Raw genomic sequence first — 57,671 nt, 5'->3', positions numbered from 1 at the left:
ATATGCCCGTCCAGAATGGCACACGCGGCATCGGCCACCGGGTCTTCCTGGCTATCACCTTCCACCAGCACGGTATAAAACGCCGTGATTGAGCCCGTGCCGCTACAGCCGTTACCGGCACGTTCCACCAATCTTGGCAACAGGCTGAACACCGAAGGCGGGTAGCCCCTACTGGAAGGCGGCTCCCCCACCGCCAATGCAATTTCGCGCTGGGCCTGGGCGTAACGGGTCAGGGAATCCATCAATAACAGGACATGGCTGCCTTCATCCCGGAAATGTTCAGCAATGCGATGCCCCAGCAGGGAGGCACGCAGGCGCATGACCGGTGAATCATCAGCAGGTGATGCCACCACAACCGCTTTCGCCATGCCCGCATCACCCAGTGTATGCTCAATAAACTCCCGGACTTCACGCCCCCGCTCACCCACCAGGACAACCACCACCACATCCGCCTCGGTATTGCGGGTCATCATGCCCAGCAACACACTTTTGCCTACGCCGGTTGCGGCCAGTATGCCCAGGCGCTGTCCGCGGCCAGCCGTCATAAGACCATTGAGTACCCGTATCCCCACATCCAGCGGTTGCGTGATTAATTGACGCTGAAGGGGGTTGATCGAAAGACAATGCAATGAAATACGCTTGTCGCATAACAGCGCCCCTTTTCCATCCAGCGTCCTTGCCATTCCGTCAAGCACGCGTCCCAGCAATGCCTTGCCCACCGGAATACCGGTATCACCTGACAAAGGGAGCACCGTATCGCCAGGCCCCAGACCTTCACCGTATTCCATGGGCATCAGGAAAAACCGCTGTCGGTCAAAACCGACCACTTCCGCTTCCACCTGCTGTCCATTCCGGTTCCTGACCAGGCAACGCTGACCGGTGTTAATCTGGCAGCCTTCAGCCTCCAGCAACATGCCACGCAGGCGGGTTAACCGGCCCGAAACGGTAATCGTTGATAAGCGTGGAAGGTTGCTGCAGGCCTGTTGCAAGCCTCGCCGCGTGTTATCCCAATGCGTCATCCGCCATTGCCATTGCCATTACCATTACCATTGGCGTCCGGCAGCCCCAGACTTTTGCGCAGCTCTGCAATACACGCCGCGAGCCGGGTTTCAACCCGGGCATCCACCCTGCCGCCAGGCGTTGACAGGACGCAACCACCGGCCGTGACAGCATCATCATCAATCACCTGCCAATGGTCAGGTAACGCAAGATTGAGTGTTTCAAGGTATACCCGGTCTTCCGGATTCAGGCGTATGGTGGCGGAATCTGTCTGGGGCAAAAGACCCAGCGCATGATCCAGTAGCGCCCTGACGCCATCAGGCCGAACCGTCAGCTCCAGCTGAATCACCTGCCGACAAATCAGGTTGATCACAGACACTAACTGTTCATCCAGTTCATGTGCGCAGGTCTCGCGCCATGTACTCACCGCTTCCCAGGCGGTCGTCAGGGCTGTATGCAATTGGTTGATTTTCTCCAGGCTGTCATTACGCCCTTGCTCAAGGCCCCGGGCATAGCCATTCTGATAACCTTCCTTTTGTCCCTGGCCCAAGCCATCGTCATAACCGGATTTGAACCCGTTCCCCTTCCCCAGAAGAACGCCTTCACGGTAGCCATGTTCACGCGCCCGACGCAGCATTCGGCATGCCTGCTGGTCACTATCTTGCACTGGCGCACTCTGTGTCTCTGTGGTTTCTTCCGGAGGTGGGGCAGGGAGAATATCCGGAAACCGAAAACGTACGACAGCCTCGTTACACTGCATGGTTCCATTCTGCACAGCCATGGGAAAGTAGTAAGGAGTATAGGCAGCAACAGCGTCACTAACGGGTAAAAACAGGATTAAGTCGTGCTATTTGTGGAGAACCCTCGCCTTATTCGACCATTTTCTCATCTGTAAACGACAGGGTAATTTCACCGTCACTGATCAGGGATTCGGCCCGTTTCAGGATCTCACGTCGTGCATTGTCCACCACGCCCTGCCGGATTCTGCCCAGCCCCTGCATCTCATCTTCAAGGTATTGCACAGCCCGCTTGGGAAGCCCTGAGAAAATGGCCTCTTTCAGATGTTCATCCGCCCCCTTCAGGGCCTGCGCCAATGTTCTCTGATCAACATCACTCAACAGTTTCTGCAAGTCTTCCCGTGACAGGTGCAAGAGGTGTTCAAACAGGAGCATCCTGCGTTCAATGGTTTCAGCCAGCGTTTCGTCAACCCCCCGGATACCGGACAGGATTTCCCTGCCACTCTCCCGGCTGAGCAGATTCATAATGTCCGCCACCTGCTGGACACCACGCAATGGCAACTCCCTGTCCATACCGGTTTCATCCAGGTATTGCTGCAACAACGCCGCAATACTCTGCAGGCAGGCCCGTGACAGGCTTTCCAGCCCGGCAATTCTGACCAGGAGCGCCTGATGCGTTTCCCCGGGCAATAATCCCATCACCTGCGCGCCCTGCTCTGCCGGTAAACAGGCGAGCACTGCCGCCTGAAACTGGAGTGATTCGCTGCGAAGCATACCGGCCAGCACATCTGGCCGCGCATACTGGAGTCCTTCCAGTACATTCTGCTGTTGTTCGTCGTATAGCGGCCGCAGCAGACAACGGGCCTGTTCACGTCCCAACGCACGCTGCAGCGTCTTTTTCAATTGGGCCTGATAATTCCCCGCCAGAACCCCGGCACGGCTGACAGCCTGAACAAAATCGTCCAACAGACGGATCAAATCCCGGGATTGCAGGGTTTTCAATGCAGAGACTTTCTCACTGAGCACACGGATTTCCGAGGGTGTCATCTGCTTAAGCACGGCAGAAGCATCTTCCTCGCCCAGCAACAGCATGATCGCCGCCGCATCGCTGGGCGTTCGTCGCTCCGTCGGCCCCGGGGATTCCCGCTGACTATCTGGACGTGTTATGCCTGGACTTACCATCAGGAAACCTGCTTCTCAGACAACCACTGCCGTAAGACATGGGCGACCTTACCGGGTTCCTGCCGTGCAAGTTGCTTCAACGCATCCACCCGGTGCTGAAAACCGACAGCATCTTCATCATAGGACGTCTCTGTGGCGGCTGAAGGCTTATCCATGCCAGGCAGACCTTCCATTGAAGACTTCCTGTCAGGCTTTGGCTGAGTCGTCACCTTTGCGGGAGTATGCCGTGCCTGAATCCAGCGAAGAACCAGTGGACGAATACCGACAAATAGCAACAACACAATGATCAAAGCCAGCAGTACCCGTCCGCCCCATGCGATCATAGCTGGCTGTTGCCACCAGCCCGCAATCTCCTGATCATTCTGTGAAGCGGTGGCAAAAGGCAATGACTCGACACTGACCTGATCTCCGCGTCCAGCCGTATATCCTACGGCCTGTTTGACCAGTACCGTCATCCGTCCCAGTTCTTCGTCACTCCATGGCTGTGCCTTTTGCGTCGCCTGGGCTTGCTGCATCACTGGCCGTGTATTCAGCAATACGGCTACCGTCAACCGCCGGAGTTCACCCGGCAGGCGCTGTTCACGGCTGACCGTACGGTCCACCTCATAATTCCGCACATACTGTTTTTCCTGAACAGACGATTTCCCTGTCGTGTTTTCTACATTCTTGAGCGCACCGGGCGTTCCGGTTGGCAGTTCATTCCCCGATACCACCTGCTGCATGGATTCGCTGCGCACTGCTTCATTGTCCGGGCTATAAACCTCGCGGGTCTGCTCGCCCGATGTCATGTCCAGTTCGGCAGACACCTGCACACGCACATTGCCACTCCCCACCAACGGGGCCAGCAGACTCAGCACCCGGGACTCCAGGCGACGCTCTATTTCAGATTGATACTGCAACTGGCGCCGCGCCTCACTTAACAGGGTTGTCTCATCCAGCTCATCACTGATCGGTGCACCCAACTGATCCACGACACTGATATTATTTCTGTCCAGGTTCGCAATACTGCCTGCGACCAGGTTAACAATCCCTTCAATCTGGAGCGGCGTCAGCCGGGCGCCCGCGCTGAGTTCCAGCATCACTGACGCACGGGGTTCCGGTGACTGGCGCAGAAACACCGTCTGCTCCGGAATCGCCAGGTGTACCCGGGCACTGCGTACCGGTTGCAGTGTCATGATGGTACGGGACAGCTCCCCCTCAATGGCTGCAATGTAACGCTGTCGTTCCATGAAGTGGCTGATGCCCAGAGGGGGAGATTCCGTCAGTAAAGCCCGCCCCTCCGGTAGAGAGGGTGTAATGCCGCCGGTCGCCATTGCCATACGGGCTTCAGGAAGTTCAGCGGATCGCACCATCACCTGCCCCGTATCAGGGTGCACACGATAGGCAACCCCCGCCTTGTCGAGCTGGTCTATGACAGCGCCGGCGTCATACTGCTCCTGTCGTCCATACAGGGGGCGATAATCACGATCCTGCCACCAGATCCAGGTCACGGTAACCATTGCCAGGAGTGCAGCACCGAATAATAGTCCGACCGTCAGCCGACGGTTTTCAGGGCGCCGAAACTGTGAAAGTTGTTGCTGAAATACATGCCATGCGTCACGTAAACGACGACCGGCCTTTCCCGCTGTGCTCGCTTCAGCCATGGTTGCGATGGACACTATAACTGCAGGTTAAACACTTCGTGGTACCCTTCCACCAGCCGGTTACGCACCTGCAATAGCAGCTGGAAAGAGAGGCTGGCTTTCTGCACTGACAACACGGTTCCCACCAGGTCCTCCTCCTGCCCCGACTCCACCCGGTTCATACGATCCGACGCCGTTTGCTGCAACGCATTAACCTGATCCAGCTCCGTCTTGAGCAATCGGGAAAACGCCGTTCCGGTGCCAACCGAACCATTGGTATCAGAGGGGAATGAGCTCGCACGGGAATCTGCCTGCTGAGCGGCCAGCGGTAAATCCAGTGCAATAAATACTGGATGTACGACATCAACCATCTTCTGCTCCTTTGCTGACACCCTGGCTCAACGTCTGTTCAGGCCCGGCGTCCTTACGCTGCAGGGCAACCATGACTCGACGATTGTCATGGCGCCCTGCCCTGGTGGCATTACTGGCAGCCGGATACCGTTGTCCATGAAAGCGCAAATGGGTCACCATGGCGGCTGGCACACCTTCGTCAATGAGGTAATCCCGGACAGCTTCCGCCCGTTGACGCGACAATCGTAAATTCAATAGCCGGTCTCCGGTCGCATCCGTATGGCCATCAATTGTCAATGCAATCACCGCTTTATCGGCCTGAATATAGCGCGCAATATCCCGTAGCCGTTTCATCTGCCCGGACGTCAGTTGCCATTTACCTGATTCATAAAATAGTTGTGTTCTTCGAATCTGCGCAAAATTTACCGGTAGCAAATCGCCCAGGCATCGTTTGAATTCGGGGAGAACATCACGGATACCGGTTGTCGAAAGGTTTAACAACACCGGTTGTCTCGGGTCTGTCATTTCAACATTCAGCCACAGGCCATCGAACAGGTTATCGAGCAATTCTGGCAACAGGCTGCCAAGATCAAACGCCACGCCCTGGTCGGTTGCACGATAAATGTCTGACAACACGTCCTGTCGTCCATTGTGCTGCCAGGGGGCGTCCACGACAGTGACCAGCCCTCCGCCCTGAAACGGTGCATACCCCAACAGGTTCAGCCTGAGTTCCCTGACCGCACCGGCATCCGCGCGCAGCGATACCACACCCAGGCTTGCAGTTTTGAGCATGAGCCGACAACTGAAAAAACGCTTCGTAGTGGCTGTCCACTGTGCTTCATCCAGTGCAACCGTTTGCTCCATGGCAATAACCCGGGGATTTAACATGAGGCAGGATAGTAGTGCAGCAGCCAGAAGACGGTTTAACCACCACGAAACGGAATAAAACGTTATAAGCGACATACTGACCATAAACTGCAATTGAGCCTGCACGTCAGAAATTTTAGATTATGATTAGCAGACCAACGTAGTATGAATGGTTGCTGACTTCCCGTGGACATTAGCCCTCAACGCCTAACATCTCATACACGGGATAACGACGCCCCGTGCAGCGAAACAACAATCAGCCCCTGCAGTCTGACCCATCCCCGCTTTCAGGCAGTCTATCTGCTCAACCTGCAGGATCAGTTGGTAAAACCGTTCCTTCATCTTTTCCCCAAGCAGATGTCGCGGGAACTGGAACTCGCCTGTACCCAACTGGAACACCTGGGCGCGGAGATTGTCAGGCCCAAAGAAGCCATTACTACCCCGGCAATCACCAAACGCTTTTCAGTCTCCATGACTACCGATGACGGCCATAGACACAATGACCTCGGTTATCTCTCATTGGCGCCGGCATTGTTGTCGTCGTTGTTTGAGCGCTTTTTTGGTGGTAATGGCGATCCTGGTCAGGATTCCTCTACCGACACCGTATCCACGCCTCCCACCCGGGCAGAGCACTACCTGTTCGAAGCCATCGCCCAATGCCTGCTGACCAGCTGGCAGGAAGTCTGGCATCCGCTACCTTCGCTGACTCTCCGTCTTCAGGACACGATGAGTAACGATGACTTGCCACTGGAGGGGCTGTTTTTGCAGTCTCGCTACCGACTGAAGCTGACAGAAGAGAGTACGGGAACCTTCGAAATCAGCATGCCCATGTCACTGCTGGAACGTATTGCACCGGGAAAGAGCGGTAACCTGACCGCACAACACCCACATTGGCGACAGCGCCTGACAACCGCACTGTCCCAGGCGCCGGTGGAACTACGGGCCATTCTTGCTGAGCAAACCCTGCCCCTGCAGAAAATCATGGATTTCAGGAAAGGCGACATTGTTCCCTTGCCACTCCAGGAAACCGTTGTCGTCAATGCAGCGGATCAACCATTGTTTACTGCACGCGTGGGTATTGGCAGTGGCCACCTGGCACTGGCATTCCTGGCAAGTCTTAACGCTTCCTGACGGCGCTCAACATTAACCACCTGGCAGCCTGCAGGAGGTTGTGACATGCACGACAACGGGGAAACCGATATCGCAATCGCTGATGAGGAAGATACGCAACAGAAAGAGGCCCCCATAGAGCAGGCCATAGAACAGGCAAAGACAACGGATGACGACGTTCTCATTGAGCCCGATGACGACACCATGCAGGCCATGCCCGCGTCTCCCCTGACGGATGAAACTCTCGAATGTGATCATCCACCCGATTTTATGGGTCCGATACAGCCTGAAACTTCATCCACTGTGCATGCTCGTGAACCGTCAGAATCAGAGAATGATGAGCCTGCCCTTTCTGAACCAACGCCTGCCAGTACTCCCTCTCCTACAGGCACGGCTGCAGCAATGGATACTGACGCCGGTGATATTGAGCTGGTCAAAAACATACCGGTCCACCTGACCCTGGAAGTCGGCGGCCGTCGTATCACGATCGGGGAACTGATGGCGATGCAACCCGGCGATGTGATCAGCCTCGACCGCAGCGAAGAGGAGCCGCTGGATGTCAAAGCCAATGGTGTTCTGATTGCCCGGGCCGAAGTCGTGCTGGTCAATGAACGCTACGGTATACGGTTGCTGGATATCGTCAGTCCCTCCGCCCGTCTCAACAAAACGGCCAGCGTCGGATCATCATCATGAAACCACTGCCGCCTATTACGTTACTGTGCGCCATGCTGGCCTCTACCCTGCTCCTGACAGGGGCAGCCTATGGGGCACCCTCAATGCCCTTAATCTCAGTGACTGACGGCGATGTCACCCGCGATTACACTGTCAACCTGCAGATTCTGCTGCTCCTGACGGCATTGACACTCTTGCCTGCCGCACTGCTCTGCATGACCAGTTTCACCCGGTTTATTATTGTCCTCGCGATTCTGCGCCAGGCCCTGGGGCTACAGCAGACACCGCCTAACCGGGTACTGATCGGCATTGCCCTGTTTCTGACCTTGTTTGTCATGCGCCCGGTCTTCGACACCATCTGGGAAAAAGCCATTGATCCCTGGATGAGGGAACAATTGACGTTCCAGGAGGCCGTGGCCACAGCGCGAGATCCCATTCACCGGTTCATGCAGATCAATACCCGGACTACCGACCTGGAACAGTTTATGACCCTGAGCGGCGCTGATGCGCAGACTTCACCGGACGATATCCCCCTGACCACGTTGATTCCTGCCTTCCTGACCAGCGAACTGAAAACCGCCTTCCAGATAGGCTTTCTATTGTTTCTGCCCTTTCTCGTGATTGACCTGATTGTCTCCAGCATCCTGATGGCGCTGGGTATGATCATGCTTTCGCCCCTGGTGATTTCCCTGCCGTTAAAGTTGATGGTCTTTGTGCTGGTAGACGGCTGGAACCTGACAGTCAGCAGTCTCGCAGGCAGTGTGGCCACCTGATCCAGATACCGGAATCCTGACGTATGACACCCGATCTCGCCGCCGACCTGCTTCGCAATGCCCTGATCGTAGTAGTACGGGTAGTGGCGCTGCTGATTGTGCCGGGTCTGCTGGTCAGCCTGATGATCAGCGTCATCCAGGCCGCAACCCAGATCAACGAGCAGAGCCTGACCGTGCTGCCACGCCTGATTGTGACGCTGCTGGTCATGGCGTTCATGGCCCACTGGCTGATCCGCGAACTGAACGACTTCTTTCTGATGGTCGCCAACCAGATTACCCGGGTTATTGCATGACCAATGATTACCCAATGATTTGATGGCTGATTTCACCCTGTCCCTGCACCAGGTGGATGAATGGCTGTGCCGAGGCATCTGGGGCGTCACCCGACTCGGTAGCGCCATGATGATCATGCCGCTCACCGGAGACCTGGTGCCTGCAACGTTGCGCCTGATCATCGCTATTGCGCTGATGCTGTCCATCTTTCCCACGATTACCCTGCCACAGCCCGGTATGGCGCCATTTTCTGCCGATGCCATGCTGATAACCGCCGGGGAATTGCTGACCGGCCTGGTGCTGGGCATTATACCCGCCCTCTACCTGGCGCTGTTTGCCCTGGCAGGTAACCTGGTTGCCATGCAGATGGGACTGGGCATGGCGCAACTGAATGACCCGGTCGGCGGTATCAGCGTGCCGGCACTGAGCCATTTCTACCAGTTCGGCGCACTCACCCTGTTCATCGCCATGAATGGTCACGGTGTCGTCTTTAGCATCCTGCTGGAAAGTTACCAGACACTCCCGGCGGGCAGATTCGCCCACGTACAATCACTGTTGCCTGCACTCCTCAAACAGGTTGCGTGGTTGTTTTCTGCCGGTCTGCTACTGGCTTTGCCGGCCATTTTCAGTCTGCTGACCGTCAGCCTGGCCCTGGGATTCCTGACCCGGGCCGCCCCCCAGCTGAACATGATGAGTATTGGCTTTCCCGCCACCTTACTGGCTGGCCTGATTATCCTGCTGATTACCAGTCACCGGTTTGCTGATGCGGTCGGCCGGTATACGACGGAAGCACTGATCATGATGCGACAATTGACGGGATAAACAACAATGGCTGACGAGAACGAAGACGTTGCCCAGGAAAAGACCGAAGAACCCGGCGAGCGTCGCCTGAAACAGGCCCGAGAGGAAGGCCAGGTTCCCCGATCCAAAGATATGACCGCCGCGGTTGTCATACTGGTACTCTGCCTGCTGTTTACCGCGCTGTCCCACTGGTTCAGTGAACCCCTGCTACAGTTCAGTCAACATTGTTTGCAGTTTCAGTGGATGAACGCCACTGATCCGGGCCACATGCTTGCCTTGATGAGCAGCGCCAGTACTCTCCTGCTGTCCCTGCTGATGACCTTGACCCTGATCGTTTTGCTGTCTGCCATCGCGGGCGCCTGGCTGATGGGCGGTGTGATTTTCAGTGGAAAACTGGTTCGACCGAAATGGCAGCGTATGAATCCGATCAAGGGTCTGCGTCGTTTTTTCTCCAGCAAGGCGCTCATGGAACTGGTGAAAGCCCTGCTGAAGACCGGGCTGCTGCTAACCTGCCTGTGGCTGTTCATTCGCTATGCTACAGCTTCCCTTCAGTCACTCAGTGGCAACGATGTCTGGACAGCCCTGCCGCAGGGTTTCACGCTGCTTGGCCATGCCCTGCTGATGTTCGCGATGGCATTACTGTTCACCGGCCTGATTGATATGCCCTTTCAATGGCACCACAACCGCAAGCAGCTGCTGCAGACCCATCAACAGGCACGGGAAACCCATAAGGAAGAAGAAGGCAAGCCGGAGGTTCGTCGCCATATCCGGCGCATGCAGCGTGAAATCGCCACCCGTCGTATGATGGCTGAAGTGCCCAGGGCAGATCTTGTCATCACCAACCCGGTGCACTATGCCGTTGCCATTCGTTACCGGGAATCCGAATCCCCGGCGCCGGTGGTACTGGCCAGCGGGGTGGATGAACTGGCAAAAACCATTATCTCTGTTGCCCGGCGCCATCGCCGCACCGTAGTGCTCTACCCGGTACTGGCCCGCGCCCTGTATTACACCGTCAAACCCGGTGATACGATTCCTGCCGATCTCTATCTGGCGGTGGCCAGGATACTGGCTTATGTTTACCAGCTGAAACGCTACCGGGCCGGTGAACGGGAAGACCATCCCGAACTGCCGGTCATTGACCTGCCGGAACGCTACCGCCGCCAACAGACGACAGCCACCAGCCATGTACCCGGGTGATACCTCAGACCAGCACCGTTTCGGTTACCTGGCCACCCCAGCCCTGTTGTTGCTGACGCTGGCCATGGTCATCCTGCGGATTCCACCGTTTCTGCTGGATACCCTGTTTACCTTCAATATTGCGTTTTCCCTGTTAATGCTGCTGCTGGCGATCCAGATTGACCGCCCGCTGAATTTTTCGGTGTTTCCCAGCCTGTTGCTGATCGCCACCCTGCTAAGGCTGGCCCTGAATGTCGCTTCTACCCGGGTTGTGCTGTTGCAGGGACATACCGGTACAGACGCAGCTGGTCGTGTGATTGAAGCCTTTGGCACGGTTGTCATTGCCGGTAACTACGTGGTGGGGTTTGTGATCTTCATTATCCTGGTGATTGTCAATTTTGTGGTTATCACCAAGGGGTGTACCCGGATTTCAGAAGTCACTGCCCGCTTCACCCTGGACGCCATGCCCGGCAAACAGATGGCCATTGACGCCGATCTGAACGCCGGCATTCTGAACCAGCAGGAGGCTGGGGAACGGCGGGAAGCCGTCAGTCGTGAAGCCGACTTTTACGGGGCGATGGACGGCGCCAGCAAGTTTGTCCGGGGCGATGCCGTTGCCAGCCTGCTGATCCTGGCGATCAATATCATCGGCGGCATTGCCATCGGGCTTTTCCAGTATGACCTGCCTCTGGCCACCGCATTTCATACCTATGGGCTGTTAACCATCGGCGATGGATTGGTGGCCCAGGTGCCATCGCTGCTGTTGTCGACCACCGCTGCCATCATGGTGACCCGTGTGTCTGGCAGCGGCAATATGCCGACACGGATTCGCAGCGAACTATTCAGTTCACCAAGGGCCTTTCTGGTTTGTGCCGGCATCCTGATCATTATGGGACTGGTGCCGGGTATGCCGCACCTGGCCTTCGCCGGGCTTGGCTTACTGGTTGCCCTGCCCGGATTAAAATCACTGCGTCGTGCAAAAACCGAGCAGGAAACCGGCGCGCCGGATACCCGCGGCGCAGCGCCCGAGCCCACAGAACAGCCACTGGACTGGCGGGAACTCCATCCGGCTGACGCCCTTGGCCTGGAAATCGGTTACCGACTGATCCCACTGGTGGACAGCAGTCGTTCCAGTGAACTGACCAGCAGCATCCGTGGCGTACGCAAAAACCTGTCGCAGAAGCTGGGGTTCCTGATTCCCAGTGTGCATATCCGGGATAACCTGGATCTCGATCCGGAGCATTATGTCATCACCCTGCACGGGGTACAGTTCGCCACCGGCCGGTTCATACCCGACCATTTACTGGCTATCGCTACCCGGGAATCCAGTGGCAAGCTGGAAGGCATCGCAGACCATGACCCCTGTTATGGTCTTGATGCCGTATGGATTGCCAGGGAACAGGAAGAGGATGCCGTACGACAGGGGTATACCGTGGTGGATGGCCCCACCATCATCGCTACCCACCTGGGGCAGATTATGGAGGACCATGCCCATGAACTGTTTGGTTACGATGAAGCCCAGGACTGGCTGGAGCAGTTACGCGAACTCTCACCCCGGTTGGCAGATGAACTGATTCCCGACAAACTGAGCCTGGGACAGCTCATGCGCATCTGCCAGGCATTACTGATTGAACAGGTGCCGTTAACCGATATGCGCACCATTGCCGCCACACTGATCGATACGGGGAGTAAAGACAGCAATCCACTGGTGATGGCCCAGGACATTCGGGTTGCCCTGCGTCGCATGATACTCAATAGCCTGGCTGGTATGGACAAGGTATTGCCTGTCACCACCCTGTCACCGGCATTGGAAAAGCTGTTGCTGGAAGCCTGGCGTCAGGCCAGCCAAAATGGCGGTTACAGCCCTGACGCGATTCCGCTGGAACCCAGCCTCACCGCACAGCTGCAACAAAAGCTTCCCACCGTTGAACAACAGATGGAAAGCCATAGTCAACTACCGGTGCTATTGGTGGTGCCACAGCTTCGGCCTCTGCTGGCCCGCTTTGCTCATGTTTGCACCAAGCACCTGAGCGTATTGTCGTTCAGCGAAATACCGGACGACCGACAGGTGAACATCGTTGGCCAAATTGGATAGTTGGCGCTTAATGCCCAACGCCTTCTGGACGCCTGAAGCAAAAAACAACAGGTTTCAGGATTTTTCCTCAAGCAAACGATTCAAAAGAGCTTTAATTTCAACATTATCCTTTTTTAATTCCGAAACGTCGGCTTTTAATTCTGCAACGTCGGATTTTAATTCCGAAACATCGGATTTTAATTCAACGACATCAGACTTTAATTCCGAAATATCGGATTTTAATTCAACGACATCAGACTTTAATTCCGAAACATCGGATTTTAATTCAACGACATCAGACTTTAATTTCGAAACATCGGATTTTAATTCAACGACATCAGACTTTAATTCAGAAACGTCGGATTTCAATCCTGATACATCAGACTCAATCCTGGTGATCTGCACGCCATGATCTTGAATAATGGCCATCATCGCCTTTTGTTCAGACCAAAGCCGTTCCTGCCCCTGGGCCAGGTGTGTTAAATGCGTGTCCAGCGCACTTTGGCCTTCCACCAGGCGTTCCTGCCCTTCCCGCAGCAACCGCTGATCTTCCCGTATTCGCTGCTGATCCGCCTTGATCAGTTTATTGTCCGTATGGATCTGGTTCAGGAAGGCCCGCTGTTCCTGCAGCAACAGATTCAGTGGTTCGGCTTCACCTTCATGCATGACTTCCAACCTGTAGACACGGTTATTTAAATTAAGAAGCTGATCTTGAACATCAGGTTCAAACGACATGTCCATACCCCTGCATTTGTATGACTGGTTATTTAGCGCGAGGGAAGTATAGACAGCAGAAAAAAGGCGCAATTAATTTTGTTAATAATTTTTTCAAATAGTGATATGCGTTCAAGAAAACAATTCCTACTGAAAAACGAACAAGGCGATTCGAGACGGTTTAATCCTGACTGTTGAGCAATGTTTCTCTTTCAATAACAGACTCCCGCCGGTTATAAGCGGGAGCGTTGACAGTATTAAATGGTCAATGCCTGTTTGAACAGGGAGGCAAGCTCTTCACTGCCATTCTGCTTCAGGTAACCCGAGGCTAATTCAACCAGCGGCAGCAACTGCTCCAGTGGTACACCATATTCATCCAGAATGCCTTTCATGTAATTGGCGCCCTGCAGGGCTTTACCCGCATCGCCTGCATGAGACATCAGACTTCCCAGCAGACCGCTCTCTTCCTGCATGGCCGGGGCCAGCGCCATGAGGGCATCAACGCCCGGTACTGCATCAGACACCTGCGCGAAATCGCTGCTGCTCAGGTTATCTTTAGCTAAATGAAAAAGACCACCCAGGCTATGCTCAGCCTGCACCTGAGTCAGATTTAATTGCTGTATGGCCAAGTCGACCAGGGCCTGTGTCAGTGGCTGTTCTGCATTCGCTGTAGCGGTCTGTGTCAGACTATTAGCCACCGATGTAGCTGATTCAAGCCAGTTATTGGCCACTGCCGCAGAAGGTGCCATTACTATTGCCGCCAGACAGACTGCTACCCCCTTGGAAACAAACGTCTTCAATTGCCACCTCCGTGCCGTTTTTTTATTTGTATTCTGACTGTTGTCGTTTTCTTGCCTGGCAAGCCTACTGACAGCGTATCTCAATAGCAAATAGAAGCTGTACCGTTATCAGACACAGCGATTTCTACGACTTCATTACTACGATCCCTGTTATTTCATGATCATGCGAGCAACAACGTGTTTACCCATACCTCAAAGCACCATGCCTGATAAATGGCTCGACATACCGTAAAAGCCTCCGAGGAGCGCCTAATAGCAACCCTATTTTTTTTCTGGTTAAATAGCCCAATCCTGACTTATACGACAATATTGAGCTAGCGAGACCCATGCTCCGTTATGGCAATAAAGGCCATAACTGAATCTCAGGACGGTAGTGTGCCTGAAATTTACTTCATTCAAAGAGACCTGCTAAACGACCGCTAGCCACCATGTCATTACATTATTCAATCAGCGACACCCTGCATATATCATGAATCTTCACAGCCTGCTGGATACACTGTCCCGCTCCTCGGCCCAGGCCGTGCGGACACTGGGCAACCAGGGTAATGACACACTGAAAGACTACCTCTACATCCAAACGGCGATAGAGACTGCATTTCAGGACGCCCTTCAACAAGCCGATTCACCGCAGCACATCATTTTCCTCTGCGGTTCCAGTGGTGACGGTAAATCTGAAATACTGACCCGCTACTACAACCTCTATCAGGACCGTCTGGACTTTCACCTGGATGCAACCCACAGCTTCCAGCCGGATATGTCCGCCATTGAGACACTGGATCACAAGTTCACCCAACACCGTGCCAACAACCGCCCTCTGGTCATCGGCATCAATGTCGGTATGCTGGGCAATTATGCCGAAGAAGGCAGCGATGACTTTGCAGGTATCAAGGCATCCATAAAAGCCTTCCTGGATGATCGCCACAGCAATATTGCACCGCACCATGTTTTCCTGGATTTTGAACAGTATCCGAAATTCCTGCCCCATGAAGCAGGTGTTACTGCACCCTTTATTGAAAAGCTTCTAAAGAAGCTCACCCAGGAAACAGACGACAATCCCTTTTATCAGGCCTGGAAACAGGAAACCGGCGCTACTAGCAGCACACTGCATACCAACTACCGGCTACTGCAATACCCCGAAGTCCAGCAGGTTATCATTCGGCTTCTGTTGAAAGTGCGCCTCAAGTACGAGCAGTTTTTGACCGCTCGAACGTTGCTGGATTTTATTCATCATATTTTGACTGGCGACGGCTATCTGTTTGATAACCTATTCAGCAGCCACAAAACTGAACTGTGCTCGGCGCTTTGCCATTTTGATCCCTGCACCATCCGGTCCAGGGCCGTTGATCTGTTTCTGATTCAGAAATCACTGAATATTACGGATACTGAATTCGAGACATTCAGAGAACAACTGTCCGGACTGATCACCGCTGACAACATGCAGACCGGCTCCTGGATTCGCCTGTTCTACCTGATTCAGGACATTGATTTCGGTAACAATTTCCACCATACCTTCCGGGATGATTTCCAGAGTCAGTTATACGACGAATATATTCGGATATGGCTGCTGCATTACAACTACGACGGTAGTGCCACACAGAAAAAAGCGCTCCGCAGGTTTTATCAACGAGACCTCTTAGAAGCGATCTTCCGCTTTGCCAATCGCTTTGCGCCAGAACTCTCCCGACACAAACAGTTGTTCCTGGCTGATTACAATGGCTATCAGCTGTCTACCCGGGCGGAACTCAAGGAAAGCCTGAAGCGCATCAGCGAAAACCGGCCCAAACGTCTGAGTTCTTTCCACACCTGTCTAAAACTTGGCGATATCGACCTGGAACCGATTCCGGTAAGCGCCAATTTTTTAGACTTGATCATGAAGATCAACCAGGGCTATCGCCCCAATAAGCACGACAAAAACAACATTGTCATCCTGGAAGAACTGATTGACGACATTACCCGTAAGTTGCGTGGTTCTGACACCCTGACGATCACGCGTGCTGATCAGCAGTGGACACTGACTAACGACCTTGATGAAGACGAGATTACTGTAGAGGGCTGAGATGATGCTGATTGAAAGATTAGGCGAACTCGGCTCCACAAAGCCGCCAGAAAATAATGTCATTAATCATTATTTTCCGATTCGCAACAAAAAGAATGAGTTTGACTACGACACCGTCGCGGGAAAAATACTCGGTTTACTGATTGGCAAAGAGCTGGACAGTAAAAATTTTGATTTCGACGAATACAAGGCGACCTGCCTGGATGAAATCGGCGCACTGCTGTCTGAAGAACAACCGATGCTCGATCACCTGGAAAAAATGTATTTCCAGAACGACGCTCTGATCAAAGCTTCCCCTGAGTTTTTGCTGTTAGGGCAAAAGAACAAATCAACAGCAGCGAGCGGCCACCTGAGCGATATCTTCCATAGTTTTCTGGCACAACACCCTCAGCACAGCGAACTGCAGAGCAAAGCCAACTTTATTGAACAGATCTTTCTGGATATGCTTCAAAAGTATCTGGGTAAGCCCGAGTCAAAGAAAGAGACAAAAACACCACCACAGCCGTACCTACCGTTTCTGGCTGAGCAGTTTGCCCACGACATCCGTTTTCTGACCAGCAAAACCGAGTATCTGCTGAGTCAGTTCAACAATTTCTTGGAACTGTATAACTTCCTGTACTGCGCCCAACTGGCGCTGAACATTCGCAACTGGCCGCACGGGGAACCCAAAAGCCAGCGCATGTTCTTTATTCTGGATACGGAAAAAGCAAACCAGGAACGTACCGACGTGAAAAGCTACGGTTTTCATGCCCTGTTCAATGCTGTTGGTGTAGTTTTCCCAATCCTATCGATGCTGGAAAACCTGAACAAAATCAACAAGGGTGCCGTCGTTCCCCTGTGGCAGTATGGCAACGCCCTGAAGGCACTGGAAGAATCTGGTGAAGATACCACTAGGTTAACCAATGGCATCGCCCGCTATGCAGAAGAATTCCGCGACAAACGGAAAATCAAAGCCCGAGAAGCAGACGGTAGTAGTCCTACATCCCAGTTAAGGCTGCTCACCCGCTATGCCATCGATCAGTTTGACCCCAATCGTTATTCGGTCAGCTCCACCCGTCACGAAATTCGTGACAAATACCAGAAAGAGTTTGAAACCCATATCGCCTGTCACTTTATGCAGACCCGCGGCCGTTCCGGCAGAACCCTGGTGATGAACCAGGACTACCTGATGTTGTTGACCAATCTCGCCATCGGCGCAGACCGGCAACTCCGGTTCCAGGAACTCCTGAGTGAATTCCGCCAGCGTGGTGTCTATTTCGACAAACAATCTGAACAGGCCCTGATTGCCTTCTACGAACGAGTAGGCAACGTTGATCGTATGAGTGACAGTGGAGACGCCGTATATGTCCGCAGCACAATTTGAGCACTTTCTGGTCCGCCAGCTGACCGAATGGCTGGATAACCGGATCAGCGCCGGCTCCCGTTACCAGTTTCAGTCACCCGACAGCGATAACACCCATCGCCTGTTCCTCGCTCTGAAGGACCTGGCGACCGGTATCATCCATTTCAAAGATGTAGAACTGCCCTATGTGGCAATTGATGGGGTCAAACTGGTTTGTGTCGCTCATGCAGAAAACCGGGAGCAGCTGCCGGAAGGCTTCAATGAAAACTACATCTCCATGCTGCGCGATGAAATCGCAGGACGTTCAGGACCTCTGGAAGGCTGTGCCCTGCTGATCATCCACAACAGCCTGCTGGACACTCTGATTAACAGCGCTGACAACCTCGCCACACCGGGAGCCATCTGGGCAACCGAAACGGTACGGCAGCGTATTGATGACCTGATTAACAGCCAGCCCAAGCAGAATCGCGTTCTTGCCTGTCTGCTTCAGTGGCAGGCAGAACAGCTGACCGAAGAAGGCGGCAGTATGTTCGGTTTTCGCAAACTGTTTCAGTCCATCACCGCAGGGGATGAGCCAGACCTGACAGAACTGGGTTTGCTGCCAGACCACAGCATCGCGGAAATGACCAGCGATGCCCAGATCAACCGCCGCCTGAAAGAGAACCGCAAACTCTTCAATGAGATCGATACGGTTGTTCACCACTTTCCGGAAGAGCTGACTGAGCGCCTACCTGATCTGGGTGAAAAATTCATCAAGGACAATATTCAAAAGGCTGAAACGGGCCACTGGCAAACGGTTGATTTCACCGTTTATTCCGATGAAATCAACAAGCAAAAAAATCAGCAACTTGAATACAGCAGCGCTGAGTGCGAAACCTGTGAGCTGATTGGCCCCCGGAATAAAAAAGAGACCGGCGCAGGCCCCCGAGACAAACATTTGATCATTGTAGTGCCGGAAGGTCAGGACTGGTTTGACCTTAAGCTGACCTTCCTTGGCAGCTCTCTGGACAAAGACCAGATCACCATCCAGCACAACAAAGCGTTGATCGCTCAGCTGGCATCACTGGTCAAGGTCGCTGGCAGCAAGAACCGTAGTGTTTCACTGCGCGCCCCGTTTTCTGGTGAACCGGTTTACTTCACGATGAAAACCAACCGGCCCATCACCAAGGAATGCTACAGCTTCAGTATTCTGGCGCTGCGCAAAGATGATTTTCATCTGACCGATATCGAAAACAAGTTCCTGGTTAACCCACGCCAGCAGTGCCTGACGCTGCAAACCGAAGATCACGAACTGGTGATCAACCCGGCCTGCAGCGACACCTGTCAACTGAAAGAGAATGACAAGGCCATCAATGCCTTTGAATACGGCGTTATCAATTACCAGACGCTGTATGAAGAATCAGATATTGTCACCTTCAAAGTCACCAGCAGTGATAGCCAGCTGTTGTTCAATATCGAAGGTGAAGCCAGCCAGGAAACCCTGAGCCTGCCCCTGTTAATGAACGCTGACCGTTTCAACCTGTTATTCAACGACAACTACAACGGTCAGTTACTGAGTAACAAGGGCAAGGTAGTGCTGGATAACCGGGAAAACAAAGTTGTCGGCCGACGCCTGGCCCTGTTGCAGCGTGAAGAAGCTTTCATCGAAAAGCACCTTATCACCCAAGGCAGCTACGCCACTTCTGCCGATCAACTGGAAGTGGATGCGCCGGAGATCTACCGCGCCTGGCGTGAACTGGTCACCTATCTGCAGCGTAAGAAAACCCTGCTATCCCTGGCTTCGTGGGGACCTGAGCTGACAGCATTGGTTCGACAATATGTTAGCGCCTGCCTGAATTACCTGAATGCCATTCCCCTAGATCACAGCCTGAGTGATGCCAACCGCCGTATCATTCGCCTGGGGCAAGCAGAGTTTGAAGGCAAACAATGGTTCAGTCCCTTCCATCCGCTCGTTCTGGCCTACTATCTGAAACTGGTGGATTCCATCAAAGCCGACAGCGCCAACCGTTCCTTCAAGGATTTGCCGCCAGTCACCCGTAAACGTCTGAATCCGAAAGGGCTGCTGCCGTATATTTTTGATACCGAGCACGAGTTCAGCTACGTCCAGACCGTGGAAGACAACCCCTTCTGGCTGGAAATTGTGCCCCAGGAAAAAACCAGTTACAGCTTCGTCAGCAAGCTGGCCCGTGGCAAGGTAGAAGAATTCGTCAAAACCTTCCGCGAATTGTTCCGTCAGGTGGATGATGCCCCGCTGATTATCAATTCTGTGAACAACAGCGATAACCACGAGATTTTTACCGGGCTGCTGGAGTATTACAAAGCACACCTGACCGAGAGCCATCACATCCACGTCAACCTGTATGACGATGGGCTCTGTGAAACCGAGTTCGACCGGTTTGCAGAAATGGGCGCTTACGATCAGATCAAGCTCGCCTACAACCTGGATAAAGGCACGAAAAACCGCGAAAACGCGGATACCGTGATCGACCTGCTACGCACCCGGCTCTCCTTCAGCAAATTCCGACACCAGGATGTCGACAGCCAAGCCTATGCACACCTGAGCTTCTTCAAGAATAACCAGAAGATCCAGCGCGTCAGTAGTGACATTGATGAACATATCTCCGGTGTCGCCTGCGATGGACTGCTGAACGGCGAAGCGTCTTCCAGTGAAAATGCCAGTTACCTCACGGCATTTGGTCTGCGCCATATCGAGACAACGGATGAACCGCACCTACAACTGGCTCGCCTGTATGGCCGGTTAACACAGCCCTGCCAGGTGGTTAACGAGCAGTACCACAAGCGTTCGTCCATTGGTCTGGCGGTCAGTGATCAGTTCCGGGCATTGCTGGAGCGCTCCTACGCCAGCTCCCTCTGGACCACCATCATCGACCCCAAAGTCACTTTGGACTTCTTCCGCCAGGAACAGAACCTGATTCTGATCCACTACTCCGACCAGTACACCAACTCGGCCGGGTACGATGCCATCACGGTCACCCGGCAGACAGACCTTTACCGGAAAATGCTCAGCCAGACCGGTGACGATCTGATCAGTGAATTCAACGCGTTCAACGGTGAATGGCTGCTGAAGATGGTCACAGAACGGGAAACCGAACGGAAAGGCAAACAGGGCATTATCGGCGCCTGGAAACTGGTCAGCTGCCTGCTGGCCGGTTCGGACATTACCTGGGTGCCACTATCCGTCGGCGAGATGGTGCGGGTTGCCGGCAATATCGGCCTGAATATGAAGGACAGCGATTTTGCCCGCTACCATAAAAACCCCAACAACCGCGGCAAGATGTCGGACGATATTCTGTTTGTCGGTTTCCGAGACAACCATCTCTACCTGCTGCCCGTGGAAGTAAAAACCGGACAACATGGCAGCAGCTCTCTGGAAAACGCCCGCGAACAGGCTCGCGCCCTGGGAGAGTACCTGACCGTTGGTCTGTTCGGCCCGGAGACGTTGGCTGGCCGGCTTTACCGCAGCCTGCTGATGCGCCAGGTGTTGCTGCAGATAGAAAAGTACCAGCTCTACAACGTCTTTGAAGCGGACTATTTCCGCCCGATTCTGGACCACCGTGAAACCTGGCTCAACGGCGATTACCGTTTGGGCAGCCTGAACGATTACCCGGCAGGTCTGGTCGTCGCCCACCTGGACGGCGAAGGGGTTTACCAAACTCAGGCAGAAGAAATTGAGGGCATCCTGCAGCTGGAAATTCCCATCAGTTACCTGGATATGCTCGTCAGCCAACCGCTCAAAATCCTGAAACCGAAACTGGTTGATGACAATAAGCTGCAGATCGACCAGCGCTGGATTATGGGGGACGCCCTGGCATCCAGCACCTATCAGCCACCGGTAGAGGAAAGCGACGAAGAAACACCGGAAATCATTGATGCCACGCCAGTTACAATCACGTCACCCGAACCGGCGGTGGAGACAGACAGCACGTCAGGCGAAGGCTCAACAGAAAGCGCCCCCCGTCAGAATGCGGCCATGAAACTGCAATTTGGCACGGAAATAATGAGCGGCCGACCCGCCTACTGGGAAGTGACCAATACAGAGAAAATCCTCAACCCCAATACCGCCATCATCGGCACCATGGGTACGGGGAAAACCCAGTTTACCAAGAGCCTGATTACCCAGCTGGTGCGGGAGCAGGACAAGAATGTGGACGGGCTGCCACTGGGCATCCTGATTCTGGACTACAAGGCGGACTACATTAAGGACGATTTCGTTAGGGCGACCAACGCCAAGGTGTTCGACCTCTACAACCTGCCGTTTAACCCCCTGGCCCTGTTCGGCAATAAACCGATGCTGCCGGTGCATACGGCTAACCTGTTCCGGTCCACCCTGTGTACGGCCTTCAACCTGGGGCCAAAACAGCAGAACAAGGTGCGCAACCTGGTGATGGATGCCTATGACAAAGCAGGCATTACACCCCAGGACCCGACCACCTGGAGCCGCCCGGCACCGACAATTCAACAGGTGTGGGATATTTTTGAGGCGGAAGAAAAGATTGAGCGGGATACCCTCTATGCCGCGCTGGATGACCTGATCAGCTTCCAGATTTTTGAAAGCCAGCCGGAAAACACCCAGTCACTCTACGACATGGTGAGTGGCGTTACGGTGATCAACCTTTCCGGGTATGACCCGAAAATCCAGAACCTGGTGGTGGCGATCACCCTGGATATTTTCTACAACCAGATGCACCAGCAGGGCAGCTCGAAGATTGACGGCAAGTTCCGCCAGCTCACCAAGTTTGTGTTGGTGGATGAAGCGGACAACTTTATGCGCCAGGACTTTACCAGCCTGCGTATGCTGCTGAAGGAAGGCCGGGAATTCGGGGTGGGCACCATTCTTTCTACCCAGGAGCTGGACCATTTCCGTACCGATGACAATGACTTCTCCAGCTATATCAATACCTGGGTAATTCATAAGGTTTCCAAGCTGAAACGGCAGGATATTCAGGCGATCTTCAATACCTCTGGGAAAGCAGAGGGAGAACGGATTATGGGGCAGATTTTGGAACTAGAGAAACATCGCTCAATTTATGTCGGTGGAAAAGATAAGCCGAAGAAGATTCAAGACTTGGCCTTTTGGGAGCTGATTAAAAAATAATAGAGCTGGGCTTAAGCACATTTAAGCGTGACAGTGAGCGGTTTTTAAACCGCTCCTTATTCAACTTTATAGAATCAGCATTAATTTAAAACATCAAAAATCCTAGAAAAAACAACAGCATAAAACATGATACCAAACAAAGACTACATTATAGGAAAATTAAAATCGCTTATGCATTTTCTCTCACACTTTAAAAACTGGAAAAAACTAATCGAATTAATCTTTAAAATATTTTTTTCCATACTAATAAACCCCAATTACATTATTTTTTCAATACTAGCCATTGGCTTAAGTACTATGGGTATATGGATTGAATATTTTCCTGGCGGATCAAACACACCTACAGATGTACAAAAACTATCAATTTTTACATTTTGCATTGCATCTCTAGGAGGCATGGGCGTTGACTATTTTTTTGATGAAAAAGAAGAAAACCTGCCTCAAAAAGCAGATTATCACGAAGCAAAACTTACTGTTCACATGGCGTTATTCTTTTGGGCTATATGTGTTGTATTATCATTTTATTCATTTAAGAGCACTGACAGCGACTACTACGGATTAGTAGCAACTTTATTACTTTGGCTATTTGTCAACATACATCGACCATTATTTCAAAAAATAAATGAGCGAGCTATAAATGAAAACTTAGGAGTCGACTATGCGAGTGAAAATAGCAAGAGCAATGAGTCTGAGCTGGAAGGAGCAGGTCTATGAGAATACCATGCATTAAAGTTCTCCAACCTATCGGCGAGTTTTACATCGCATCATTGAGCACTGACTTCTTAAAAAAAGTAACTTTCTCCAGAGAGGCTCGATTTGAAAATGAAAGCCTAACCGGAAATCAAAGAGCAACTCAAAAGAATAGAATAAAAGAAATAAGAGACTACATATCGACACATAACTGCACTATACCAAACTCGATAATCTTGAGTGCAAACTATCATCTAGATGATAAATTAGAAGTTGATCCAGACAAACGTTGGGAAGTAGAAGTATTCAAAAATCCAAACCACCCAGAAGGGAAGGAATATTTCATAAATGTGCCTGATGATAGCTTAAAAATATGCTCAATCATTGACGGTCAACATAGAATAAATGGCTTCTATGACTCAAATATATCAATGAATCTTCCTTGTTCTATATTCATTGATTTACCTCCTCCAACACAAGCACTTGTATTTTCCACAATCAACTTCAATCAAAAACCTGTCGATAAAAGTCTTGCTTATCAATTATTTGGCTATCAGCTGGATGAAACTGATAGAATGACTTGGTCACCTGATATCCTAGCAGTTAAGATATCAAGAGAACTAAATCAAAAAGGAGCATTAAAAGGTCGAATACAATTAATAAAGGGATTTGATAAAAACGAAGAAAAATGGACAATATCATCAGCAGCTTTTATTGAAGGCGTGACATCACTGTTAACTGGAAACTCTAAAAAAGACAAATATATAGTAAACAAAAAGAAGATAGTTGGATACGGCTCTAGAAATGACTTAGATGATAACGAAAAATATCCACTAAGAAAATACTATATAACAGGAAATGACCAAGCAATTTTAACAGTAATCCAGAGATACTTTGACTCTCTAGAAAAAAACCTTTGGATTAACAGAAATGACGATGACATCTTATTCAGAACAGTTGGAATTTCTGCACAATTCGTGCTACTTAAAGAAATATTAACAAGAAAAATGGTAACACTTGACAAAGATTTAAACTTTGACAGCATACTAAAAAACCTAAAAGATATTGATTTCAGCGGAGAATATTTTAGCCCTAAATCAGCAACAAAAAAGCGACTAGTTGACACATTCAAATACTGCATTGACTTAATTAAAGACTCTTCAAAATTACCTATAGAAATCACCCAAGCTGTCCAAAAATGAAACTAATAAAATCTATCCATTGAACAGGCAGCATAATGCAGAGGATTAGTTGTAGTAGTTAATAATTGATCGATCACTGCGTTTCAAAAAATAAATGGGGCTTTCGCCCCATTTATTTTTGTTAAAACTATATGCGTTATACTATAAATGCTCAGCCAGCCTATACATGTTAGCAACTAGCTCGTATGCACCTTTTTCCTTTCCTACCTTACCAGGGTCATACTCCTGCCCTTTAATAATTGCTTGGTAACCACTTTTCATGATGATTTCAAGCTTACTACTTATCAGTTGATCAGGATTTCTTTTCCAGCGCACCGATGTCCCAGTAACCTCCATCAATTCAGACAAGCTAACAACAAGCGGATAGATAAAACCATCAGGATACTGAGTATTAACAGGTTCTTGATAAAACTTCGTTTTAGCCGAAACCTTCATATACGACTTACTATTACTTTTCCATTTCTCAGGATCAAGGATTCTCACACTATTAATTCGCCCAAAACCTGGACTAGCAGAGTTGTAAGCACTAGGAAATATTTGGTATATCAAATCATATAAGCGGGGAATATCTTTAATCAATGAAAGTGCTGACTTAACTATAGGATCAACAACCTCTACAGTTCTCTCACCAACAATCTGGCGCGTTACCCCTTCTTGCTTCATAAACTCATTATAGAGTTTTACACACTGTCCTTTTGAGGAAAATATAACATTTGGATTTGATTTTAAAGTTTTAACTACAGGATAATTCTCAACTGGCAATGATGACAAAGCAATTAAAGAAAGAGAAACAATATCCGCTGCCTTTATTCTACCGCCATCGTTTTCCTTCCACTCAACATCACCTCTAAGAAGTGGATCCATATTTTCTTTGAGTTCTGCATAAAGTCCAGCTTGATTTGCCTTTGCAGTCTCTTTTAACTGAGCATTATTATTTCGAGCAGCACTTATTTGAAGTATCGAATCTTCAAAATCTTGTATTCCTGATGGACCATCAGCAGGGAACAATATTTCAATAGGAATCAAAATATCAGGAAGCTGATCACGCTTGCTCGTTAAATCATCAAGATGAATATCCCAATGATATTTCAAATCCGCCCATGATTTTACAGCATCAAAATCAAGATAGTCGGTTTTCTCAAGAATAAACCGACCAATAGTGAAAGTATTATGCCCACCATCTAGCACGCCTTCTTTTGTAGGATCCGCTATATGTAGAGAAAAACGCGAACGATCTCTAGGTTCTACAGACCGAGCCGCAAACAGTATTCCCTTGGACATATACTGAAAAAGTTCTGGTGAATCGTGCAACGTTGTTGCAATTTCCTCCGTGACACGACTTTTTTTAGCGGTACGGGGATTAGCGTTTAAATCAGAATTAGTTATCAAATCAACAAATGATTTCAGCGTTGCGTTTCCTAAAATCTTGTTGACTTTCCCGACTTGGGACTGAGCATCTAGTACTCTTATTGTGAAATTATTCATTTTGAACCTCACTAAAAATAAAATATATTAATGAGGCAGGTACCAGAAATATATCATCATAATCCTATGATTTTATTCCTTTTCCTGCCAACCTTTCGTCCGGTTAGCCGCCATTTGGCAACCCCTATTCTCATCCGAGAATAGGTATAACTATAACTGGCCAACCGGCCAGTAAAGTCCAAAAAAATTGGACTAAAGAACCATATCAATCAATAAAATAATTTTCAAACAATAAATCTGATTAAATAGTTCTTAACCTTTAGACCTTCACTATTCAAGATATATCCCCAAAGCAAAAAAGAACGTTACAACCAATTAAACTAATAAAATCAACAGGTTGCAACATTCATATCATTCAAACCAAATATTCTTCACAATATTGCGCCGAGTATAATATCAGAAGAGTTTCAGCTTATTCTTATATAGAAGATCACTCAAATTGTTAATCCCTGAAAACAAACCAACTCCATCATCCACAAGTTGAGCGACAGCTTTTGCCAAGTCTACGGTTTGATCTTGCTGCCGAATAAGCATTGCATAGGTAGCAGCATACTCACCTAGCAATGTATTCGTATTGAATTCCTGCCCATCCTGCGTTGAATCAACTCGCTTTTTCAAGGAGCCAGACTTCAGAGCGTGGGCTATAGCAATTCTGGCAAGCACGTTCGGAGTAAGCCCTGTACGCCCCTTCATCATTGCCAGCAAGTCTGTTGCTTTCTTGGATATACGGATTCTGTTAGGCAACATCACACACTACCTCCTGCTCTTCTTCAAGCTGACTGCCAAAGTAGCGCTTCTCCAGAAACTCTGAATTGCCCTCTTCCGGGAAATACTGCACTTCATAGATATGAGAAATATGGGGGGTGAGGATCTTGTAATAATCCTTATCGATCTCAGTATCTGTCGACAGAATGATGACCTGATGGCTGGCTGACGGGAAATAATTTTCCACCAGCTTGGCCCGGTGTTTACTATCTAGTCGGCCCAGCGGCGTATCAATAATCACCGGTAGTTTTCTGCCGGATGTTTTGGCCAGGGCTTCCAGAATCGCGATAGCAAAAATCTGCTTTTCACCGGCTGACAACTGCTGCTTATTGATTTCTTTACCTGATTTATCAAACAGTTTGACATTAAAGGTCTTCGGGTCAATCTCTGCCCGCAGGCTGATATCATCCTTCCGCGCGAGACGGCTGAACGTCTTAACAAACGCCTGCTCCAACTGCTTCACCTTATTCTGCGTGGTTTGCTGGGCAAAATTATTCAGCAGGTCACGGGACCGGGTTGCCAACAGGTAGGCCTGGCTACCAGAAAAGTTGGAGCTGAACTCGCCTTCTTTCTTCTGGATTTTACGCATCAGGTCCATCGCCACACGAAGGTGTTTTTTAGCCTCTTCCTGTGCGATGGCTGCCTTTTTCTCGTAGTCACTTTTCTCTGCATTGAGTTGACGAAGTTCATCCAACTCCTGCTGAAGAAACTCTTTGTCAGGGGCTCGCTCCAGGTTTTTGCTGGCCATATCCAGTTCAGACTGAACATCTGAGAGTTCTTCACCTAAACGAGCCATTTGTTCCTGGGCTTGTGGTAACACCTCTTTCACTAGGTGCGCCATGCGCGAGAATTCACGCTCAGAACAATCGTGAATGACTTCAATGGCTTCCACTTTGCTGAAAATACTGGCAAAGGCATCGTTAACCGCACTATCTACCTGTTGCGGATTGTCGAGCGTTTTGGAAAGTGCTTTTTTCAATGCATTCAGCTTTTTATTCATTGCTACTTTCAAAAGCTGCTGCTTTTTATACTCGCTCTCGTTCTCGAGTTGCGTCAGCAACCTGCAGAGCTGACCCGCTGCCAGTGAGAGGGGATAAGCACCCGCCATGCAATCTCTAACCTGGTTTTCCAACTGTTTTTTCTTGTCGACCAAACTCTCTATCCGTTGCTGTTCGTCAGCCCGGGAACGGGCCCAGGCGCCTCCTTTGCTACTGATAAAGACTTCTGATTGCCGGATATCCGCATCAATTCGTTTAGCGGCATCAATCGCCTGCTCCATCTTTTCGCGTGCCTGCTGATAGGTCGCGTAGGCTTCCTTGTAATCCTCTTCCAGACCCGCAATGGCCACCTGGTAGGTTTCCGGCAACGCAGCCTTGTTCTTTTCTCGCAGGTAAATGCTCAAGTCATCCCGCATGCGGTTGATGACATCAAGGCCTAACAGTTTTCGAATAGCAGCACCTAGCGCGTGCCCAGAGTTATCTTCTGCCAGTTCAGCAATTTTTTCCCCGTCAAAGAAGAACAGGTCAGAAACACCTATGGGAATCAGTTCATTCAGAAAACCCTGACACTGTTCATAACTGAGTTCCTTGAGCGGTTCACCGTCCCGCTCAATTTTCAGGGTTTCAGTGAGTTTGCCCTCAACTTCCCATTCCCGCTTAACCGTATAACGGCTGACTTCACCACGACTGGCATAGCTGAACGTCAAATGGATTTTGGCGGCTTTGGCCTGTACCAGAGAATCGCGGCTAATATGGATGTTCTCTTGAAGGTACTGATGGTATTCCTTAATCGAGACAGAACGCCCCAGACTGTGCCGCCCATAAAGTGCCAGCCGAACAGCGGTTAACGTCGTGGTCTTACCCGCACCGTTCAGGCCGCCAAACAAAATGATGGGGCGCTTGCGCCCTTTCCGTACACGGGGCGCCAACTGAATGGTTTCTTCCCCTTTAAAGACCCTGAAGTCACAGACGTACAGTTTCTCCAGAATCATGCCAGGGCCTCGTACTCGTCTCTCAACTTCTTCATTTCAATTTCGTAACTGTCCAGCTTTTTCACGCTGTCTATCCGACGCTGATGACTGTTATCAGCATCCCAGTCCTGTTCCAGCAAGGTGCCAATTTTATTCATTAAGCCTTTGCGAACACTGAGGCCTTCCATGGAAAGTTCCAGCTCAATCAGTTTCATGATCAGTTCTGCCGGCACTTCATATTCAGCTTCCAGCTCTTTCAGCAAATCAGCATCCGGCTTGGTAAAAGCACCTGCATCATTTTCTACCCAGTCCAGGTCTTCGTTATAGATTTCCCGATAAATGGCGGGAAGCCGATCAGTCCAATCCGGATCCAGCGGATCGTGAAGCCATTCTTTGCGGATATTGTGCAATTCTTCGCGGGTGATCAGCTCAATACTCTGACCTTCGTCCCTCAATTGCTTTTCAATGCGTAATAGCTCTTTCAGCCATTCCTGGCGCACCGACATTTTGTAAGGGCCAAAGGCGCGCTTGATATCCCTTGTGCCATCATCATTGACACTGCGACTACGGACATAACTGATTCGTCCATCCCGACGCCGGGTACTCCGCAGAGCTTCCTTGTTTTCAGGCTTGGTGCTTTCCCACAGTATTTGACGGAATGCCAACAAGGGTTTCATCCATGTAGCGCCATCTTCAATCAGGCCTTCAATGGCCTTGTCTTTGGTTACTACGGTACAGGTCCAGCAACCAAAGCGAGAGTTACCACAGGACGGTGTGCTTTTATCGATTACCAACGGGCACTCACCCGCATTGGAACCTTTGTAGAGTTCAAACAGTGTGCGGTTGGTCCCTCCCCAAGGGGCATAGGTACCCAACAGGTACATCCAGACTTCATCCTGATGCCAATCTTCAATTGGCATATAAGTAAAGGCTCCAGGCAGCGAGCTGTGCCTGGCCAAAATAGAACCGTCAATTTTGTGCTTGGCAATGACCTGGGCTCGGGAAGAGCTTTCCTGGCTTCTGGAACCCAGCACCACGATGACTTCACCAAAGCGAGCCACTTTATCCAAAATAAAGGCGCTAACAGGATCTATCTTCATTCGCTCGGTACACCAGCGAAATGATGTTGTAGGTGCCGGGTAACCTTTACCTAACAGGTTCACCCAGAAAGTGTCATCCAACTCCGGGAACACCTGGTGAGCACTGATGGGTAGCTCATGGTTTTTCGCGCCCTTATTAATGCGGTCAATCGTCTCCTTGATCTGATCAACCACTACGGGTGTTTCTACCAATGTATCTGACGAAACAACGTAGACATGCTTGTGACGCTGTTCTGGCGCCAATTTCAATAAAGCGGTATATATCAGGGACAAAATTGTCGTCGAGTCCTTACCACCCGAAAAGCCGATCACCCATGGCTTAGTATCGGAGAGATATAACTCCTGAATCTCAAATACCAGATCCTTTAACGGGCGCCCCGCATAAGGCGTATCAATATCAGCCAGCATCGCATCGACGCTGTCATATAAAAAAGTGTCATTGGTCATGATGTAAATGTCTCTTCCAGAGACTGGTCTTCCGGGTTCAATCGAACACCCAGTGCATTACGGATAACATTGGCGGTCAGCGCCACATTGGTTCTTGCCTTGCTCAAACGACCGTGCAATAACGCACGCCCCTCCCAAAGTCCTGCGTTAGCACGCGACCAATCAATCGTATTCAGTTGGTTTAACTTGTCGTGCCAATCCTTAGGGTGCTGGCACAACAAATCAGCACCGGCACAGCCCAATGCATGGAGTGTGACGCCATGTGCATGGACAAAATTTTGCCTTAGCTCGGAGGAGGATACGGAACGGCTTTCTGCTGCCTTCCAGTCAGGCATATGCTGACACACTGTATCCCAGTAGCGAGTGGCCAGTTCCATTTCTTCCTGGCTGATAATATCCCGTGGGCGTTTTCTCAAAAGGCTACGGCTGGCCAGCTTGATACTACTCAGTGCAAATAATTTGATACTTCTGTTCGAAATGCTGGAACGTTCCAGCTCGGTCAGTTTTTTGAAACAACTGACATTGTCTACGACGTAACGTGCCAGTGTTGAACCAGGATCCCGATGATCATACAGCGTACTCAGTGAGTCATTGGGTCTAACGGCATGCTTGTTGAGGTCAGCAAACATTTGCTGGCTGCGTTTTAACCCTTCATCAAGGAAAAACAGTACAGAAATATTATCATGGCCCAGCTCGCTGTTTTCCTTCAGTGCCTCTTCAATCGCTGCACGACGATGCTGACCATCATTAATCAGGATCTGGGCATCCATAGGAATGGACAGCAAACCAAGGTTGACGGCCACACCTGTGTCAGCCAATGGCTCAAAATGAACTTGGTCGTTGATTGAGGCGGTAATGGAAGACAGTGTGTAGTCATCTCGGTTATCGAGAAGATAGTTAGCCAGCTCCGGCACACGAGCACGGTTGAGTATTCGTTGTGCACGCAGCTGTGGTGGTACCTCTTCCTCATCGAAAATGAAGATCTTCGGTATCAGCCGCAAAGGGCACATCGCGATGTAACAAGGCCTACCCGACTGGATCCCTCGCACAGCAGGAAAGGTATGACAAAACTCACTTGACCGTCTGGTACTCATTAGCAGGCCTGTACGTAAAAAAACATTTGCAAGGGAAGTGAAAATACTACCAGAATTGCGAACATACAAAATAGCTAAATATCGAGCCTGATGCCATGACGACCGATAGCCTAACCTACGAAATACAGCACAATCTCGATGCAACAGGCCTTACATGCCCTGAACCTGTCATGTTGCTCCATAATCAAGTGAGAAAAATGGTTTCAGGTGAAGTGTTACAAGTCATTGCTACAGATCCATCAACACAAAGAGACATTCCAAAATTCTGCACTTTTCTTGATCATGAACTGCTCTTGAATAAGGTGGATGGTCAACAGTTCATTTACCATATACAGAAAGGGTAAAGAGCAACATTATTAATGCATGAAAAGTGACGTCTTCGCGCCATACATATGGTATAAAGCCGTCTATTAACGCAGATTTGTTCGCCACGTTTTTGGCTAACATGCAGTCTCTGTATGGATAACGATGGATCTTCACAACACTACCCATGAGACGGCAGTCACTCCCCAAGCGGTTGCCTCTAAACAAACAAAACGTGTTACCAGAAAACAGCACCCTACTCGTCCCTTATTCAACATGGGCATTGAATCTTTAGAGGTGCTGTTTTCAGACAACCGACAGAATCCCACACAGTTAGCCGTTTTACAGAACGAACTGCAACAACGCTCGACTGCCAGGGCTCGTCGTCTTTTGACTCAAGTTCAGAGCCAGTTAAGCACCGCTCAATCGACGACGATTATCGATACGCCATCAAATAAACGTAAGTTGAAGCCAACCGTATCAGCTCAAGCTTTAAAGCCACCAGCCAGCAGTCATGAACAGAGAACTACCCCTGCAGAAAAGCCCATAGCGCATGAAAATAATGCTGATGTTTGTCACACCATAGAGACCAGCTTATTCAGCCGACTGGCTAACAAAGCAAAAAGCTACCTGCGTCGATGGTTGCACAAAGAGTCACAACCAGAGATAACGCAGAGTTCTGTACCTGTCCATGATTCACGCACTGCCATGCCACACAGGGCGGCTTTCAGTAATGTTCAGGCTGCGAACAATAACAGCCTTTCCGACACAACTCAGAACCCACTGGATAATGCGCCATCGCCTGTATATGACAACAGCGCCTATGCCAGTCTGGCTGCTGAATTGCATAAACACCTGACACCTCAAGATCACCGTATCCTGCTCGCCAGAGCGATTCAGCAACAAAAGTTTGATGAAATCGGTAAAGCCGTAAACCTGTCGCGGCAGGCCGTTCGTAAGCGGGATACCCAGCTGGTCAACCAGTTAGCTGAACAGCACAAACAACCACTGATGCAATTTACAAGCGCCCTGGATCAGATGCTGGATGATAATGATAATGAAGCCGACCTTTCGATGGTTATCGAGCGACTACAACTCAGTGAATCACGGCTGAAAGTATTGCTGCATATTGCTCAGCCTCATCTGAAAACACCTTGTCGATATGATGGGTCTCGGGTATATCGCCTGATAGAACTTCTCTCATAACTAGCGGCAACGTGGATAAGCACTTGCGAAAAACAGATAGAAGATGATCATCCCTGCTCTTCATCTATAGAGCAGGTCTATGGCATCAGAACCGTTCGTTGATGATGAGATCCCACAACATACGGTTCTTATCCTGTGTTGTGAGTTATACGGCTTTTTCTATATTTAGACTGACATTACACTGCGTCGCCTGCTTTATTCCTCCATTGTTATTCCTTGAGTGATTTCCATGAAAAAATCCGTTGCCCTTCTGCCACTGTTGGCAGTGTTTCTCAGTGGCTGCGAGTTTATGCCCAAACGTCAGGTGTATACGACTGACCATTCGTATATCTCTACCCGTAAGCCGGCTGTGCAGTTTCAGATATCTCCTGAGTTCAAAAAACTTGGTAGTCATACCTATGACAAGTACAGCCGCTATTCCAAAGGCATAGGTGGAAGCACTAATACATACACTCAAAACATCTGGATTAAGTCAGACGATAAAAAGACTCCCCAGGCAGTTTTGTCAGTGAATGATGCTGAAATTGCTGAAACAAACTCCTATTGGCATGCCTTGAAAAAATGGCGCCCCAGTGATTGCTCTGGTGAAAAAGTACAAATTAATGGTGTGTATTTTGAGGTTTGTGCCATGCCAACCTCTGACAAACTGAGCACTGCAGGGTGGGAGGCTATCAACAACTCGCCCTACAACGTACCAAAATGCAGTAATAGTGCCTTTATCCAGTACATACCGACCACATCCAATCATATGAAGCTTGAAGTGATTTACAGCGAACCGGTTTCCTGCAAAGCTGATTTTACTAAGAATGATGCCGACCAGATCATCCAGAGAGCCATCACTGCGTTAGGCGGCCACTGATCTGAACTAACGAGCCATGCTCTTCAGCATGGCTCGTTATTAGCAAAAAACGACAGAACATCTCTATGCTGGCGCATTCCCTCCACAGACCTATACTCCCTGCTCGCAATAACCAATCCAGTAAACAGGACTTTAAAAAATGACTGACACTTGCGAGTTAATGGAAGAGTTAAAAACGCATCCTTGCCGTCTAAAGCGGCTGGAAGATTTCCATCAGGCAGAGGCAGAACCTTTGAATACGCTGCTACAGGCGCAGCGGCGCATAATCAACGAGATATGTACCAAACAAAAAGCCCATGACGTCCGTTTTGATGCCATTGATAAACGTTTTGATACCATTGATAAATGTTTTGATATTGTTGACCAAAAGATGCACACCATCGAGTCAGAGACTACAGCGATCAAAAACGATATCGTTGACATCAGATCAGATATTATTTTTCTGAAAGACAATCAAAAGGACATGCGAAATGACATTACTAAGCTTCAAGCTGATGTTACCGTCTTGAAGACTGATGTTTATGAATTAAACCAGGATGTTGCTGAGCTGAAGTCTGATGTTTCTGATCTGAAAACTGATGTTTCTGATCTGAAAACTGATGTCGCAGAACTCAAGGACGATGTATCAGTCATTAAGTCTGATATCTCAGAAGTGAAAGACAAACTTGACCGCGTGCTGGCTAAATTGGACTGACAAACATGCCAGTATTATGATTCCATGCTTTATGCATCATTAACCGGTCAGGAACGCCGGTCACTTTGATAAAACCGGTACCCACGAACCTCAAGACCATGCTTTGCTACCAGTAATCCCGATAGTGTTTCCAGAGCTGGTCCATGAATATCCGTCAATTCGGGTAACGCCAGTTTTCTCAACCGCCGGTCAAACGAAAGCTGCTTTTTATAATCCTGAAATCGGTCATCAATATATCGGGATTTCCAGTACAACGGCTGTGGATCATATTCTCCATAACCATAATCAAAGAAATCAATATGCTGAGTTCGCAGATTTATTTTGATTCTTTCCCGTAACAGGGGGATGGGTTGCTCACTGAATCCGTCATATTTCATCAAACTCAATTTGCCAGAGCGTATGTGAATTTTGACGAGGTCCATATCATCCGTTTCGCCAAAGAGCTGCGTCGCACAACCAATATAGAGCCGTAACGCCGCCGGCAATAACGCAATAAATGCGGTATGTAACACCAGAGAATGCCCAGTATTCATCACGCTCACGGGTAAACACACGTGAGCCTCCTCGCAGGCATTGGCAATTGTTTCAGGTTCTGCCAAGGAAAATAGTAGCGAACGAGACTCTGCAATCGCCGTTTTGTAATCACCAAAGAATGCCTTGATATCCCGCTTCAGTGGTTCTGCCAGGTGTTTATAGGGTTTACGTTTGCAGAACTGCTCCAGGGCAAAATAGATTTTCAGATCTTCCCGTCTATCCTGGGCGGCTTGTTCAAAGTCGCTGTCATCAAATTGTTCACGCAAGAGGTTCAGCGCTTTTTTCGGGGAACCGATGACACGTTGCAATACGTCTGGCCGTTCACATTCATCCAGTGCCGGCAATCGGCCAAGAATAAGACAGCGCAACCAGAAAGCATCAAACAACGCTCGGTTTTCAGCCAGCAGCTTTTCAGCCTTGGGAATATGTACAGATTTTCGGGTCAGTTGCTTCCAGTGCTGTCGCCGCCGGTTCTTGTTAGCGAGGTATAGTTGCTCTTCATCCTTGTCGCGGAATACATAAAACACGCCAGGCCCAACGGCTATAGGCTCTTCATCCAGCACCTGCTCGATAAATACCTGGAGTTCGCCCTGTGAAAAGTATTTCTGAAATGTTTTACGGGAGGTGATCACACCATCCTTATAGGGCTTAAACCGTCGAATCATGCTTTCACTGGCTAACATGGCGGATACCACCAGCAAGCGCTTAGAAAGTCGCCACGCGCCAAGTAAGGCATCAACTCGCTCGTCGAGATCCTCAATCACATTGATGACATAGCCCAGGTTCACCAGATCCGCATCAGTTTTAATGCCATCGGGTCGCCAGTTCGGGTCCCAACCGGTTGCCGCCACGCCATGGGCTTCTAACTCTCGCAAGTCATCACCTCTGCCGCAGCCATAATCAAAAATACTGTAATCCCCATTAAGATAACCATTCCTTGCCAGGCTCTTCATGGGGACTGACAATCGATCACGACTCAATGCGGTTTTGTGGCGCTCTATTACACAAGCACTGTTGACTGGCCCCACCGCCGCTAGCCTGAACAATCGACCATCAACGAGACTATACCCACGCTCAGTAATCAGCGTTTCCCAGGTTTTACGAAACCCTATGATGCTGGCATTGTCATACAACCCGGCCTGTTCCCCTTCTTCCGTGATCATCCTGAACTCTTCATACGCTGGATGTTCCGGTAAAACCATGGCCTCTTTACGGTGCAGAATGGGAGGGTTATCACTGGTGTCATAACGGGTGATCCGACAGCGTTTGTCACCAAGATCAATACTGACGCTGTGTTGTAATTCAGGGTACGAATCTTCAAAAAAGCGGGGATAGTGCAAGAGTGTGATACGAAACCGGTCACGGTGCAGCTTGATAACATTCCAGCCATTCGGCTCGCCATTGTTGAACGAAATCTCCGCTACAGAGTCTTCAATCATTGAGTGCAGGGGTTTTGATGTCTGCTCCAGCGCACTTTTATGTAAATAAATGGCTTTGGGTAATCGTTTACCGACAGGCAGTTCCGCGACCAGTGTCTGAAAGGCTTCAGCGTTGATAGCAGATGTCACAACAAGTCTCCCCGCTTAGGATGGCAGGACACAATACTTCCGCCATCAGGCGGACATCAAGGTAGACTGAAGATGGCACACAAATGGGTAAGACGCATTAACCAGCGTGTCAGTGATTCAAACGTATCCAGAGAAGCGTTTCGCCTATGTATGATCCCGACGCCTATTGCAGTCGATACTTCCGCTACCGAGACCTGATTAATTGCGGTGAGACCTTGCGGGTATCCCAAGTCGACAATCCCGTGGAATCCCCCCAAACCTGGGAGGCTATTCGTCAGTTGGCAACAACGATTCTGGACCCTGTCGTGGATGAATTCGGTGATATCACGCTAACCTTTGGCGTCTGTACATCTACCTTGGCTGGCGCTATCCGCAAACGGGCCAGACAGGAAGACCTCACGCCTCGAATAGCGCCAGAGCTAGATCAGCATGCTGGATTTGAAGTTAATCGAAAAGGAAAACGTATCTGCAATCAGGATGGACTGGCCTGTGATTTTTATTGTTCGAATACACCGTCTGATCAAGTCGCCGCATGGATTGTCAGCCACTGTCCGTTTGATAAGTTGTTTTACTATGGTCTGGAGCGACCATTACATGTGAGTGTGGGTCCGGAGGGTAGACAACGCATTGTGCTGGTCAAACGAGAAGGCCGCTTGTCGATTCCGACAGTTATCACCAAAACAAACTTTATCCAGCAATTGCAAACGACAGTTATCTAGCACCTATCCCTCGTCTAAGAGGCTTCATGCGCCCTTCGCTTGGCGGCTTGTTCCAGTAATCCAGCGTTTCCAGCGCATTACACAGGTCTTCATGCCGATGCTCTATCACTTCACGCTTCTTCACTTCCACGGCTGGTGCATTGGTTTTGGCTTCCATCTCCCTGGCGAATCCCTCAAGTTCTTCAGCCGTTGCGGTGTCATGCGGCCGGTTTTTCACGGCGAACAGGTAGGCATTCGCCACGCCACCCCGGTCAATGTCATCCTTGCAGGTATGGTTGTACGTGGTTGCATCCACGGCCTGAATGAGTGATTCCACCAGCGTTTTGTTGAGGAAATGGAAGATAAAAGCCCGTCGTTGTTTTCTGTTGAGCACAGCATCCTGACGGATGCCCAGCTCCTGCGCTGAGGTCTTCAGGCTACGTGACAGGAATACACTCAAATCTTCCCCTGTGTCCGATAGCCGTTGTCGTAACGCCGTGGGAAAGAAAAAGCCTTGCTGATTATCCACCATGAGGTTGACCATCTGCGCCTGTAATGCCTCCAGCGTACAATCCTTAGAAAAAGCCTGTCGCTGATTATAGAAATCACCGTCCGCCGGCAAGGTGACTACCGTGATTTTGCCTTGCAGGCCCATATGATCCTGAAGTTTCTCCAGAGCATGGCTTCTGTCGCCTTCAATACCGGTACGTCGCTGACGGTTGAGATAAAGGTGATGCTCGCTGCTTCCCCGGCTCTCCAGAAAGCAACGGAATTCCGGGGTTACACTGGCACCAAAAGGCGTTTCCTGCCGGGTCGGTGTACCCATGCGGATGCAGTCAACGGTTTTTCCGTGTATGCGAGGACTGAACAAAATATCCGGTATATTGCCCTGCCGATAGGGGTCATAATGGATTCCCGCTTCACCCGCCGCCAGGCTACCTGCCACATTGCCCAGGTGCTCACCTTTACCTGCAGGATTTTCTAACGCCGAGCGCTGACTGCGGATCAACTGCTGGGTATGCGCCAGGCGTGCCGCCAGGTCACGCCCCTGATTACTGGCGAGCTGTGACGGCAAGTCCTCCCCTGAACCAGACGCTGCCTTCTGCCTGATAGCCTGAACCAGATCTGAATGGAAAGGACTTTGCATCCCGCTGTTAAACAGGGCACGGGAGACACCATGGAGGAAAACCCTGGCATTATGCTGGAAAAGGTTAGAGCGCGAACTCTTGAGCAGCATCGCGTCTGCTCGGCGAAAAGCGGTAATAGCCTGTTTATAACGCTCTCTGGGTGAAGCGCCCGGCAATATTCCCGCAACATTTTCGCCACTCAGCTCAACAACCACCCGTCGCAGACACTGTTCAAGACGCGGATCCCGACCTTCCTGCCCGTCCTCAATCATGTCTCGCCATTGTTCAAATGTCGGCTGTGCCTGAAGCGTCTGCCAGACCGTGGCCAGTTTCAGCTCATAATGACGTTGTTTCCAGGAATCGTCGCCTATTGAAAACCCCGGTTGTCCAGACGGACTGGCGGGTTCTACAGCCTGTACCCTTCGGTTCTGTACCGGCGTGAGATGTGAAAAACGCGTTCTCACCGTTGACCACAAGGAATGGAATGGTCGGGCAAACCTGACTCTCCACCGCTTTAGTCGTGACGTGGCGGCAGGGCTTGAGCTTATATCAGAGGAAGTCCCTGACTCGTCGGTTCCGGCACCCTGACTTTGCCCGACATTTCGGTCACCAGAGATAGGGCCTTTGTTCATCCTGAGCATCCTTGCTGATAAGCGCTATGCATTACTCCTTACATCGGCAGTGATCCATTTTCTGCGACAGATAGACGAGAGCCCCATGCTCATTAACCTGAAACTCAAGCGCGGACAGCAAAAAAAGCGGGTGAAAGCCCCCAACAGCAGGATTAATCGGCACTCAATTCGACACTGGCAAAAACATCAGCCAAATGTTTCTTCACCCAGTCCCGCCGATACATCCCCCAATCCTGAAGGACGTAGTAACCGGCATTATGCTGCTGGCCTTTGAACCCGGAATCACTGGCGTGGTAATCCTGCACATACTCGACCGTGATTCCCCAGGCAGGCAGGCGCTTGATCGCATCCTGCAGCGTACGGCGGGGCCAGCCTGTGCGAGCCTGCAAATTGGGGACGTTGGGGTGTTCCATCGTGTCGATCAGCCAGGCCAGGGCCAGGTGACGGCACAGTGTCGGGTTCAGCGCCATGGGTTCCTCCGGGATAACGAACGGCAACTGTAACACGAATCCACCGCCAGACGGTCAGCAACTGCCGCCCTCATTGTCATTTCCGCACCGCCTCTTCACGAAACTATCGTTCCGTTTTACTATTGGCCGTGCTGCTCATCACAATAAGAACAAGAGGCGCACCACTATGTCAGCTCAGGACACTCCCCTGCTGGATGTCGCAATTGTCGGCAGCGGCTTCTCCGGTCTGTGCATGGCCATCAAGCTGAAAGAGGCCGGCATCCATAATATCCGCATACTGGAAAAAGCGGCTGAAGTGGGCGGAACCTGGCGAGAGAACACTTACCCGGGTGCTGCCTGTGATGTCCAGAGCCACCTCTATTCCTACTCATTCGCCGGCAAGGCAGACTGGAGCCATGTGTTCTCCGGCTGGAACGAGATTCAGAACTATATCCTCGACTGCGCTGCACGTTACGGGCTACAGAAACATATTCAATTCAATACAACCGTGACCGGCGCACAGTTCAGTGAACAGGACGGCAGCTGGGTGATTTCAACGGCTGAGGGCGAACCCGTACGTGCCCGCTGCCTCGTCCTCGGGACAGGCCCTCTCCATGTACCAGCCATTCCATCTATCTCCGGCCTGGAGAGTTTTACCGGGGAAGTCTTCCATTCATCGCAGTGGAACCACAACTATGACCTGACCGGCAAGACGGTTGCCTCCATCGGCACCGGCGGCAGCGCCATCCAGTATGTGCCGGAAGTGGCGAAAAAAGCCGAAAAACTGCATGTGTTCCAGCGAACCCCGGCCTGGGTGATGCCCCGAAATGAACGGGCTTACACTCGCCTGGAAAAAGTGCTATTCCACAAGGTGCCGCTACTGCGCAAGGCTTACCGGTCGATGCTGTACTGGATCAACGAATCACGCGTCACCCTGATGCTGAATCCGCGGATCGCCAAACTGATGGAAGGGTTGGCCCGCCTGCATCTGCGTTTCAAGGTTAAGGATCCGGTCACCCGCCAGAAACTGACGCCAGACTACACCATTGGCTGTAAACGGATTCTGATCTCTAACCAGTACTACCCAGCCTTCAACAGGGATAATGTGGAACTGGTGACTGACGGTATCCGGGCTATTCGTGAAAACAGCATTGTCACAGCTGATGGCGAAGAGCGGCCAGTGGATGCCATCATCCTGGGCACCGGGTTTGTGGCCGATCCCTGCCAGTACATGAAGCACTTTCCCATCACCGGCCTGAACGGCCAGCGTCTTCTGGATACCTGGAATAACGGCGCGGAAGCCTACCTGGGCATGAGCGTGTCAGGATTCCCCAACCTGTTCCAGATGGTCGGCCCCAACACCGGGCTGGGCCATAACTCCATGATTTTCATGATTGAGTCCCAGAGCCGCTACATTGTTGATGCTATTCGACACCTGAAGACCAAAGGGGCGGGATATATGGATGTCTGCGCCGATATTCAGCGGGACTTTAATGCTGGACTGCAAAAGAAGCTGGTTGGCACCGTTTGGCAAACCGGTTGCCAGAGTTGGTACAAGCGGGCGGATGGTAAGAACTTTACTTTATGGCCGGGAACGACGTTCCGGTATCGGTGGGAAACCCGAAAAATCAATACAGCGGACTATGCGTGGAAGGAAAAGGCTGATAGCAATATCAACACAAAAACACCAGCCAGAGCGGCGGTGACAGAGTACTGAACGGTGTTTGCCAGCATCCGGAGCCTCTCGGCTATCGGATGACTGGCAGGCATTTCCGGGATTATGTTGAAAAGGCGTATTCTGTTTGCGAAGTGTCTTTCAGCTATACGTCTGAATACGATAGGTGCCATCTTCAGGATTATATTTCCAGACGGCAATCACTTCGCCCCTGGCATTTCGGATGATTTTGTCATTACCCATATTATCGATGATGGTCTGGGCTGCCCGGTGAAGCTCTTTCTGAATGGCGGATTCTACGAGCAAGGATGTCGTTTGCCCTTGCATTGCAACACTTGCTGACAAGGTATCAGCAATGGAAGCCGACTCCCCAAAATGGAATGCCCGCATGGCATCATCCTGAACCTGATGCCAGATCCAGCCTGACCATTCACTTTCCTGCTTGTCAGTGTGGGTCGTCTGTTGCAATCCCGTGGTTGCATAAACCGGAACGCTCTCTGCGCCTGACAATGCCCGGGTAGCTGGCTTTCCAACCCGATCGGTTATTAACAGGCTGCTTGCAGAGGCCGAAGCAGAAAGGTTGCGGGAGCCATACACGCCTGTCTGACTGGCCAGAGGCTTGCTCGCGTCAGGCTTGCTCGCACCTGGCATCGGATGAGGTTGATTGATAACCTGCCGCGCCATCGCCCACAACGGGTTTAGCGGAGACATTCTTCTGCTGATAGGACCCATGCTGAACTTCTCTCTTAACAATGATTACTGCCTGTTAAGACTCCCTGGCAGGAACAAAGTTCCGTGATGGCATGGGCAGGTGACTGAAACTGTCAGTCCCCCTGCTCGAGCCCGACTGCTTTTGCAAGGCATCAGAGGGATAACACGCACATTATTCATGCATATTGCGAGGTTATCTGCACGAGGGGAATAAACGGTGCAGCCTGCTAATCCTTGTCTAGCAATACGGCCCGACCATCACTTCTCCGCAGAAATACCACGAAAAACCCTCTGTTCCGCTCGCCCCAGCAATCTGAAATTCCAGTTTTCCACGGTCTGGGTCTCAAGGCGCAGTGCAACCTTACTCATCCAGCTATCCGATAACCGGGTTTGCTGCCTCAACCTGTGCAGCCCTTCTTCATTGAGAGGATCACCAAAGAACCATTCGCACACTTGCAGAATCGACAGGGCGTTAACGTCCCGTTCTTCCAGCACCAGCGCATCGAGCACACTCACCCTGCCCGGCTGGATGACACGGTACAACCATCCGCAGCGGTTGAGCGCCTGCATTTCCACAGAAAAACGATCGATTCCCCAGCGCTGACTGAGTTTGTAGCACGGCGACCGGGGCTGACTGACCTCAATAATGGCCTCTCCCCAACGATAACGGTCACCCAGACAAACATTATCTTCCCGCATACCTTCCGTGCTCAGGTTTTCCCCCATACCCGGCGCTATCCACTGATGATCAGCACCGTATTTCTGTTGCCAGTAGACATAGTGTTCGAGTGGGTACTGGTGCAGCGCCCGCTCTCTTCCACCATGATGGCGGCGATCGGCACAGGCATCGCCTTCCAGACCTTCCCATGAAAGGTACAGGTTCCCTTCAACCGACACTTTATCAATGGCCGTTTCAAATCCGTAGCGTTGCGCTACCCTGCCACGATAAACACCTTTCAGAATGATTGAATCTTTCACACAGCGTCCTGTCACAACCAATAGGCTGAGCCACAGAGAGCTCAACGCGTTATTTCATGATTTGATCCAGCAATGCCCGGGCGCGTTCCTTGTATTCCGCTTCGGTAATCAAGCCATCATCCAGGGCTGCTTTCAGTTTGAAGAGTTTTTCATCGGCGGCCTGACGCTCTTTTTCCGTTTTGTTTTTCCAGGCATTCCAGGCCCTGGAAATAGCCTCTATCGAAAATGTGCCCCCCGTTACGGCGTACACGATGATCCATCCCGTCGCGCCCACCGCTCCAACCGGGGCAAAAGCCGGAACGGACAGCAAGATCCCGATCGCCGTGGCGCCGGCCAGGAGGGACTTGATGAAAATATTCTCTTGAATCGATTGCGGAACGAAGTTGAAGACGATATCGCGGATCTGGCTGGCGGATAATTTCGGCATTATTGTCCTGTCACTTTCAGGCTGGCGGAAAAAACGTCCATCGCCGCCATGATACAACAGACCTGGTGGAAAATGATTCACTCACATCATGAAAGACAGGCCCCACTCCCTGCCCCATGTTAAGTCCTGCAGCAAATGGTTTGAAACCTGCTCCCCAAGACAGCCAATGCCTACCCCTTTATGCATGCTGGATGAGCGGTTCAAACTCCCCCATCATAAACGTCATGATATCGTCGAGCTTTTTCTCGGAAATCAGATCCAGACTCCGGTGGGCATCAAGATAGGCCAGCATGAAATTGATGTCATAATTGTTCACATCTCCGGGAGACAGCTGGAAATCCCGCGCCCTGCACTGTGCCGCGTAACGGCTCATCGCGACCCTGTCCTCCCTGGATTGCACGGCCCGGTTTTTTGCGGCAAACATGGCGGCATACTTGAACAGATTTTCCTTTGCACCAGCACTCAAAACGCCAGACTCCGCCTCGGCCAGCCTGATGGATTCAGTGATAGCATCAGAGATTTCTTTCATCCAATGTTTGTTCTTTCTGGGTAAATTCGTCATAACTCGATGGAATAGCCTGATCTTGATAAAGGGTGGAAACCAATCGTAAAAAGCATTTGTTCGTATTGCCAGGGTAGAGGCCGCTTCACCACCCGCAGACAGGTGATGTGGCGACATTGTAATACCCATCGCTTGTTCTAACGACGCTCTAACTGCCTGCGACCTGGCAGACGGGCGATAAAGGCGATTCGGTTTGCCGTGAACAGGAAGCCTGTGGCTTTATTAACGCAGGTCGGATCGCTTGCGAGCCGACGTTCTACCGGCAGACGACGTCGGCTTCCTTCGGAAACCGACCCACCAGGGAAACCTGCGTATTTTGGCAAATTTCAGGCCAGAACTATCAGAACAACCAGCACGAATGGTTATTGAGCGTTTCTATATTTATTCCCATTAACATACGCTAAAAGACCAAACAGGGTCACTATGGAAAGGGCAACAAGACCCAGAACACCGAGTACCTTATTGAGCAACGAATCCCCTAACCACTGCAGGTAATGAATTTTATAGAGGGTCCGTATAACACGTGTGTCGGTTCCCGTTTGCTGAAGCGCTAACCGCGGCCAATCCACCGATATCTCAATACCGGTGTCTGTGAATACCCTGTCACCATCCACCGTAACCATGCTTCCATAACGTTCTGGATTGGCAGAGATAGCATCATTCACCAATCTCTCCAGCGCCTTCCTTGAGGGAAGAGGTCTTTCCTCCAGGGTGTCCAGGTCAAGTTGCCGCCAGCGCCCATCCTGTAGAACCATCAGATGATATCCCAGAATACTGCGCTTTATGGATATTTCCTGCCAGTGGGGCTCAGGGGTTATCGTCATCGGCTTATCCATTGCGTAGTGCCTGACAGGCAGCTTTTCAAAGGCTGCTTCGTAACCGGGCTTAATCAGGAAGACCACACCGGTCAGCGCCCATAGCAACAAGGGGATCAGCATAATCATGCCTGCAAGCCGATGTACTTTCTTTGAATTCATCATGATATGTAACACTAAACGCATACTTCCAGGTAATTCATATAAATAAAAAACATCATCATTTATATGTCATCTCAACTATAAAAAAAGCCTAATCAGCCCATGCCCTGCACCGATGCGAAATAACAAATACGCTACCGCCCTCTGTCGTGTAACGGGTGTCTCGCACCTGTGAATGATGCCGGCATGTTACCCGATAACAACACCACATCGAACAGGTATTACCACAACAACCATGCTTCATACGCCACGTGAAATCCTTTTCCTTGCCTATGCGGGAAAACAACCAGGCATGCGCCGTAAATGACACGTTATGTGTCACCTCAACATCACCGCGAGGGTTGCAATCGCGGTCATCCTTCCACGGATGGATTCGTAACATTCGCCTGGTAACGTCTATTTTACTGATGGTCAGAGCATCGCATTGATAACGATTTCAGCGATTCTGTTTTCATTCGCTTTAGCGTGATCACCTGTCGAGCCTTCGTACGGTGATTCATCCTTCTGTTTAACAACATTCTGGAGCACACTGGATGCTTTTCTGCCAAACTGATTTGCCTTTAAAAATAAGGAGGCGGTTTCCATGTCCCGGCAGTAGGGCATGAAGGTATTATAAATCGCCAGTCGCTGCTGAATTCTTTGTGGCGTTCCCATTCTTTCCGGGTACAAATAGGCATGGTAATCATCAACGTTAAAACAGACACGCTCGGAATACTGAAAGTCGCCGAGCTGACAACTTTCCATCAAGCGCTGATGCAGATCATGGTCAGGCAAGAGTGGTTTATCGACATCTTGTTCATCAATGCCCTGATCCCAGGATACCCCTCTCAACCCTCGGGCTTCAGAAATCAGGACTAATGAATTCATATCGTCTTCCGTGACCCAGACATCGTTACTGCCCAGCCGAACCATCGCTTGTGCACCCGCCGCAAAGAGTTCATGGAACGCCATGGCTGAACCACTCGCGCCCATGGGCGCATAGGCAAAGAAGAAATCTTCATCCACGCCGTTGCGTGTCACTTTGCCCGTTAAAACACCAATCCCCCAGGATTGTATTTCAACACAAGGATTGTCCAAAAAATGAGAGGCTAAACGAAGGGTACGTTCGGGATTCGAACTGACGATACCTTTTTCAGGGACAGGTGTTTTAACAATAATATTTTGTTCAATCGTGAATAAACACTGCGTCATCATTAAACCCTGATTACCAAAGCCAAAACACGGTTTGAATTGACCAACGATGGAATGAATAACTTGTTTTACAGTTCAATACTGAAAGCAGGATATTATATTTCCCTCCCAGGGCAAGAAGCATTCCAAGCAAGAATTCCTTTACTTGCGCAAGACAGGTCGACAAAGGTGTTACCCGTGGCCGGTTGTGATAACCGGCCATTGTTTACAAGAAAAGTAGCGTTAATCCACCCATTCCCAACGCTGGGAGCCATCCCCCTGCGAACTCCAGAGATGGGCGTCATGGCCATTGATGCCGGGACCGTAAAGCGGATTCTTGATATCCAGTGCCCTGCCGGTGTTCTTCTTTAACAGGAAGCGCTGCTGATCATCGTAAATCCACTGTTGGTTAGTACCCAGGTGGCAGTTCCAAAGGATGATTTTGGTCCCTTTGCCAGTCTTACCACCACTGGCGTCCAGACACATGTTCGGATCCAGTGCCGAATGAATCCGGCCCAGTTCATCCTGGTACCAGTACTGGGAATCCGCACCATGGCAGCTCCAGGCATGGGCCTGGGTACCCGGTGAGGTACTGCGGCCTTCCAGGTCCAGACAGGCGCCGTACTGGCTGAACTTCAGCTTGCGGTACTGGGGTTTGGGATCCATCAGCGGGTTGGAGAATTTCCAGCGCTGAGTGCCATCCTGCTGTGCGTCCCAGAGGTGGGCATTTTTACCCTGGATCGCTACCTGGGGATCCTTGATGTCCAGCGCCTTGCGGGTATCCATCTTCGCCAACAGACGACCAAAGTTATCGCGAACCCACTTCTGGTTATCCTGGCCATTACAGTTCCACAGTACTACCGGCGTACCATTGCTGGTGCCTGCTCCGGCAGCATCCACACATAATTCAGGATTCAGGGCAGAGCGGATCTCCTGTTCCCCGGTATAGATCCAGAACTGGGAAGCGGCAGCATGACACTGCCAGGCATGCACCGGCACACCCGGCTCGGCACGGCGATCCTCAATATCCAGGCAGACACCGTAGCTGGAGAAAATCAACTGGCTGGCCGCCGTATCCTGCGCTGGCAGTTCCGGCATACTGCGGCCATCCGGCAGCCACTGACCTTCGTTAGCGCGATCATTGAAATTGATCCAGACGGCCTGACCATTGGCTGCATCCTGCAGGCGACGGTTGTGGTAACCGCTTTTCGGCACACCAAAAGCGAAGTAATTGCCGAATTCGGTCTGACAGCTCAGCTGACCCGCATCAAACGTGCCGGTGGCACTGGTAATACGCCAGTCGCCACTGCGCTCATCCAGGCAGGCGAAACGATATGGTTTCACACAGCTGTCGTCATTCCAGCGCCCGTCCGGACGTTGTACGGCACAATCTTCGCCACTGCCGTAATCATTGGGCTCACCGCTACCCCAACTCCAGACATTGCTGTAGAGACGGGCATCATTGGTGGTCATTTTGTCGTAACCAAAAAGGCCAAAGCCACAATCAGTCAGGGCTTTTGCCTGGTCCGCATTCAGCTTACGCCCCAGCCCTACGCCGGTGGCCAGGTTGGTCTGGTCTTCGTAAAGACGGGTCAGACGCTGATCCATCTGCCCGGCACTGGTGCCTCCGAAATCACAGGTCGGATAACCGGTGAAACGGCCATCAAACACCGACTGATTGGAACTGATAAACCCATGGTTCAGCTGCCTGAGTGGATGACCGGCCGGTGCGCCGTCAACCCCGATCAGCACAATTTGCCTGCCCTGTGACAGGATGTCCATCGGTGTCAGTTGATCCGGGAATGCCGCCCCCTCGTAGGGCACCGGCAGCATCAGATCCACCAGCTGGCCAAAGTCCGTGTACATCTGGTCATAACGACCGTCCGCGTGATCCTCGACATACAGGACCAGGACTTCATTCCGGTTTTCAGGCCGACGAAGCCACTGGTTGATTTCATTGGCGGCTTCACTCAGGTACTGGTCTTCCACATGACAGAGGGTATGGCACAACTTGATATTGCCACTCGGCCCGTACCACCAGGCATCAATCTCCAGCATCCGGGCGCCGGCCTCGAGCTGGGCTGTCATTGTCAGGTAATGGTTGGGATCAGCGAGGTGGAGTGGGTCACTCCCCTTGTAATCGGTGGCGTTGTAGCTGTTATGGGTACCGGGCGATTTGAACTGGCCCAAAGGTTCCCAGAGGCTAAGGGTGCGCTGGTCTTTAAGCCCTTGCTTCAGCCAGGAATCCTGGCTTTCTGCCAGGGCGGTTGACGTCACAGCGGTCAGCGCCAGCAGCGACGCCCAGTGGCGAATCGTTTTTCTCATACGTCGGACCTTTTTTTCGTTATTAATGGTCTCTGTGATGGAATGCCTGCCCCTGTTCAATCCGAACAACAAGCAACACAAGTGTTTATACAACAGCGTATTGGTTGCATGAAAATAACGGATTGATGAAAGGTAAACGGCATTTTAAAGAGTCCCTGTTATTGTTTTTATGACAGACTCGTTCAGTAACACGAAATAGCGGCTCCAGTCATAACAGGCAATGCCCGTCACAACCAAAGTAGTACCATAGTCTATATACAGTCTCGACAGTTGGAAATACTTTTATACATTATCGCCACGTGTCATGAGGACTCATGCATTGGCAATAGTCACTGCACATGAGAAACCAGCTCACAACACTCAATATCACACTAAACAACTGTAATTCATTGAGGGCCTCAATCTTTACCTAACGCTATCAAGGGATGACAACAAAATACCTATTACTAACCTGGCTGCAAAAATAGTCGGATTTTACTTCCAGACACATACCATGAAAGGGCTCTCTTATTGTTGCAGACTGTTCATCTATTTTATCCAAAACTACAACATGAAGTTCTAAACCGCCATCAAACTGAACAATTAAAGCGCTAGAGAAAGCTTTCAACGCTTCTGCAAACTCTTTCACTGAAGCTGATGCTGATATCGCACTAGATTTACAATGCAATCCGCACTCATCCAAATATTTCGGTATCTTCAAAAGGTCAGTGGTATAGTTTTTCTCCGTAAAGATATCTATGGGGAGATGTTTTCCATAATCACGTGCGACCATTTCACAGCAGGCAACTACACATGCATGCCTTCCAGGCTGTTGCAAAAAACAACGGTTTTGGGGGGTAAGGCCACATCTAATCTCGGCCGAACCATTCAAGACAACAATCAAATCTTTACAGTCATCGTAATTTTTAATTAAACGATTAATTTCTTTATCTGGTATGCAAATCGGCAAATAATCATGCCTTTGCGTTGGAACATAATCTGTTTTAGCAATAGGAGGAAACCATCGCTTTATTCTCCCTGGAACGTCCAAGAACCGAATATGAAACAGTTTTAAACTTTGTCGCTCCATCAAACCAATTTGTTCCTCACTAGGTGCCAAACCGGCTTTTGATTCAAACTTATACAATGAAAATTCAGACAACTTTTTCCGTAATTTCTTTTTACTCTCTTCATATTCAGAGCCAGAGCGCAAGGCATATTCCTGCTCCAAATTAATAACAATATATTTATCAACCACTTCTGGAATCACCTTGGCGAAATACCCCACCTTAACTGATGGCTTTTCTAAAGGCATAACTCCCATACTCGTTGATGGACCAACTGATTCCATAAGCACCCTCCCATTTAACTTAATAGATATCAACCCCTAAGAGATTCATATAGTTAAAAAATAACAATCAACAATATTTACTCCATCATCTATCTCAGAAAACCCTAACTAAATTAAAGGCAATATAACTGCAAACAGAAGAGCCTAATAAGTCACATCTTTACTGAAATAATTATAATTGTGTCTTCACCATCACAAGAATGTTCACACTTTGTCAGGCTTGCAAACCGATTTGATAACCAATCTGTTTGCAGATACGGATTTAGCTGATAAAAATCCGGGCCATAGTCATATGGCCCGGATTTTACTACGCATTGAAAGAAAAATCAGGAAACTGCCACTTCGGTATCAGCCGCCTGCTTTGCCCGGAACAGCTCATTGAATACAATCCGCGCCTGCTGGGCGGCTTCTGACGCAGCCAGTTTACGTTCCTTGGCCTGCATGGCTTCATCGGTCAGGCGACGCAGCTCTATGACCATCTCTTCCGGCGCATCCCCCAGTTCCAGTCCGGAGTTACCGCGGGACAGGGCTTCCTGGCGAATCTTGCGCTTCATCTTCCAGATGGCATTCAGTGCCAGGCGTTCGGCTTCGGCCGCTTCAACCGCTTCATCTTTCAGCTGTTCAAAGGTTGCCAGCGCCATGCCTTCTTTTGACCAGGGGTCCACATCCGGCAGTTCTTCAATGTTAATGACCGGATCTTCGTAACCTTCCTGGTGCACCAGGTCCAGCGTGGCCGCTTTCACTGCGGAAACCATCAGCATCACCGCAATCACCAGCAGCGGCAGACCGCCCACAATCGCTGCTGTCTGCAGTGTCGACAAACCGCCCATAAACAACAACACGGTTGGCAGGAATGACAGTGCAAACGCCCAGAACAACCGGTTCCAGCGCATGGGTTCTTCAGTGACGTTGTTCTGAACCACGGACGCCAGAATGTAAGAAATGGAGTCAAACGTAGTCGCCGTGAAAATCAAACACAGCAGGGTAAACGCTGCAATCACCAGGTAACTGAGCGGCAGCTGTTCCAATACGGAGAAAATCGCCCTGGTGGCGCCTTCACTGTTCAGGATGGCGACAACGTCCACAGCGCCGGACAGCTGCAGCGACAGGCCATAGTTACCCAGTACCATAAAGAACAGGAAACAGCCCAGGGAACCAAAGAAAATGGACCCTGTCACCATCTGCTTGATGGTACGACCACGGGAAATCCGCGCAACAAACAGACCCATGCTCGGGGCAAACACCAGCCACCAGGCCCAGTAGAAAATGGTCCAGTCCTGGGGGAAGTGGGTGTTTTCAAAGGAGCCGTAACCACCGAAAGGTTCTGCCCAGGTCGCCATGGCAAAGAAGTTGGTCAGCATGCGACCGAGCGAATCCAGACCGGTTTCCAGCATGAAAATGGTGGGACCAGTAACAAGGATATACAGCAGCAGGCCAATGGCGCCCCAGAAATTGATATTACTGAGCAGCTTGATGCCTTTTTCCAGACCGGCGTAAGCGGAATAAGCGAATAACGCCGTACAGACCATCAGTACCGCGATCTGGGTTTCCGTTGTCTTGGGAACACCAAACAGGTGGTTCACACCTTCGTTAATCAACGGGGCAGCCAGGCCCAGCGTTGTGGCGCCGCCTCCCAACAGGCCAAAGATGAACAGAATATCAACGACCTTGCCCAACCAACCCTGGCTGCGCACTTCACCGATAACCGGCATCAATGCACTGGAAACTTTCAGTACCGGCTGTTTACGGACGTAGTAAAAATACGCAATCGGCAATGCCGGAATCAGGTAAATCGCCCAGGCAATCGGCCCCCAGTGGAAAATACCGTAAGTAGCAGCCCATCGGATGGCTTCTTCACTGCCCGGCTCCAGCTGGAACGGCGGATTCTGGTAATAATAAGCCCATTCAATGGTGCCCCAGTAAAGGATACTGGCGCCGATACCGCCACAGAACAGCATCGCAGCCCAGGAGGCCGTGCCGAACTCCGGCTTCTCATCGGCATCACCGAGCTTGATCTGGCCAATATCACTGAACACGATGTACACCATGAAGAACATGGCAGCCATGCCCAGGCCAAGATAAAGGAAACCGAACTTGTCGGTCATAATGGTCTTGGCGCCGGCAATCCACTGCGCCCCCTGTTCAGGCCATAGCGCCAGTGGGATCACCACCGACAACAACAGGCCTAACGCCCCCAGGAACGTTGTTTTGTCAATCAGTTTTAATGCGTTGGCCGGTAACATACCGCCTCCATGCCGATATAATCATAAGGAAAACCGACTAATTCTGTACGTATGTACACCAACCATCAAACCAACCTTTTTGTGATAACCATAAAAATAATCAATGCCATCATTCATCAGAATGAGCAGGTTTATTCAGCAGGCATTATTGGATGGCCAGACTCAAACAATAAAAATGCGCCCTGGTAATTTTATTGTTTAAATATTCCCTGTGCTGTAACACATTAGTTAGTCATGGGTATTGAAATTGAATCGGCAGGGTATTCTGCCCTGAGCGGTTATGGTTCTTAATTATCCGAATGGATCAACATTCACTGTAACTGGCCATCATTTTGCTGAGCTGGATCTAGCCGCCATTGCCGAGACCCGTAGCAGGTGGGGACTATTCAGAGATCGCCACCCAGACCTGTATCATCCGCTGACATCGCTCACTGGCACATAAAACAGTGGAGGGATTGTCAGAAGTCGCTATCCCTCGTTAAAACACGGCCTTCCATGGCCGGACAATTACGCTGTCGTCGTCGGTTTCTTCTTGATGCGGAAGGGTTCGAACCCGGTATCCTTGCCCTGCCCTGCTGACACTTTGTCACCGGACTTCCGCTTACCGATGCTCTTCTTGTCCCGATGGCGCTGTTTGCCTTTTTCCGCCGCCTTTCTGTCTGCCGGCTTTTTCTTCTTCCGGCCGGCAGCCTTCCCAGAAGCTTTCACCTTCTTCGGACCTTTATAGCTCGCTTCCATACCGGGGATGGTGCGCCGCTCAAAACGGATATTGAGGTAACGCTCAATACTGGCCATCAGGTTCCATTCCAGCGCACTGACGAAGGTGACAGCCAGCCCCTGCTGCCCGGCACGACCGGTACGGCCAATCCGATGCACATGGTCATCACCCCGACGAGCGACATCAAAGTTCACCACCAGGTTGATTCCGGGCACATCCAGACCACGGGCGGCGAGATCGGTAGCGACCAGCACATTGATACGGCCGTTATGCAGCCATTCCATCATCTGCTTGCGCTCTTCCTGGGTCATTTCGCCATGAAGGACGCCGGTTCTCAGCTTGTGGTAACGCAGGAAGTTTTGCAGCTTGGTCGCCTGTGCACGTGTTTTGGTGAAGACCAGGGCCTTGTCGAAAGGCTCAACCTCCAGCAGCCGGACGACCAGCTTTTCCTTGAACGCCAGGTCATCCACCAGGATCATTTGCTGGCGGATATTCTCGTGCTGTTCTTTGACCGTGTTCAGCAGGATCTCTTCCGGTTCCTTTAACACCTTCATCGCCATGCGCTTGACGCCAGGCTGTTGCAGGGTGGCGGAAAAGAGCAGCGTCTGACGCTGGGCGGACGTGCACTGGTCAGTGATTTTGAGCACATCCTCACTGAGGCCCATGTCGAGCATACGATCCGCTTCGTCCAGCACCAGGACTTCCAGGTCACGAAAATCCGGCGTGCCGCGATCCACGTGCTCGGCCAGCCGACCGGGTGTGGCAATGATTATTTCCGGATTCTTGCGGAACAGGCTGGCCTGAAACTTAAACTCATCCCCACCGGTAATCAAACCGGCCTTAAGCCCTGTACCAGTCGCCAGCAGCTGACACTCCTTGAACACCTGGCGGGCCAGTTCACGGGTCGGCAACAATACCAGTGCCCGCGTCCCGGTATTGGGCGCCGGGGTCAGCAGGCGATTGAGCAGGGGCAGAAGAAATGCGCCGGTCTTGCCGCTGCCCGTCTCAGCGCTGACCATCAGGTCCTTGCCTGACAGGGCGACAGGGATAGCACGGGTCTGGACATCGGTAGGCTGTTCCCAGCCGGCAGCTTCCAGCGCTTTCAGCAAACGCGGGTCAAGTGAGAAGTCGGAAAACAAGAGACTATGCCTCGGCAATAAAAATCGACGCGCACTCTACCAGAGCGGCTGAAAAACAACCATGAATAATCACATTTGGCCAATGTACCTTTCTCAAACGCCAGCGATGCCAATGAAACGTGCTCAGGCGGGAAAAAAGCACCTGTTACGACCATAGCATCAGTGATGCGACTTCAGCGCCATAGCCTAACGGTAGAAAATATGGTTATATCGACCGCCATAAACGACAACGTAACCATATAGCTACCGAGAACCACGCTGTGGCTGCCAGCAGGCTGCCAACATCTCCGGGCGGTAGCGTGAGTGCGACCAGCGAATCCTGCTAACTGATTGATTTATAAAGGTATACTTGAGGTGCTGACACCTCGGTGATTCAGTCATCTGTACATCAAGGTGCTCCTACCCTGACATGCTGCGAAGTAATCCAAGGTGATTAGCTTCGGGGTAACGCCTTACAATGGGTTCTCTCAATCCGTCGCAGCCTGAACCGGACAAGTGATTCCTATTCATAAACGAGCCAGAGGGCTTTTGACTGCAAATCCTCCCCGGTTAAGTACATGGGTATAGATCTGAGTCGTTTTGAGGTCTTTATGGCCGAGTAACTCCTGCACCGTACGGATATCATACCCGTCATCCAGCAAATGGGTGGCAAAGGAATGACGAAAGGTGTGACAGCTTGCTTTTTTAGCGATGCCGGCCCGTTTTATCGCACACTTCACAGCCCGTTGAAGGGTGCTGTCATCCATATGGTGGCGGTGCTCCCTGCCACTACGGGGGTCAATAGAACGCTTATGGGAACAAAAGAAATACTGCCAGTGGAAACTTGCCGCTTCATCGGGATACTTATGGGCCAGTGCATCAGGCATCCAAACTGTGCCAAAACCTGCTTCCTGGTCAGCACAGTGATAATGCCTGACCTCTCTGATGCGTAATTCGATGACAGGTATCAGAGGCTCAGGCAGAACCGTCACACGATCTTTAGCCCCCTTGCCATTGCGAACAATGATCGCCTTACGGTAAAAATCTATGTCCTTGATACGCAAACGCAGGCATTCCATCAACCGAAGACCTGACCCATACATCAGTTGCACAGGGAGCCTGTAATCGGGTTTGATGACCTCCAGCAATTTCCTGATTTCATCACGCTCAAAAACAACCGGTATCTTCTGTGACGGTTTGGCCCGGGCAAAACGACTGACATCCCCCAGTTTCCTGTTCAGTACATGAGTATAGAGAAAATTGAGTGCATTCAGCGCCTGGTTCTGAGTTGCAGAAGCAACCTGCCTTTGTACAGCGAGATAGGTTAAAAACTGCACCACATGATCTTCTTCCAGCTCACCCGGGTGTTTCAGGTTGTGAAACCGTATGTAGTTTTTAATCCAGTAGCAATAGGCTTGCTCAGTACAATAACTATAACGCTTGACTCTGAGCGAATTACGAACAACATCCATAAAACGAATTGACATCTGTGCAACCTGAAACTGATTGTTTGTACAGTAGTATTGGCAACTTTCTGGAAAAAACAAAAAAATTTAAAAACTTTAGAATGTTATTTTTTGTAACATTTTTTTATTTTATTCAAAAATTTAGAGTTCATAGTTGTAAAGTAATATGACTCAGTTGAGTTCATAAAAAAGGCGTTTTATTAATATTTCTCAAATGAGTTTAAAATTTAATATTACTCATGCGAGCTCATAATTTAATATGACTTGCTTGAGGCATAATAGCTGTTAGCCGCAACAAAAATCAGACTTAGTATGCAGGGAATTTATGTTTACGCTCTAGAGGTATAATTTGTGTCGTCTAAGTAAAGCGATGTTAGATTGATGTTAATTTACAATTAAAGAGGCCGGGCTTAACCCGGCTTTGAATGTTTAATCTTGAATCTTTCAGACTGACTCGTGTTAATTTTTAGAAGATATACTGAACGCCGACTGTGAAGTTTTGCTCATTGATATCAAATTCAGCACCACCATCAACAAATTTAAAATCGCTATATTGAATATATCGATAGTCCATACGTAAGTTAATGTTCCTATTTAACTGAAAACGCGATCCCAATCCTAATACATAACCAGTTTCGCTTGTGTCATAGTTTAGAGTTGTGGAACCATCAGTTTCCATAGATTCAAAATCAGTATTAACAAATCCGAATCTGGCGTAAATAGCAGACTGATCACCAAAAGGTATTCCACCCAAAACTGATATACCGTAGGAATTTTTTCTTGTACCTCTGAGCATTGCAGCGCCGGATGATTGTGTTACTTCAGTATCAGCAATATTGAAATCAGCTTCCAAGGCAACAAACGAACTGTTGTAATCAATTTCATAACCTAAGTATCCACCGAAACTGGTGTCCTTTTTCCCAAGTTCGACATCAGCGCCATATATTCTTGACTCAGCAGTCATGCTGCTCATACCTGCATAACCACCGGTATAAAAACCGTCTAGCCCATCTGATAGGGCTGGAGTGGAAAGAGCCAAAGCAAAGACTGTCAGTATTTTTTTCATTTTATATATCCCTATGTGCTTTTTTGTGTTGTGCTGACCTAAAATTGGCCAGTTAAAACTTAAGCATATCTTTAAAAAATCCGCAATATTTATTGGAGAAAATACGGATGATGAAAATTATGATGCTTAACTCTCCAACCCTCTAGCAGTAGCGGCTAACAAAAAATTCCAGCGGACACTCGCTCTGCTCGTGCCGCTGAATTTGGCGTTATGCGCTCAAATAGGCACTTTCACCTATTGCGCGATCAAAAAAACACTAGAGACTTATGGGCATCGGTATATGTCCGAACAAGATATAAAATTCTCTCGGCTTAGACAATCTAGGAGTAGTCATGTCGATATCAAAAGAAAACCTTAAAGAGTCAGCTGAAAATAACATTTCAAAATTTAAGGCGTTCACAGAAGATGGAATAAAGTCTGCGACAGCAGACTTTGAAGAAGGCGGTATATCGAAACTTTCAAAAAATAAGTTCGCAATTAAGCTCGCTGGTTCTGTGATTGCTATTATTGCCATTTTATTTTTGATCTCTGGAGGTGGTTCAGGACCTTCACCACTTAAAGTTGAAGTAAATAAATATGCTGCAGAAAATTTATTTGGCGCACCTGTACACCATGTTAGGTTAATACCCATAATCGACTTAGTTGAAATAGAAAGCGTTTCTATAAACAATAGTAAGGAGTGTACCTCTACAGAAGGAATGTTTGGCAAAGAACGTACAACATTCAAAATGGGACAAGTCAAACAGATACCTACAACATGTGAACCGGTACAAGTAAATGTCACTACAAGTGAAGGGGCATGGACATATACTTTTAATTAAAAGTGTATGAAATTAAACCACAGGGCATCTTTAGTGCCCTGTGTCTGATGTTACCACAATTTTTCATCCATCATAGACATCGCTTTAGAATCAACAGGTGTAAAAATGATTAAAATAACAGTCGCAAAAGTTGGAAATGGAACATCGTTTAGAATCAGTAGTCAAATCGCCTTAACAGAGGAAGATAGTTGTAGCATAGGAGCCAAACCCTACGTAGCAACATTGAATGATAAATCCAAAGATGCAGAAGCATTAGTTTTTTCTGAGCGCAATGTTGATATAACCATTCAAAACATAATCAATGTCTGCAATAAAAACAATTTAGAACATGAATTTAAAACAATCTCCACATCAAAAATAACCAAGAAAAATGACAAGTACTTCCTACAAACCCCATTTAATGAAAAGGAAATCAATCAACTTTTGATAAGCTTAAATTCGTATACATAAAAAGTATTAGCTTCTTCGTATCTTGTATAACTAGAAGAAAATTTCAGAGTTATAAAATTTGTAAAGCGGCGTACCCTGTAACCGCGCATAACAAGCGCTTGGTGTTCGTCGCTTCGCTCCTGGGACGCCTTCGGCGCCCCACAAGCA

At 50.0% G+C, this 57,671-nt stretch carries 49 protein-coding genes (1 of these 49 running past the window's edge); 21 read left to right on the top strand and 28 right to left on the bottom strand.

Annotated features, from left to right (window positions below; genetic code table 11):
* The 6 genes from AC27K1_RS14615 to AC27K1_RS14590 all read right to left on the bottom strand — a co-directional run.
* On the bottom strand, window positions 1-1,019 hold the 5' portion of the coding sequence (locus AC27K1_RS14615) for a FliI/YscN family ATPase (protein ID WP_487151553.1). Its footprint begins 415 nt before the window's first position; 1,019 of the gene's 1,434 nt are visible here — the first part of the coding sequence; its start codon is at window positions 1,017-1,019; the stop codon falls past the left edge of the window.
* The gene (locus tag AC27K1_RS14610) at window positions 1,016-1,759 is read right to left on the bottom strand and encodes a FliH/SctL family protein (protein ID WP_487151552.1); all 744 of its coding nucleotides are present in this window, start codon (window positions 1,757-1,759) and stop codon (window positions 1,016-1,018) included. Before AC27K1_RS14610 ends, AC27K1_RS14615 begins: the two co-directional genes overlap by 4 nt.
* A gap of 109 nt (window positions 1,760-1,868) precedes the next feature.
* Window positions 1,869-2,918: a flagellar motor switch protein FliG gene (locus tag AC27K1_RS14605; protein ID WP_487151551.1), complete on the bottom strand. Its 1,050-nt coding sequence runs from the start codon at window positions 2,916-2,918 to the stop codon at window positions 1,869-1,871.
* Window positions 2,918-4,576: a flagellar basal-body MS-ring/collar protein FliF gene (gene fliF / locus AC27K1_RS14600; protein ID WP_487151550.1), complete on the bottom strand. Its 1,659-nt coding sequence runs from the start codon at window positions 4,574-4,576 to the stop codon at window positions 2,918-2,920. The genes AC27K1_RS14605 and fliF overlap by 1 nt, the downstream gene beginning before the upstream one ends.
* Window positions 4,576-4,911 carry a flagellar hook-basal body complex protein FliE gene (gene fliE / locus AC27K1_RS14595; protein WP_487151549.1) on the bottom strand — a complete coding sequence of 112 codons (336 nt, stop codon included), beginning with the start codon at window positions 4,909-4,911 and terminating at the stop codon, window positions 4,576-4,578. Before fliE ends, fliF begins: the two co-directional genes overlap by 1 nt.
* Entirely contained in the window at window positions 4,904-5,755 is an 852-nt protein-coding gene (locus AC27K1_RS14590) for an OmpA family protein (protein WP_487151548.1), read from the bottom strand. The genes fliE and AC27K1_RS14590 overlap by 8 nt, the downstream gene beginning before the upstream one ends.
* A gap of 324 nt (window positions 5,756-6,079) precedes the next feature.
* Here AC27K1_RS14590 and AC27K1_RS14585 point away from each other — a divergent pair, with 324 nt between their 5' ends.
* From AC27K1_RS14585 to flhA, 7 genes are read left to right on the top strand one after another with little or no spacing between them, the layout of a single operon-like run.
* On the top strand, window positions 6,080-6,889 hold the full coding sequence (locus AC27K1_RS14585) for a FliM/FliN family flagellar motor switch protein (RefSeq protein ID WP_487151547.1): 810 nt from the start codon (window positions 6,080-6,082) through the stop codon (window positions 6,887-6,889).
* A gap of 45 nt (window positions 6,890-6,934) precedes the next feature.
* Window positions 6,935-7,561 carry a flagellar motor switch protein FliN gene (gene fliN / locus AC27K1_RS14580; protein WP_487151546.1) on the top strand — a complete coding sequence of 209 codons (627 nt, stop codon included), beginning with the start codon at window positions 6,935-6,937 and terminating at the stop codon, window positions 7,559-7,561.
* A complete protein-coding gene (gene fliP / locus AC27K1_RS14575) occupies window positions 7,558-8,313 on the top strand; it encodes a flagellar type III secretion system pore protein FliP (RefSeq protein ID WP_487151545.1) in 756 nt (251 codons plus the stop codon). The genes fliN and fliP overlap by 4 nt, the downstream gene beginning before the upstream one ends.
* 23 nt (window positions 8,314-8,336) lie before the next feature.
* Window positions 8,337-8,606, top strand: coding sequence for a flagellar biosynthetic protein FliQ (locus AC27K1_RS14570; RefSeq protein ID WP_487151544.1), 270 nt, complete (start codon window positions 8,337-8,339; stop codon window positions 8,604-8,606).
* Between the two features lie 22 nt (window positions 8,607-8,628).
* Window positions 8,629-9,408, top strand: coding sequence for a flagellar biosynthetic protein FliR (gene fliR, locus AC27K1_RS14565; protein WP_487151543.1), 780 nt, complete (start codon window positions 8,629-8,631; stop codon window positions 9,406-9,408).
* 6 nt (window positions 9,409-9,414) lie between these two features.
* Entirely contained in the window at window positions 9,415-10,584 is a 1,170-nt protein-coding gene (locus tag AC27K1_RS14560) for an EscU/YscU/HrcU family type III secretion system export apparatus switch protein (RefSeq protein ID WP_487151542.1), read from the top strand.
* On the top strand, window positions 10,571-12,658 hold the full coding sequence (gene flhA / locus AC27K1_RS14555; RefSeq protein WP_487151541.1) for a flagellar biosynthesis protein FlhA: 2,088 nt from the start codon (window positions 10,571-10,573) through the stop codon (window positions 12,656-12,658). The genes AC27K1_RS14560 and flhA overlap by 14 nt, the downstream gene beginning before the upstream one ends.
* A 54-nt stretch (window positions 12,659-12,712) precedes the next feature.
* Here flhA and AC27K1_RS14550 read toward each other — a convergent pair whose 3' ends face one another.
* Window positions 12,713-13,150, bottom strand: coding sequence for a hypothetical protein (locus tag AC27K1_RS14550; RefSeq protein WP_487151540.1), 438 nt, complete (start codon window positions 13,148-13,150; stop codon window positions 12,713-12,715).
* On the opposite strand from AC27K1_RS14550, the gene AC27K1_RS14545 reads away from it, so the two are divergent.
* Window positions 13,121-13,333 carry a hypothetical protein gene (locus tag AC27K1_RS14545; RefSeq protein WP_487151539.1) on the top strand — a complete coding sequence of 71 codons (213 nt, stop codon included), beginning with the start codon at window positions 13,121-13,123 and terminating at the stop codon, window positions 13,331-13,333. The genes AC27K1_RS14550 and AC27K1_RS14545 overlap by 30 nt on opposite strands.
* A 275-nt stretch (window positions 13,334-13,608) precedes the next feature.
* On the opposite strand, the gene AC27K1_RS14540 is transcribed toward AC27K1_RS14545, so the two are convergent.
* The gene (locus tag AC27K1_RS14540; protein WP_487151538.1) at window positions 13,609-14,100 is read right to left on the bottom strand and encodes a DUF2780 domain-containing protein; all 492 of its coding nucleotides are present in this window, start codon (window positions 14,098-14,100) and stop codon (window positions 13,609-13,611) included.
* A 520-nt stretch (window positions 14,101-14,620) separates the two neighbouring features.
* On the opposite strand from AC27K1_RS14540, the gene dptF reads away from it, so the two are divergent.
* The 5 genes from dptF (at window position 14,621) to AC27K1_RS14515 (ending at window position 24,557) form a co-directional block, all read left to right on the top strand.
* Entirely contained in the window at window positions 14,621-16,207 is a 1,587-nt protein-coding gene (gene dptF / locus AC27K1_RS14535) for a DNA phosphorothioation-dependent restriction protein DptF (protein ID WP_487151537.1), read from the top strand.
* Window position 16,208: 1 nt separating this feature from the next.
* Window positions 16,209-17,570, top strand: a complete 1,362-nt coding sequence (gene dptG / locus AC27K1_RS14530) for a DNA phosphorothioation-dependent restriction protein DptG (RefSeq protein ID WP_487151536.1) — start codon at window positions 16,209-16,211, stop codon at window positions 17,568-17,570.
* The gene (gene dptH, locus AC27K1_RS14525) at window positions 17,551-22,665 is read left to right on the top strand and encodes a DNA phosphorothioation-dependent restriction protein DptH (protein WP_487151535.1); all 5,115 of its coding nucleotides are present in this window, start codon (window positions 17,551-17,553) and stop codon (window positions 22,663-22,665) included. Before dptG ends, dptH begins: the two co-directional genes overlap by 20 nt.
* Window positions 22,666-22,791: 126 nt before the next feature.
* Window positions 22,792-23,379: a hypothetical protein gene (locus tag AC27K1_RS14520; RefSeq protein ID WP_487151534.1), complete on the top strand. Its 588-nt coding sequence runs from the start codon at window positions 22,792-22,794 to the stop codon at window positions 23,377-23,379.
* Complete coding sequence (locus tag AC27K1_RS14515) at window positions 23,376-24,557, top strand: DGQHR domain-containing protein (RefSeq protein ID WP_487151533.1); 1,182 nt, start codon at window positions 23,376-23,378, stop codon at window positions 24,555-24,557. Before AC27K1_RS14520 ends, AC27K1_RS14515 begins: the two co-directional genes overlap by 4 nt.
* Window positions 24,558-24,698: 141 nt before the next feature.
* Here AC27K1_RS14515 and AC27K1_RS14510 read toward each other — a convergent pair whose 3' ends face one another.
* The 5 genes from AC27K1_RS14510 to dndB all read right to left on the bottom strand — a co-directional run bounded on the left by AC27K1_RS14510 (window position 24,699) and on the right by dndB (window position 31,417).
* Complete coding sequence (locus AC27K1_RS14510; RefSeq protein ID WP_487151532.1) at window positions 24,699-26,042, bottom strand: AIPR family protein; 1,344 nt, start codon at window positions 26,040-26,042, stop codon at window positions 24,699-24,701.
* A gap of 396 nt (window positions 26,043-26,438) precedes the next feature.
* Window positions 26,439-26,789 (bottom strand): DndE family protein, encoded by a 351-nt coding sequence (locus AC27K1_RS14505; protein ID WP_487151668.1) that lies wholly within the window; start codon window positions 26,787-26,789, stop codon window positions 26,439-26,441.
* The gene (gene dndD / locus AC27K1_RS14500) at window positions 26,779-28,797 is read right to left on the bottom strand and encodes a DNA sulfur modification protein DndD (protein WP_487151531.1); all 2,019 of its coding nucleotides are present in this window, start codon (window positions 28,795-28,797) and stop codon (window positions 26,779-26,781) included. Before dndD ends, AC27K1_RS14505 begins: the two co-directional genes overlap by 11 nt.
* Complete coding sequence (gene dndC, locus AC27K1_RS14495; protein ID WP_487151530.1) at window positions 28,794-30,323, bottom strand: DNA phosphorothioation system sulfurtransferase DndC; 1,530 nt, start codon at window positions 30,321-30,323, stop codon at window positions 28,794-28,796. The genes dndD and dndC overlap by 4 nt, the downstream gene beginning before the upstream one ends.
* Window positions 30,320-31,417, bottom strand: coding sequence for a DNA sulfur modification protein DndB (gene dndB, locus AC27K1_RS14490; RefSeq protein WP_487151529.1), 1,098 nt, complete (start codon window positions 31,415-31,417; stop codon window positions 30,320-30,322). Before dndB ends, dndC begins: the two co-directional genes overlap by 4 nt.
* 95 nt (window positions 31,418-31,512) lie before the next feature.
* Here dndB and tusA point away from each other — a divergent pair, with 95 nt between their 5' ends.
* The 4 genes from tusA to AC27K1_RS14470 all read left to right on the top strand — a co-directional run bounded on the left by tusA (window position 31,513) and on the right by AC27K1_RS14470 (window position 34,479).
* The gene (gene tusA / locus AC27K1_RS14485) at window positions 31,513-31,761 is read left to right on the top strand and encodes a sulfurtransferase TusA (RefSeq protein ID WP_487151528.1); all 249 of its coding nucleotides are present in this window, start codon (window positions 31,513-31,515) and stop codon (window positions 31,759-31,761) included.
* Window positions 31,762-31,885: 124 nt separating this feature from the next.
* Window positions 31,886-32,926, top strand: coding sequence for a hypothetical protein (locus tag AC27K1_RS14480; RefSeq protein WP_487151527.1), 1,041 nt, complete (start codon window positions 31,886-31,888; stop codon window positions 32,924-32,926).
* A gap of 229 nt (window positions 32,927-33,155) precedes the next feature.
* Window positions 33,156-33,785 carry a hypothetical protein gene (locus tag AC27K1_RS14475; RefSeq protein WP_487151526.1) on the top strand — a complete coding sequence of 210 codons (630 nt, stop codon included), beginning with the start codon at window positions 33,156-33,158 and terminating at the stop codon, window positions 33,783-33,785.
* A 139-nt stretch (window positions 33,786-33,924) separates the two neighbouring features.
* Entirely contained in the window at window positions 33,925-34,479 is a 555-nt protein-coding gene (locus tag AC27K1_RS14470) for a hypothetical protein (RefSeq protein ID WP_487151525.1), read from the top strand.
* 47 nt (window positions 34,480-34,526) lie between these two features.
* Here AC27K1_RS14470 and AC27K1_RS14465 read toward each other — a convergent pair whose 3' ends face one another.
* Window positions 34,527-36,581, bottom strand: coding sequence for a DNA phosphorothioation-associated putative methyltransferase (locus tag AC27K1_RS14465; RefSeq protein ID WP_487151524.1), 2,055 nt, complete (start codon window positions 36,579-36,581; stop codon window positions 34,527-34,529).
* Between the two features lie 146 nt (window positions 36,582-36,727).
* Here AC27K1_RS14465 and AC27K1_RS14460 point away from each other — a divergent pair, with 146 nt between their 5' ends.
* Window positions 36,728-37,300: a hypothetical protein gene (locus tag AC27K1_RS14460; RefSeq protein WP_487151523.1), complete on the top strand. Its 573-nt coding sequence runs from the start codon at window positions 36,728-36,730 to the stop codon at window positions 37,298-37,300.
* Here AC27K1_RS14460 and AC27K1_RS14455 read toward each other — a convergent pair.
* Together AC27K1_RS14455 and AC27K1_RS14450 are read right to left on the bottom strand one after the other, a co-directional pair.
* Window positions 37,293-39,038 (bottom strand): hypothetical protein, encoded by a 1,746-nt coding sequence (locus AC27K1_RS14455; protein WP_487151522.1) that lies wholly within the window; start codon window positions 39,036-39,038, stop codon window positions 37,293-37,295. The two genes, AC27K1_RS14460 and AC27K1_RS14455, sit on opposite strands and share 8 nt — an antisense overlap.
* Before the next feature lie 152 nt (window positions 39,039-39,190).
* Window positions 39,191-39,508 (bottom strand): helix-turn-helix domain-containing protein, encoded by a 318-nt coding sequence (locus AC27K1_RS14450; RefSeq protein ID WP_487151521.1) that lies wholly within the window; start codon window positions 39,506-39,508, stop codon window positions 39,191-39,193.
* A 166-nt stretch (window positions 39,509-39,674) separates the two neighbouring features.
* Here AC27K1_RS14450 and AC27K1_RS14445 point away from each other — a divergent pair, with 166 nt between their 5' ends.
* Window positions 39,675-41,204, top strand: a complete 1,530-nt coding sequence (locus tag AC27K1_RS14445; protein ID WP_487151520.1) for a flavin-containing monooxygenase — start codon at window positions 39,675-39,677, stop codon at window positions 41,202-41,204.
* Window positions 41,205-41,303: 99 nt separating this feature from the next.
* Here AC27K1_RS14445 and AC27K1_RS14440 read toward each other — a convergent pair whose 3' ends face one another.
* From AC27K1_RS14440 to AC27K1_RS14385, 12 genes are all read right to left on the bottom strand, one after another.
* On the bottom strand, window positions 41,304-41,873 hold the full coding sequence (locus tag AC27K1_RS14440) for a hypothetical protein (RefSeq protein ID WP_487151519.1): 570 nt from the start codon (window positions 41,871-41,873) through the stop codon (window positions 41,304-41,306).
* Between the two features lie 258 nt (window positions 41,874-42,131).
* The gene (locus AC27K1_RS14435) at window positions 42,132-42,851 is read right to left on the bottom strand and encodes an MOSC domain-containing protein (protein ID WP_487151518.1); all 720 of its coding nucleotides are present in this window, start codon (window positions 42,849-42,851) and stop codon (window positions 42,132-42,134) included.
* Window positions 42,852-42,900: 49 nt separating this feature from the next.
* A complete protein-coding gene (locus AC27K1_RS14430) occupies window positions 42,901-43,278 on the bottom strand; it encodes an SHOCT domain-containing protein (protein WP_487151517.1) in 378 nt (125 codons plus the stop codon).
* A gap of 178 nt (window positions 43,279-43,456) precedes the next feature.
* Window positions 43,457-43,807 (bottom strand): hypothetical protein, encoded by a 351-nt coding sequence (locus tag AC27K1_RS14425; RefSeq protein ID WP_487151516.1) that lies wholly within the window; start codon window positions 43,805-43,807, stop codon window positions 43,457-43,459.
* Between the two features lie 395 nt (window positions 43,808-44,202).
* Window positions 44,203-44,820 carry a PepSY-associated TM helix domain-containing protein gene (locus AC27K1_RS14420; protein ID WP_487151515.1) on the bottom strand — a complete coding sequence of 206 codons (618 nt, stop codon included), beginning with the start codon at window positions 44,818-44,820 and terminating at the stop codon, window positions 44,203-44,205.
* Between the two features lie 408 nt (window positions 44,821-45,228).
* On the bottom strand, window positions 45,229-46,011 hold the full coding sequence (locus AC27K1_RS14415) for a hypothetical protein (RefSeq protein ID WP_487151514.1): 783 nt from the start codon (window positions 46,009-46,011) through the stop codon (window positions 45,229-45,231).
* 219 nt (window positions 46,012-46,230) lie between these two features.
* Window positions 46,231-48,312 carry a phosphatidylinositol-specific phospholipase C domain-containing protein gene (locus AC27K1_RS14410; protein ID WP_487151513.1) on the bottom strand — a complete coding sequence of 694 codons (2,082 nt, stop codon included), beginning with the start codon at window positions 48,310-48,312 and terminating at the stop codon, window positions 46,231-46,233.
* A 418-nt stretch (window positions 48,313-48,730) separates the two neighbouring features.
* Window positions 48,731-49,642: a cysteine peptidase family C39 domain-containing protein gene (locus AC27K1_RS14405; RefSeq protein ID WP_487151512.1), complete on the bottom strand. Its 912-nt coding sequence runs from the start codon at window positions 49,640-49,642 to the stop codon at window positions 48,731-48,733.
* A gap of 326 nt (window positions 49,643-49,968) precedes the next feature.
* A complete protein-coding gene (locus tag AC27K1_RS14400) occupies window positions 49,969-51,885 on the bottom strand; it encodes a BCCT family transporter (protein ID WP_487151511.1) in 1,917 nt (638 codons plus the stop codon).
* 507 nt (window positions 51,886-52,392) lie between these two features.
* The gene (locus tag AC27K1_RS14395; RefSeq protein WP_487151509.1) at window positions 52,393-53,742 is read right to left on the bottom strand and encodes a DEAD/DEAH box helicase; all 1,350 of its coding nucleotides are present in this window, start codon (window positions 53,740-53,742) and stop codon (window positions 52,393-52,395) included.
* 506 nt (window positions 53,743-54,248) lie between these two features.
* Complete coding sequence (locus tag AC27K1_RS14390) at window positions 54,249-55,208, bottom strand: integron integrase (RefSeq protein ID WP_487151507.1); 960 nt, start codon at window positions 55,206-55,208, stop codon at window positions 54,249-54,251.
* 445 nt (window positions 55,209-55,653) lie between these two features.
* On the bottom strand, window positions 55,654-56,253 hold the full coding sequence (locus tag AC27K1_RS14385) for an outer membrane protein (protein WP_487151505.1): 600 nt from the start codon (window positions 56,251-56,253) through the stop codon (window positions 55,654-55,656).
* Between the two features lie 332 nt (window positions 56,254-56,585).
* Here AC27K1_RS14385 and AC27K1_RS14380 point away from each other — a divergent pair, with 332 nt between their 5' ends.
* Both AC27K1_RS14380 and AC27K1_RS14375 read left to right on the top strand, forming a co-directional pair.
* The gene (locus AC27K1_RS14380; RefSeq protein WP_487151503.1) at window positions 56,586-57,074 is read left to right on the top strand and encodes a hypothetical protein; all 489 of its coding nucleotides are present in this window, start codon (window positions 56,586-56,588) and stop codon (window positions 57,072-57,074) included.
* A 105-nt stretch (window positions 57,075-57,179) separates the two neighbouring features.
* Window positions 57,180-57,524: a hypothetical protein gene (locus AC27K1_RS14375; protein ID WP_487151501.1), complete on the top strand. Its 345-nt coding sequence runs from the start codon at window positions 57,180-57,182 to the stop codon at window positions 57,522-57,524.
* Window positions 57,525-57,671 lie beyond the last annotated feature (147 nt).

Source organism: Kistimonas ophiarachnellae, assembly GCF_057552235.1.
The sequence above is the reverse complement of the archived record's forward strand: the minus strand, read 5'-3'. Positions and strand labels throughout refer to the sequence as shown.

Coding starts and splice junctions, on each gene's coding strand:
- AC27K1_RS14610 (WP_487151552.1), bottom strand. CDS start 1,759: ATGCAGTGTAACGAGGCTGTCGTACGTTTTCGGTTTCCGGATATTCTC.
- AC27K1_RS14605 (WP_487151551.1), bottom strand. CDS start 2,918: ATGGTAAGTCCAGGCATAACACGTCCAGATAGTCAGCGGGAATCCCCG.
- fliE (WP_487151549.1), bottom strand. CDS start 4,911: ATGGTTGATGTCGTACATCCAGTATTTATTGCACTGGATTTACCGCTG.
- AC27K1_RS14590 (WP_487151548.1), bottom strand. CDS start 5,755: ATGGAGCAAACGGTTGCACTGGATGAAGCACAGTGGACAGCCACTACG.
- fliN (WP_487151546.1), top strand. CDS start 6,935: ATGCACGACAACGGGGAAACCGATATCGCAATCGCTGATGAGGAAGAT.
- fliP (WP_487151545.1), top strand. CDS start 7,558: ATGAAACCACTGCCGCCTATTACGTTACTGTGCGCCATGCTGGCCTCT.
- AC27K1_RS14570 (WP_487151544.1), top strand. CDS start 8,337: ATGACACCCGATCTCGCCGCCGACCTGCTTCGCAATGCCCTGATCGTA.
- fliR (WP_487151543.1), top strand. CDS start 8,629: ATGGCTGATTTCACCCTGTCCCTGCACCAGGTGGATGAATGGCTGTGC.
- AC27K1_RS14560 (WP_487151542.1), top strand. CDS start 9,415: ATGGCTGACGAGAACGAAGACGTTGCCCAGGAAAAGACCGAAGAACCC.
- flhA (WP_487151541.1), top strand. CDS start 10,571: ATGTACCCGGGTGATACCTCAGACCAGCACCGTTTCGGTTACCTGGCC.
- AC27K1_RS14545 (WP_487151539.1), top strand. CDS start 13,121: ATGCGTGTCCAGCGCACTTTGGCCTTCCACCAGGCGTTCCTGCCCTTC.
- AC27K1_RS14540 (WP_487151538.1), bottom strand. CDS start 14,100: ATGGCACCTTCTGCGGCAGTGGCCAATAACTGGCTTGAATCAGCTACA.
- dptF (WP_487151537.1), top strand. CDS start 14,621: ATGAATCTTCACAGCCTGCTGGATACACTGTCCCGCTCCTCGGCCCAG.
- dptG (WP_487151536.1), top strand. CDS start 16,209: ATGATGCTGATTGAAAGATTAGGCGAACTCGGCTCCACAAAGCCGCCA.
- dptH (WP_487151535.1), top strand. CDS start 17,551: ATGTCCGCAGCACAATTTGAGCACTTTCTGGTCCGCCAGCTGACCGAA.
- AC27K1_RS14520 (WP_487151534.1), top strand. CDS start 22,792: ATGATACCAAACAAAGACTACATTATAGGAAAATTAAAATCGCTTATG.
- AC27K1_RS14515 (WP_487151533.1), top strand. CDS start 23,376: ATGAGAATACCATGCATTAAAGTTCTCCAACCTATCGGCGAGTTTTAC.
- AC27K1_RS14510 (WP_487151532.1), bottom strand. CDS start 26,042: ATGAATAATTTCACAATAAGAGTACTAGATGCTCAGTCCCAAGTCGGG.
- AC27K1_RS14505 (WP_487151668.1), bottom strand. CDS start 26,789: ATGTTGCCTAACAGAATCCGTATATCCAAGAAAGCAACAGACTTGCTG.
- dndD (WP_487151531.1), bottom strand. CDS start 28,797: ATGATTCTGGAGAAACTGTACGTCTGTGACTTCAGGGTCTTTAAAGGG.
- dndC (WP_487151530.1), bottom strand. CDS start 30,323: ATGACCAATGACACTTTTTTATATGACAGCGTCGATGCGATGCTGGCT.
- dndB (WP_487151529.1), bottom strand. CDS start 31,417: ATGAGTACCAGACGGTCAAGTGAGTTTTGTCATACCTTTCCTGCTGTG.
- tusA (WP_487151528.1), top strand. CDS start 31,513: ATGACGACCGATAGCCTAACCTACGAAATACAGCACAATCTCGATGCA.
- AC27K1_RS14480 (WP_487151527.1), top strand. CDS start 31,886: ATGGATCTTCACAACACTACCCATGAGACGGCAGTCACTCCCCAAGCG.
- AC27K1_RS14475 (WP_487151526.1), top strand. CDS start 33,156: ATGAAAAAATCCGTTGCCCTTCTGCCACTGTTGGCAGTGTTTCTCAGT.
- AC27K1_RS14470 (WP_487151525.1), top strand. CDS start 33,925: ATGACTGACACTTGCGAGTTAATGGAAGAGTTAAAAACGCATCCTTGC.
- AC27K1_RS14460 (WP_487151523.1), top strand. CDS start 36,728: ATGTATGATCCCGACGCCTATTGCAGTCGATACTTCCGCTACCGAGAC.
- AC27K1_RS14455 (WP_487151522.1), bottom strand. CDS start 39,038: ATGAACAAAGGCCCTATCTCTGGTGACCGAAATGTCGGGCAAAGTCAG.
- AC27K1_RS14450 (WP_487151521.1), bottom strand. CDS start 39,508: ATGGCGCTGAACCCGACACTGTGCCGTCACCTGGCCCTGGCCTGGCTG.
- AC27K1_RS14445 (WP_487151520.1), top strand. CDS start 39,675: ATGTCAGCTCAGGACACTCCCCTGCTGGATGTCGCAATTGTCGGCAGC.
- AC27K1_RS14440 (WP_487151519.1), bottom strand. CDS start 41,873: ATGTCTCCGCTAAACCCGTTGTGGGCGATGGCGCGGCAGGTTATCAAT.
- AC27K1_RS14430 (WP_487151517.1), bottom strand. CDS start 43,278: ATGCCGAAATTATCCGCCAGCCAGATCCGCGATATCGTCTTCAACTTC.
- AC27K1_RS14425 (WP_487151516.1), bottom strand. CDS start 43,807: ATGAAAGAAATCTCTGATGCTATCACTGAATCCATCAGGCTGGCCGAG.
- AC27K1_RS14420 (WP_487151515.1), bottom strand. CDS start 44,820: ATGATGAATTCAAAGAAAGTACATCGGCTTGCAGGCATGATTATGCTG.
- AC27K1_RS14415 (WP_487151514.1), bottom strand. CDS start 46,011: ATGATGACGCAGTGTTTATTCACGATTGAACAAAATATTATTGTTAAA.
- AC27K1_RS14410 (WP_487151513.1), bottom strand. CDS start 48,312: ATGAGAAAAACGATTCGCCACTGGGCGTCGCTGCTGGCGCTGACCGCT.
- AC27K1_RS14405 (WP_487151512.1), bottom strand. CDS start 49,642: ATGGAATCAGTTGGTCCATCAACGAGTATGGGAGTTATGCCTTTAGAA.
- AC27K1_RS14400 (WP_487151511.1), bottom strand. CDS start 51,885: ATGTTACCGGCCAACGCATTAAAACTGATTGACAAAACAACGTTCCTG.
- AC27K1_RS14390 (WP_487151507.1), bottom strand. CDS start 55,208: ATGTCAATTCGTTTTATGGATGTTGTTCGTAATTCGCTCAGAGTCAAG.
- AC27K1_RS14385 (WP_487151505.1), bottom strand. CDS start 56,253: ATGAAAAAAATACTGACAGTCTTTGCTTTGGCTCTTTCCACTCCAGCC.
- AC27K1_RS14380 (WP_487151503.1), top strand. CDS start 56,586: ATGTCGATATCAAAAGAAAACCTTAAAGAGTCAGCTGAAAATAACATT.
- AC27K1_RS14375 (WP_487151501.1), top strand. CDS start 57,180: ATGATTAAAATAACAGTCGCAAAAGTTGGAAATGGAACATCGTTTAGA.